Below are 55919 nucleotides of genomic sequence, written 5' to 3'. Positions count from 1 at the left end.
TTCCCGGACCGCGACGACAAGGAGTGGATGAAGCATACCCTCGCCTGGTGCGACGAGGGCGCGGGGCAGGTGTCGATCGACTACCGCCCGGTCCACACCTACACGCTCTCGAACGAGATCGAGTACATCGCGCCTAAGGCGCGGGTGTACTGAGGACCCGACCACATGGCCGAATTCAAGCTCCCCAAGAACTCCCGATACCGCGACGGCAAGGTCTGGCCGAAGCCGGTCGACGGCAAGCGGCTGCAGGAGTTCCGGATCTACCGCTGGAACCCGGACGACGCCGAGAATCCGCGCATCGACACCTACTGGGTCGACCGCGAGGATTGCGGGCCGATGGTGCTCGACGCCCTCATCTGGATCAAGAACAAGGTCGACCCGACGCTGACCTTCCGGCGCTCCTGCCGCGAGGGCATCTGCGGCTCGTGCGCCATGAACATCCAGGGCCAGAACACCATCGCCTGCACGCGCGGCATCGACGAGTGCGGCTCGGGCGCGGTGAAGATCTACCCGCTGCCGCACATGCCGGTGCTCAAGGACCTGGTGCCGGACCTGACGCAGTTCTTCGCCCAGCACGCCTCGGTCGAGCCCTGGCTGCAGACGCAGACGCCCGCGCCCGAGCACGAGTGGCGCCAGACGCCGGAGGATCGCGTCGAGCTCGACGGGCTCTACGAGTGCATCCTGTGCGCCTGCTGCACGACGGCCTGCCCCTCCTACTGGTGGAACGGCGACCGCTTCCTCGGCCCCGCGGCGCTGCTGCACGCCTACCGCTGGCTGGCGGACAGCCGCGACGAGATGACCGGCGAGCGCCTCGACAAGCTCGAGGATCCGTTCAAGCTCTACCGCTGCCACACCATCATGAACTGCGCCAACGCCTGCCCGAAGGGCCTCAACCCCGCCAAGGCCATCGCCGAGGTGAAGAAGATGATGGTGACGCGCCACGTCTGAGACGGCGCGGCGCCTCGTCCGGGCGAACCGGCCGCGCGGGGCGAACCCTGCGCGGCCGTTGTCGTTTCCCGCAGTGCCACATTCGTGCTTCACTCTCTGGCAACCAAGATGGGCGAAGATGGGCTAGGAAGACTTGCCTCGCCCACCATGCTCGCCCGCGCCCCTCAACGAGCCCCGGATGGACCCGATGATGCCGCAGACCGCAACCCGCCTCGCCCTGCGCACGACGGTGATCGCCGCGAGCGTGCTCGCGCTCGCCGCCTGCCAGTCCGCCCGCTTCGGCGGCGGCGGCCCGCGTCCCGCCGTGGCGGGCACGCCGGGGATCGTCACAGCGACCCCGCTGGAGCCGGGCATCGCCGCGCCGACCGGCGTCGTCGAGATCGAGCCGCTGGCGCCGCCCGCCCTCGACGGCCAGATCGTCGCGACGGACCAGATCGTCTCGGACGTCCCGTCCTCGCCGCAGGTCGCTGCGATCCCCGCGCCGACGCAGGCCGCGCCGCGGGCGTCGCGCACCACGTTCGTGGGCACCTGGCGGGCGAGCGAGCCCGGCGGCGGCTCCTGCCGCGTGACGCTGTCGTCCACGCCCTCGCTCGACCTCTACCGCGCCTCGAGCTCGGGCTGCCAGAACGACGACCTCAGCCGCGTCTCGGCCTGGGACCTGCGCGGCGACCAGGTCTATCTCTACCGTCAGGGCGGCGCCGTCGCGGCGCGGCTCGGCGCGACGCCGGGCGCGATGAGCGGCGCGCTCTCCCGCTCCGGCGCGCCGGTGGCGCTCTCGCGCTGAGGCGGGCCGGCTCCGCCCGGCGCGATCAGGATGTCGACGGCACCGTTGCCGCCGGCTGCGCGGCAGCGTCGGACGCGCCCCGCGTGTCGGCCTCCCGTGCCGCCGCCGGGGCGAAGCGTACGGTGAAGCTGGTCCAGCCGTCCTCGGACGCGATCTCGAGCGCGCCGCCGGCCTGATCGGCCATGGCGGCGACCATCCGCAGCCCGAAGCCGCGCGCGGTGCGTACCGAGAACCCCTGCGGCAGCGGCTCGCCGCGGTTGCGGATCGTCAGCCTCCAGCTGCCGTCGCCCACCGGCGCGAGGATCACCGCCACATCGTGCGTGCCGCCGTGCTTGACGGCGTTCGTGAGCAGCTCGTTCGCGGCGAGCGCGATCGGCATCGCCGTCTCGGCGTCGAGCACGAGCGGCATCGCCGTGACCACGCAGCGCGCGCCGTCCGGCATCAGCCCGCCCTCGACGCTCGCGCACAGCTCCTCGAGCAGCCGCGCGAAGTCGAGGGAGCCCGCGCCACCGTCCGAGCGGTGCAGGTTGCGGTAGGCCGCCGCCATCGCGCGCACGCGCCCCGCCGCCTCGTCGAGCTCGCGCCGGGCGGTCTCGTCGACGACGTTCTTGCGCTGGAGGGTCATCAACGAGCCGAGCACCTGGAGATTGTTCATCGTCCGGTGCGCGAGCTCGCGCATCAGCATCTCCTTGCGCCCGAGCGTCGCCTGGAGATCCTCCGCCAGCGCATCGAAGGTGCGGCCGAGCGCGGCGATCTCGCCCCTGCCCTCGAGCCCCGAGCGGGCGTCGAGGTCGCCCGCGCGCCAGCGCTCCGCCGCGGCGAGAACGCGCTGGACCGGGCGGCGGACGGCGCTGTTCGCGACGACCCAAGCCGCCGCGGCGGCGACGATGCCGGTGAGCAGGATGACGAGGATGCCGCGCAGGTTCGCCCGGTCGAGGATGGCGTAGGCCTCCTCGCGGCTCACGCCGATGCCGACGTAGAGGTTCGCCGCGTTGGCCGCGGGCGGGACGTAGCCGAGAATGCGCGGCACGCCGTCGACCGTGTCGGTGATGTCCGCCGTGCCGGGCCACGAGTCGTCGAGGAGCGCGAGGAGCGTGGCGGGCATGCGCCGGCCCGCATGGGCCTCGTTGTCGGGATGGCGCAGGAGGATCGTGCCCTCACGGTCGGCGACGAGCGTCGCATGGCCCGTGCTCCAGCGCTCGCGGTCGAGACGCGCGCCGAGCGCGGCGAGGTCGAGCGCCGTGATCACCACGCCCTGGAAGCGGCCGAGATCGTCCTCGATCGGGCTCGCGTAGTGGACCACCGGGGCACCCGTCGTGCGGCCGATGGCGTAGGTTCCCGCGGCGAACGTCCCCGTGCGCCGGGCCTCGCGGAAGTAGTCGCGATCGGCGACCGTGTAGGCCGCGATCGCGGCGGGCTGGTGCACGCCGTCGCAGACGAGGCGGCCGCTCCGGTCGGCGACGAGGAGGTTGTTGAGGAGCCGGTTGCCGTCGACGACGCGCGCCAGGATCTCGGCGCAGCCCGCGGCGTCGCCGCTGCGGATGGCCGGCATCTCGACGAGCACCGCCTGGATCTGCCGGATGCCGTCCACGAGCTGCGAGAGCTCTCCGGCCAGGAGGCGCACCTGATCGAGCGCCTCCGCGCGCACGTCCGCCTCCTGATCGCGATAGAGACCGCGCTGCGCGATGGCGAGCGCCGCGACGAGCGGCAGGATGGCCGCGAGGACGAGCACGGCGAGGCGTGCGGCGAGGGACATACGACGGCTTTCGGCGGACTCGATCGATCCGCGCCGGCCGCCCGGGGGGCGCGACCGACATTCACATCCTAGGGCTATTTCCCGCCCGTCGAAAGACGCGCCACGAAATGATCCCATGCGTGGCGGGATCGGCACGCGGGGCGGGCCCGTCGATCGCGCCCGCCTCTTCCCCCGGCTCGGGCCGGAGCGCCGGCCGTTGATCGGCACTCATGGAAGCGGCGATCGCGCCAGGCTCAGAGATCCGGGCGGCGCGGGGGCAGCGGCGGCGAGCCGTCGGCGGGGCGCACGATCGTCGTCGTGTCCTCGGCGGCACCCGCGCCGTCGAGCGGCTCGAGCGCGGGCACGGTCTGGCTGTTGGTGAGGTCGAATGTCGTGTTCGCCAGCGGATCGAGCGGCGTTCCCTCGGAGGCGTCGATGACGTCGCGCAGCGCCGGCGCGGCTCCCGCCGCGGCGGGCACCGCCGTCGGCAGGGCGCCGCTGCTGCGCGGCGCCTCGTCGGGCAGGTCGTCGGGATCGATCACGTCCTCGCCGCCGGACGAGGCACGGCCCGCCTCGATCTCGCGCCAGCGCGCCACCGCGCGCCGATGCTGGTCGTAGGACTCGGAGAAGGCGTGGCCGCCGGTGCCGTCGGCGACGAAGAACAGGTCGTTCGTGCGCGAGGGGTTGGCGACGGCCTCCATGGCGGCGCGGCCCGGGTTGGCGATCGGCGTCGGCGGCAGGCCGTCGATCGTGTAGGTGTTCCACGGCGTCGGCGCGCGGATCTCCGAGCGCAGGATGCCGCGGCCCAGCGTGCCGCGCCCGCCCACCAGGCCGTAGACGATGGTGGGATCGGATTCGAGCCGCATGCCGCGCCGCAGCCGGTTGATGAACACGCCGGCGACCCGCGGGCGCTCGTCGGCGCGCCCGGTCTCCTTCTCGACGATGGAGGCGAGGATCACCAGCTCCTCCGGCGTCTCCAGCGGCAGCCCGTCGACGCGCCGCGCCCAGATCTGCGCGAGCGCCCCGGACTGCGCGCGGCTCATGATGTCGAGGACCTCGGCGCGGGTGGTGCCGCGCGCGAACTTGTAGGTGTCGGGCAGGAGCGAGCCTTCCGGCGGAATCGTCTCGATCTCGCCGGTGAGGATCGGGTCCTGCCGCAGCCGCTCGACGATCTGCTGGCTCGTCAGCCCCTCGGGGAAGGTGATCTCGTGGAGGATCGAGCGGCCTTCGGTGAGCGTGTCGATCGCGTCCGCGATGGACGCTTCCGCGTTGAACAGGAACTCGCCCGCCTTGAGGTTCGCCTGCTCGCGGTTGAGGACGGCGTAGAGCTGGAAGAGGAGCGGCTGCTCGATCACGCCCTCACGCTCCAGGATGCGGGCGATCTCCCCCATGCCGGTCCGGCTCGGGATGGTGACGACCCGGTCCGCCTCGAGCGGGCCCGGCTCGTTCGCCTGGCGGGCGAGGACGACGAGGGCGACGAGGGCGAGCAGGGCGCCGACCGCGAGCACGCTGAACAGGCCCGACAGCGTCGACAGCAGCCCGCCGCGGGGCGCGCGCAGCCGCTGCTGGGGCGGCGGCGGAGCCATCTCGGGCTTGATCGCCTCGTGCGGGCTCTTGGGCGCGAGACGGGGCGGCTCCGCCGGCCCGCCATTGTGGGTCGGGCCGGGCTGCGGCGTCGCGGGCGGCTGGCTCGTGTCTTTGCTGCGACCGAACATGGCTCACGTCTGGCGAGGTTGGGGGCGGCGGCCTCCCGGCGACCGCCGCCCGAACTGACCCAGCAATGTGGCGAAAACGCGTGCCGGATCCGCCCCCGCCCGGCGCCTCAAGGGAGGCGGGCGAAGACCAGGGACGCGTTCGTGCCGCCGAAGCCGAAGGAGTTCGAGAGCGCCACGTCGATGCGCTTCTCCTTGGCCGCGAGCGGCACGAGGTCGATGCGCGTCTCGATGGACGGGTTCTCCAGGTTGAGCGTCGGCGGCACCTTGCCGTCGCGCATCGCCAGGATCGTGAAGATCGCCTCGATCGCGCCCGCGGCGCCGAGCAGGTGCCCCGTGGCGGACTTGGTCGAGGACATGGTCAGGCGCGACGCCGCGTCGCCGATCAGCCGCTCGACGGCGCCGAGCTCGATCTCGTCGCCGAGCGGCGTCGAGGTGCCGTGGGCGTTGACGTAGTCGAGCGCGGTCGGGTCGAGGCCGGCCCGCTTGAGCGCCGCCTTCATGCAGCGATAGGCGCCGTCGCCGTCCTCGGAGGGCGAGGTGATGTGGAAGGCGTCACCGGAGAGGCCGTAGCCGACGAGCTCGGCGTAGATCCGCGCGCCGCGGGCGACCGCGTGCTCGTAGTCCTCGAGCACGACGACGCCCGAGCCCTCGCCCATGACGAAGCCGTCGCGATCGCGGTCGTAGGGTCGCGAGGCCCGCGTCGGCTCGTCGTTGAAGTGGGTCGAGAGCGCGCGGCAGGCGGCGAAGCCCGCCATCGCGATGCGGCTGATCGGCGATTCGGTGCCGCCGGCGACCATCACGTCGGCATCGCCGAGCGCGATCAGCCGCGCGGCGTCGCCGATCGCGTGCGCGCCCGTGGAGCAGGCGGTCACGACCGCGTGGTTCGGGCCCTTGAGCCCGTGCGCGATCGAGACGTATCCGGAGGCGAGGTTGATCAGCCGGCCGGGGATGAAGAAGGGCGAGAGCCGGCGCGGGCCCTTGTCGCGCAGGATGAGCGCCGCGTCCGCGATGCCCTCGATGCCGCCGATGCCGGAGCCGATCAGGACTCCCGAGGCGGCCTGCTCGTCGTAGCCCGTCGGGTGCCAGCCGGCGTCGTCGAGCGCCTGCTTGGCCGCCGCCATGGCGTAGACGATGAACGGATCGACCTTGCGCTGGTCCTTGGGGTCCATCCAGTCGTCGGGGTTCCAGGTCCCGTCCGACCCGTCGCCCCGCGGGATCTGGCAGGCGATGCGGCAGGGGAGGTCGGAGGTCTCGAACGACTCGATCCGAGACGCCCCGCTCCGGCCGGCGAGAAGCCGTGCCCAGGTCTGCTCGACGCCGCAAGCGAGCGGCGTGACCATCCCTAAGCCGGTGACGACGACGCGACGCAGCATCATCATGTCATGTGCCGTGGGTCGCGCCCGCGAGGCCCGCGCGACGGCGGGATCGGGGGCGCGGCGCCCTCAGCCGGCGTTCTTCTCGAGGAACTTGATCGCGTCGCCGACCGTGACGATGGTCTCGGCGGCGTCGTCCGGAATCTCGACGTTGAACTCCTCCTCGAACGCCATCACGAGCTCGACGGTGTCGAGGCTGTCGGCGCCGAGGTCATCGATGAAGTTCGCGTTCTCGTTCACCTTCTCGGCCTCGACGCCCAGGTGCTCGACCACGATCTTCTTCACGCGCTCAGCGATGTCACTCATCGTTCGTGTCCTCGTATCACTCGTCGATCTGCGGGCGCCTTCCCGAAAGACGGCACCCGCGGGGATGTCCGGTTCGCGCGGCTGCCGCCGGGGTGATCGTGCCGACCTGGACGCGTGCTGCAAAAGCCCCAATCGCGTCCGCGGTCAAGCCCCCGAGAGATGCCGACGACCAAAATGCCGCGGTGTCCTAGCACACGGCCCGCGCCCTGGCGAGAGCCGCCGCACGGGCTCTCCCGCCATTTCGTGCGCCCCGGCGCCCGCCCGTGCGAGCGCGAGGGCCGCCCGGTCAAAGCATGGCCATGCCGCCGTTGACGTGCAACGTGTGGCCGGTGACGTAGCCCGCCTCGTCCGAGGCGAGGTAGACGACCGCGGCCGCGATCTCCGCGCCGGTGCCCAGGCGGCCCGCCGGGATCGTGCCGAGGATGGCGCCGCGCTGCTTCTCGTTGAGCGCGTCCGTCATCGGCGATTCGATGAAGCCCGGCGCCACCGCGTTGACGGTGATGCCGCGGCTCGCGACCTCGGCGGCGAGCGCCTTCGACATGCCGATGAGCCCCGCCTTCGAGGCGGCGTAGTTGCCCTGGCCGGCGTTGCCGGTCGCGCCGACGACGGAGGAGATGTTGACGACGCGCCCGAAGCGCCGGCGCATCATGCCCTTCACGGCGGCCCGCGAGAGCCGGAACGCCGCCGTCAGGTTCACCGCCAGCACCGTGTCCCAGTCCTCGTCCTTGAGGCGCATGAACAGGTTGTCCTTGGTGATGCCGGCGTTGTTGACGAGGATGTCGAGGCCGCCCATCGCCGCCTCCGCGCCCGGCACGAGCGCCTCGACCGACTCCTTGTCGGCGAGGTTCGCCTCGGCGACGTGGACGCGCTCGCCGAGCTCGCCCGCCAGCGCGTCGAGCGCCGCGCGGCGCGTGCCGGAGATCGTGACGCTCGCACCCTGGGCGTGCAGGGCGCGGGCGATGGCCCCGCCGAGCCCGCCGGTCGCGCCGGTGACGAGGGCCTTGCGGCCCGTGAGATCGAACATGCGGCTCATCCCTGCTTGAGGTCGGCGGCGAAGGCCGCGACGTCGTCCGGCACGCCCACGCTGCGGGTCTGCGCCGCCGGTGCGATGCGCTTGACGAGGCCCGACAGGACCCGCCCCACGCCGACCTCGACGAAGCTGCCGACGCCCGCGCCGGCCATGAACGCGACCGATTCGCGCCAGCGCACGGTGCCCGTCACCTGCGCCACGAGCGCGTCGCGGATCGCCTGCGGCTCGGAGACCGGCGCGGCCGCGATGTTGGCGACGACGGGCGCGCGGGGCGCGCTGACGGAGGCCTCGGCGAGCGCGGCGCGCATCGCCTCGGCCGCGGGCGCCATCAGCGCGCAATGGAAGGGGGCGGAGACCGGCAGCATGACCGCGCGCTTGACGCCGCGCCCCTGGGCGAGCGCGAGGGCGCGCTCCACCGCGGGCTTGTGGCCGGAGACGACGACCTGGCCGCCGCCATTGTCGTTGGCGACGTCGCAGACCTGGCCCTGCGCGGCCTCGGCGGCGATTTCGCGCGCCTGGTCGATCTCCACGCCGATCAGCGCCGCCATGGCGCCCTCGCCCACGGGGACGGCGGCCTGCATGGCATCGCCGCGGATGCGCAGGAGGCGCGCGGTGTCGGCGACGGAGAGCGCGCCGGCGGCGGCGAGCGCGGAGTACTCGCCCAAGGAGTGCCCCGCCAGAAAGGCGACGTCGCGGGAGACGTCGAGCCCCGCTTCCGCCTCGAGCACGCGCAGCGCCGCGAGGCTCGTCGCCATCAGCGCCGGCTGGGCGTTCGCCGTGAGGGTGAGCGTCTCGATCGGTCCCTCGAACATCAGCGTCGAGAGCTTCTGCGAGAGCGCGGCATCGACCTCGTCGAACACGTCGCGGGCCTGGGGATACGCGTCGCGGAGCGCCTTGCCCATGCCCACGGCCTGGCTGCCCTGGCCGGGGAACACGAGAGCACGGCTCGGGGTCGGGTCGGGCATGGAGCCTCCTTGGGGAACGACGGCCGGTGCGGATGCGCTGCGCCCTTCGCAAAGGGCGACGGACGTGTCAAGCGAGCGGACGCGTCACCCGAGGCGAGAACGCCCGCCGAGCGGCTCGACGGGCGTTCGCGAGATCCATGGTCCGTCAGCCCTGCGGCTGCGGCTCCAGCCCGGGGCCGGGCTCGTCGCGCGGCGGGCGGGGCTTGCCGGCGACGGGCACGGTGACCCCGCGCACGGGGGCCGGCGGCTCGGTGACGTCGCGGCTCGGGCGCTTGCCCGCGATCAGGTCGCGGATCTCCTGGCCGGTCAGCGTCTCGTACTCGAGCAGGCCCTTGGCGAGCAGCTCCAGCTGATCGTGCTTCTCGGTGAGGATACGCCGGGCCTCGCGCAGGCCCTCCTCGACGAAGCGGCGCACCTCGGCGTCGATCTTCTGCGCCGTCTCCTCGGAGACGTGGTTCTGGCGGCCCATCTGCATGCCGACGAACGGATCGTCGTTGTTGTCACCGTACGAGACCGTGCCGAGCTCCTCGGAGAAGCCCCAGCGCGTCACCATCATCTTGGCGAGCCGGGTCGCCTGGTCGATGTCGGACTGCGCGCCGGACGTCACCTTGTCGCGGCCGAAGGTGATCTCCTCGGCGACGCGCCCGCCCATCATGATGGCGAGGCGCGAGGTCATCTGCTCGAAGGACATCGACAGCTTGTCGCGCTCGGGCAGCTGCATGACCATGCCGAGCGCGCGCCCGCGCGGGATGATCGTCGCCTTGTGCACCGGATCGGTGGCGGGAACGCTGAGCGCGACGATGGCGTGGCCGGCCTCGTGATAGGCGGTCAGCTTCTTCTCGTCCTCGGTCATGACGAGGGTGCGCCGCTCGGCGCCCATCATCACCTTGTCCTTGGCGTCCTCGAACTCCTGCATCGTGACGATGCGCTTGCCGCGCCGCGCCGCCAGCAGTGCCGCCTCGTTGACGAGGTTCATCAGGTCCGCGCCCGAGAAGCCGGGCGTGCCGCGCGCGATCACCTTGGTGTCGACGTCCGGCGCGAGGGGAACCTTGCGCACGTGCACCCGCAGGATCTTCTCGCGGCCCGTCACGTCGGGATTGGGCACCACGATCTGGCGGTCGAAGCGACCCGGCCGCAGCAGCGCGGGATCGAGCACGTCCGGCCGGTTGGTGGCGGCGATGATGATCACGCCCTCGTTCGCCTCGAAGCCGTCCATCTCGACCAGCAGCTGGTTCAGCGTCTGCTCGCGCTCGTCGTTGCCGCCGCCGAGACCCGCACCGCGGTGACGGCCGACCGCGTCGATCTCGTCGATGAAGATGATGCACGGCGAGTTCTTCTTGGCCTGCTCGAACATGTCGCGCACGCGGCTCGCGCCGACGCCGACGAACATCTCGACGAAGTCCGAGCCCGAGATCGTGAAGAACGGCACGTTGGCCTCGCCCGCCACGGCGCGGGCGGTGAGCGTCTTGCCGGTACCGGGAGGGCCGACGAGCAGCACGCCGCGCGGGATGCGCCCGCCCAGCCGCTGGAACTTCTGCGGATCGCGCAGGAACTCGACGATCTCCTGCAGATCCTCCTTGGCCTCGTCGATGCCGGCGACGTCGTCGAACGTCACCTTGCCGTGCGCCTCGGTGAGGAGCTTGGCCTTCGACTTGCCGAAGCCCATGGCGCGCCCCGCGCCGGACTGCATCTGGCGGGACAGGAAGATCCAGGCGCCGATGAAGATCAGGATCGGCAGCCAGTTGATCAGCAGCGCCAGCAGCCACGGCGTCGAATCCTGCGGCGGCTGCGCGTTGATCTGCACGCCGTTCTGCTGCAGCGTCGGGACGAGGCTCGCGTCCTCCGGCGCGTAGGTCGAGAAGGCGGTGCCGTCCTGGTAGATGCCGGTGATCTCGCGGCCCGCGATGGTGACGGACGAGACGCGCCCGGACTCCGCCGCCGACAGCAGCTGGCTGTAGGCGATCTCTCGGCCCTGCATGCGCTGGCTCGGCGACTGGAACAGCGTCACGAGCGCGAGCACCAGCAGGAAGATGATGACCCACAGGGCGAAGTTTCTGAAGTTCGGGTTCATCGCGGTCCGTTCGTCGCCGGGCAGAGGGCGTCCCTGGGGTCACCGCGCGAGGAGGTCGCTGCTCGAACGGGACGCGAACGCACGCCCGACAGGAGGCGTTCGCCAGGTTCAATCTAGGTGCGCGCGGCGGTCGTGCCAAGTGGAAGGGGCGGTCGCGGGGCACTGCTGCGGCAATTGTGCGATCGCGAACGCTGCCGGGACGCGGGATGCACGCGCCGTTCGCGTCCCGTTCCTGCGCCGGCGCCCACGGCGAGCGGGCGGGCTCGCCGTGGGTGCGTGGACGCGGCGGGTCGCGGACGGGCGTGCGGTCAGTGCACGCTCACCGCGTCGAGCTGGTTGGCGCGGGCATTGGCGACGGCGGCCTCGCGCGAGCCGGTGAGCAGGATCGGCGCACCGCTCGCCGACAGCAGCGCGAACAGCGCGAGCCCGGGCTGGAGCTGCGGCGCCTGCGGAAACAGCTTGGCGACCTCTTCGGAGGTCATCGGCCGGACGTAGGCCATCTCGCCCTCGCCGAGGGCGGCGAGCGCCTCGGGCGCCTGGATCTCGTCGGCCTGGATCGGGTCGGGGAGGATGTGGGTCGTGGTGGTCATGGTCTCGCGCCCTCCTTCGAGCGGTGCGGTGCTGTGCGGGCGTTCAGCCCTTGGATGCCTTCAGCGCGATGTCGATCTTGCGGATCACCCGCTCCGGCTCCGGGCGGACGAGGTCGATCGAGAGCAGGCCGTTCGTCAGGTCGGCGCCGACCACCTCCATGCCGTCGGCGAGGAGGAAGGAGCGCTGGAACTGGCGGGCGGCGATGCCGCGATGGAGGTAGTGACGCGTCTTGTCGTCCGTCTGCTTGCCGCGGATGACGAGCTGGCTCTCCTCGAGGGTGACCTCGAGCTGGTCGCGGGTGAACCCCGCCACCGCCAGCGTGATCCGCAGCTTCTCGGGCTCCTGCGCGGTGCGCGGGAGCCGCTCGATGTTGTAGGGCGGATACCCGTCCCCCGCCGCCTTCGCGACGCGATCGAGCGCCTGCTCGATCTCGTCGAAGCCGAGCAGGAACGGATGGGCGAACGGCGACTGACGCGACATGGTCGAAGCCCTTGGTGAGGCACTTCTGGGTGGGGCCCGCCGGGGCGCGGCCCTCGGGGAGGAAGATGGGACGGGTGGGAGTGGGGGTCAAGAGACGTGGGGCTCGAGGGACGCGAGGTCATCTGTCGCTAATGAACTATCATATCGCCTTTTGAGACTGCGATGCTTGTTTCACGTCATAATGCGTGCTAGTCAGAAGCAACAGCAGCCTACGGTCGCATCGCATTTCCCGCGCGGCGAAGCGGTGCCGGGACGTCCTGGAGGAGCAATGCCGACCGTGATGCGACTGGATGGGATGCGGGTGATGATCCATACTGAAGACCATGCGCCGGCCCACGTTCACGTCTTCCGGGCGGAAGACTACGCCGTCATCGTCTTGAACTGCCCTGACGGGCCGCCGCTCGTGAGGGGACTGGCACGCATGCCGAAGCGTCGGCTGGAGCGCATCGTCGGGGCACTCGCGAGTCGGGTCCCCGAGCTGTGCCGGGATTGGGAGAGCATCCATGGCGATCTCTGACGAGGACTATGCGGCGGCGACGCGGTGGGGCGAGGAGCAGCGCACCGCGGGGTACGCCGTCCGCGCGACCTACGATCCGGTCGGGCAATGCGTCGTCGTGACGCTCAGCACCGGCGCGGTCATGCGCATCGACCCTGCGAGCACCCGCGCGCTGAGAGATGCAGTGCCCGGGGACCTCGCGGACATCGAGATATCGGGCGCCGGCCTCGTCCTGTTCTGGCCGCGGCTGGACGAAGGCGTCTCGCTCGCGGTGATGCGGGAGCGCTTCCCACCCGAGCGCGCAGGGGCGGAAGATGCGGCACGACACTATTGACAGCTGAAGCTGTCATGCTTGGAGCAATCATCGGTGTAATGGATTCGGTCTTCATGCCACGTCCACGCGGCGGGCGCTGCGACTGAATGAACTCAACACTAGAATGCTCATCGGCCAACACAATCAGCATATATATTTGTAAATATCCAAGTAATATTATACCAGATTATACCTCCTGAATATAATAGAACCCAGCCAAAGGCATGACAAAGTCCTGCGCACAATCGGGGCGGCCCCACAACGAAACGGGCTCGTGCTTTGCTTCTACGCCACGCTCCATTCTCACTCGCTCCTCATCTCGGCCCCTGAGCCGGCGTCCCGCTCACGCCGCCGTCACGTGGCTGTGGCCGAGGAAGGTGGGGTAGAGGCACAGGTCACGCACCAGCCGGTGGCTGCCGCGCTCGAAGACGTAGAGGTTCTCCCAATAGCCGGTCACGGCGTAGTGGACGCCGTCCGGCAGGAAGGTGATGCCGCAGGGAAAGCGCAGGCCGACGCCGCGCCCGTCGAGCCGGGAGACGGTCTCGCCCGACGCCCCGTCGAAGGCCATCACGGCGTGGGCGCTGGGGAAGGTCGCGATCGCCTGGTCGTGGACGGGATCGTAGACGATCGAGAGCCCGTGGCGCATCAGCACGCCGTCCGCAGGCGAGCCCATCGCCGCCGCCGTCATCGCGCCCGGCCGCCCACCGCGGGCGAGCTTCAGGGTCGGAGCCGGCAGGTAGGCGATGCCCGGCTCGCTGGTGATGTCGACGCCCTCGGCGAGCGGGTCGCGCGCCGTCACGCGTGCGAGGTCGGCCTCGCTGCCGAGCCGCGCCTGGATGGCGAAGATGCGCTCCAGCCCCCCGGCGGCGAGGTGGCGCACCTCGAGGTCGCGCGTGCTCGTCACCCGCTTGTCGAGCAGGCGCCCGTCGGCCATGTCGATGACGGTGACGCTCGCCTCCACGACGTGGCGCGGCACGGCGAGCGAGCGCTCGCCGTCGCGCGGGAGCGAGCCGTAATTCGCCGCGACGAGGTAGCGCCCGCCCTCGACCAGGACGATCTCGTGCGGGTCGATGCCGTGGGTGGAATAGCTCTCGCGCACCCGCAGCGTGTCGGCGTCGCGAATGGTGATGCGCCCGAAATGGGCGTCGATCGGGCCGCCGTCGCGGGCGCGGCGCGGGGCGCGCTCGGAGATCAGCACGCGCGCGCCGCCTTCGAGATAGACCGCGTGCCCGCCGCCGCGCCAGCCCTCGCCGAACGCCGGCGCGCTCGCCACGAGATCGAGGGTGAGCGGGTCGAAGGCGACCTGGTCGGCGGCCTCGAAGCCGCACAGCACGCCGACGCTGCGGTCGGGCGCGATGGCGACGTCGTGGGCGTGCGCGGGCAGGAGCGCCTGGCGCACGCTGCCGTCCAGGCCGATGCGCGAGAGCAGCCGGTAGGGCTTGCCCGTGTCGCGGATCGCCCGGGCGATCCGCCGGTTGGCGACCAGCGGCACGCCGTTCGCCGTCCCCGCGCCCGGCTCGTAGCCGGGCACGTAGACGGCCGCGTCGGCGAGGTCGCCAGGCACCCGCCGCTCCGCCGGGGAGGGGAGCGCCGCCTCGCCCCCAGTCGCGCAGCCGCCGAGCCCGGCGGCGAGGCCGAGCCCCGCCGCCGTCCGCAGGAAAGCGCGCCGATCCAGGGTGGCCCTTTCCATGGCGGCCCTCAATGCGATCCGCCGCCGCCGCCACCACCGCCGCCGCTGTCGCCCCCCTCGCCGCCCCCGGGCTCGATCGGGGTGAAGCGCGGGTCGTTCCGCACGACGGGGGCGTCGCTGCGGCCGACGGGCGTGCAGGCGCCGGCGGCCGCCCCGGCGGTCAGGGCGCCGAGGAGCTGGAGGCGGGTGCGATCGGGCGCCTCGTCGCGCTGGTCTTCGGTCTCGTTCATGGCTTCTCTCCTGTACATCTCGCGGGCGCGCGTCGCGTCAGTGCGATCCGCCGCCACCACCACCACCACCGTCGCCGTCGCTGCCCGGCGTGCGCAGGCGCGGATCCTCCGCGGCCCGTCGGGCGGCGTCCCGCTCCTGGGCGCGCCGGATCGCCTGGCTGCCCACCGCCTGCGCGCCACCCTCGATGGTCGCGCAGCCCCCGCCGGCGGCGGCCGCGCTCAGCGCGCCGAGCAGCGCGAGGCGCGAGCGGTCCGGCGTCTCGGTCCCCATGTCGTTCTTCGTGTCCATGGTGCCCCTTTCCCTTCAGTCGATGACGGCTGGTCCCGCGCCCTGGAGCGCGAGACCGGTGGCGACCCCGAGCACGACGAGGAGCGGGATCAGCTCCTGTCCCGTGCCCGAGAGCGTGAGGACGCCGCGCGGGCGGCGATCGCGCGCCGACCGCGAGACGATCCGCACGACGAGGTGCCCGCCGACGCCCGCGAGCGCGGCGACGGCCGGCAGGCCCGCGGCGAGCGCCGCGCCGGCGAGCGCCAGGACCGCCAGCGTCGCGGCGAGCTCGGCCGCGCGCAGGTCGCGCCCGCCGAGGAGCGGCAGCGGGCGCGCCGCCGCGCAGCAGCCCGCCTCCAGGCAGCCGAGCTTGGCGAAAACGTAGGAGACGTTCGCGCCGACCGCGTAGGCGGCGAGGAGGAGCCCGCCGTCCGCGCCGGCGAGCGCCAGCATCGCCCCCGCCGCGGCCGCCGCGAGGGCGGAGGCCGCGGCGCCGCCGGTCCAGGACACCGGCGCCTGCGCCCGCGCGTCGCGCCGCGCGAGCGCGATCAGGATCCTGTATCCGGCCCCGCCGAGAAAGAAGAAGCCGTAGAGGAAGGCCAACGCGATCGCCGCCGTGAGGTAGGGGAGCGGCAGTAAAGGTGCGGCGATCAGGCCGAAGGACGCGGCACCGACGACCGCGGAGCCGAGCCGATACCCGAACGCACGCCCGGAACGCTTGGCGACGTACTCCGCCATGGTCCCCTGCCCCCGATCTGTTGGTGACGACTTCGTGTAGGCGCAGGATGCCGCAGCGGCAGAAGCGGCAACTTGATTCCGATCAAATCGACGCGTGCACGAATTCACATTCGGACATTTGCATTCATAGGAATGCGAGCCGCCCGCCGCCCCGCCACCCTCGCGCAAGCTCCCGCCGCCATCGTGCATGACGGATCACGCATCACGGGGGCGTAGCGGACATGGCGAAGGCGATCGCGGCCGCAGGGGCGGCGCAGACGCGGGGACTGCGCGATATCGGTTTCGCACTGGGCATCGTCGTCATCCTGACGATCCTGTTCCTGCCGATCCCCGCCTTCCTGATCGATGCCGGGCTCGCGCTGTCGATCGCGCTGTCCGTGCTCATCCTCATGGTGGCGCTGTGGATCCAGAAGCCGCTCGACTTCTCCGCCTTTCCCACCGTGCTCCTCATCGCCACCATGCTGCGGCTCGCGCTCAACATCGCGACGACGCGCATGATCCTCTCGGAGGGCGACCAGGGCGGCGACGCGGCCGGCATGATCATCGACGGCTTCTCGCGGCTGGTGATGTCGGGCGACTTCGTCATCGGGCTGATCATCTTCGCGATCCTGGTGACGGTGAACTTCATCGTCATCACCAAGGGCGCGACCCGCATCGCCGAGGTCGGTGCGCGCTTCACGCTCGACGCCATCCCCGGCAAGCAGATGGCGATCGACGCCGACCTCTCGGCGGGGCTCATCGACGACAAGGAGGCGCAGCGCCGCCGGCGCGAGCTCGAGGAGGAATCGTCCTTCTTCGGCGCCATGGACGGCGCCTCCAAGTTCGTGCGCGGCGACGCCATCGCCGGGCTGATCATCACCGCGATCAACATGCTCGGCGGCATCGTCATCGGCACGACCCGCCACGGCATGGAGCTCGCCGACGCCGCCGACGTCTTCGTCAAGCTGTCGGTGGGCGACGGGCTCGTCACGCAGATCCCCGCGCTGATCGTCTCGCTCGCGGCGGGCCTGCTCGTCTCGAAGGGCGGCACCCGCGGCTCCGCCGAGGAGACGGTGACGACGCAGCTCTCCGGCTATCCGCGCGCGCTGCTGATGGCCGGCGGCGTCATGCTGCTGCTCGCGCTCACCCCCGGCCTGCCGTTCCTCCCGCTCGCGACACTCGCCGGCGTCCTCGCCTTCGCCGCCTGGGCGATCCCGCGCAAGCTCGCGGAGGCGGAGGCGCAGCGCGAGATGCTGCGGGTGGAGGAGGAGGCGCGGGTCGAGGAGGAGAGCCGCGACTCGGTCAAGGAGGAGCTGCGCACGCCCGAGATCGAGCTCGTGCTCGGCAAGCAGCTGTCCGCCGAGCTCCTGACCGCCCACGGCGAGCTCGCCCACCGCGTCTCGAAGATGCGCCGCAAGTTCGCGCGCCAGTACGGCTTCGTGGTGCCGGAGATCAAGCTCTCGGATTCGCTGACGCTGCCGCGCAAGACCTACGAGATCCGCATCCACGGCACGCCGATCGCGACGAGCGAGCTGCGCATCGGCGAGGTCATGGTCATCACGAGCCAGGCGAAGCCCGACGTGCCGGGCGACGAGGCCCGCGAGCCTGCCTTCGGCATGCCTGCGATGTGGATCGCCGAGAGCTACGCCGCGGAGGCCAAGCGCGAGGGCTTCACGCCGATCGACAACCTCTCGGTGCTCCTCACCCATCTCTCCGAGGTGATCCGCAACAACCTGCCGCAGCTCCTGTCCTACAAGGACATGCGCGCGCTGATCGACCGGCTCGATCCCGAGTACAAGCGCCTCGTCGACGACATCGTGCCCTCGCAGATCTCGTACTCGGGCCTTCAGGGCGTGCTCAAGCTGCTGCTCGCCGAGCGCGTCTCGATCCGCAACCTCAACCTCGTGCTCGAGGCGGTCGCCGAGATCGCGCCGCACGTGCGCCGTTCCGAGCAGGTGGTGGAGCACGTGCGCATGCGCATGGCCCAGCAGATCTGCGGCGACCTCACCGAGGGCGGATCCCTGCGGGTGCTGCGGCTCGGCAACCGCTGGGACCTCGCCTTCCACCAGTCGGTGAAGCGCGACGCCAAGGGCGAGCCGGCGGAGTTCGACATCGACCCGCGCCTGCTCGAGGAGTTCGGCCAGGCCGCATCCGCCGCGATCAAGCAGCGGCTGGAGCAGGGCAAGCCCTTCGCCATCGTGACGGCGCCCGACGCGCGGCCCTACGTGCGCATGGTGATCGAGCGGCTGTTCCCGACGCTGCCGGTGCTCTCCCACGTCGAGATCCCCCGCGGAGTCGACATCGAGAGCCTGGGGACGGTGGGGTGAGCCTGCTCGCGCCGGACCTGATCCTCGCGACCTTCCTGGTCTTCTGCCGGATCGGGGCGTGCCTGATGCTGATGCCCGGCTTCTCCTCGCTGCGCGTGCCGCCGCAGGTGCGGCTGTTCATCGTCATCGGTGCGACGCTCGCCATGGCGCCGATCGTGGTGCCGGGCCTCCTGCCCGTGGTCGCCTCCGCCTCGCAGGCGGGCGTGCTGGCGCTGATCGTCACCGAGACCCTGATCGGCGCGCAGATCGGCGTCATCGGCCGGATTTTCTATCTCGCCCTCCAGACGCTCGCGCATGCGAGCACGATGCTGGTGGGCTTCGGCGCCATGCCCGGCGCGCCGGTCGACGAGATCGAGCCGATCCCCGCGCTCGGGTCGCTGGTGATGCTCTCGGCGACCGCGCTGTTCTTCATCGCCGACCTGCATTGGGAGATCTTCCGCGGGCTCGCCGTCTCCTACGAGACGCTGCCGCCGGTCGCGGGCTTCGACGCGCGCGCCTCCCTCGCCTCCCTCGCCGACCGGATCGGCGAGGCCTTCCTGCTCGCGCTGCGCATCTCCGCGCCGTTCGTGATCTACGCCTTCCTGGCGAACTTCGCGCTCGGCGTCATGAACAAGCTCGCGCAGCAGATCCCGATCTACTTCGTCGCGCTGCCCGCGGTCCTGATGGGAGGCCTGTTCGTGTTCTACTTCCTCGTCGGCGAGTACCTCGCCCTCTTCGCCGCCGGCTTCGCCGACTGGCTGCGGACGGGGTGAGCGCCATGACGGATGGCTCCATGACGGACGCCCCATGACCGACGCCCGCGCCCGCCACGCCGCACTCGTGCGCATCCGCGCGCTCCAGGAGACGAAGCGCAAGCTGGAGGAGTGGAAGCTCGCCGACTTCACCCGCCGCGCCCGCGCCGTGGCGGACGCGGAGGCGCGGACCATCGCGGCGCTCAACGCCGACGGCCCGCTGAAGGGCCTGTTCGTCGAGAGCGGCGCGCGGCGGCTCGAGAGCCTCGCGCGCCAGCGGCGCAGCCTGGAGGCCGCGACGGAGCGGCAGGGGGAGGCGGTGCGCGCCGAGGCGCGGCGGGAGAAGGTCGCGGGCATCCTCGAGCAGGAGGCCGCGCGGCGGGTGGAGGAGGAACGGCGCCGCAGGGAGGATCTGGCGATCCTCGAATCCTTCCTCGCGGGCCGCGATCCCGAGGGCGCCGGCACGAGCGCCCCCGGCGCAAGCCTCGGGCAAGCGCCCGCGCCTAGCCTCGTCACGGACCGAGCCAGGAGAGGAGGAGGCACGCCATGACCATCTCACCGCCCTCCGACATCATTCTCGAGGTCGCCCGCGCGGCGGACCCGACCGCGCTCGCCGCCGCGACCGAGCGGCTGCGCGACATCGCCGTCGCCCGCGGCCGGACCGGCGAGGGCTTCGAGACCGCGGTCGCGGAAGCCGGCCGCCCGCCGGCGCCGCCGCCGGTGCCGATGCCGCCTCCCTCCCCGGAGCGCCTGCGCGAGACGCTCGCCGCGCTCGCGCCCTCCGCCACGCCGCGCCTCGGCGCGGGGCCCGACCTGCCGGGCGCTCCGCGCGTGGCGGCCGGGCCGCAGACGCCGGCGCAGGCCTTCGAGGCGACGTTCCTGCGCCAGGTCGTCGAGACCCTGATGCCTCGGAGCGAGGCCATGTTCGGCGAAGGCACCGCCGGCTCCATCTGGCGCGGCTTCCTCGCCGAGGAGATCGGCGCCGAGCTCGCCCGCGCCGGTGGCGTCGGCATCGCCGCCGCCGTCGCCGAGGCCCATCCGCAGCTCGGCCAGGTGAACGCCGCCAAGGCCGCGCTCTGGCCCGAGCACGCGCAGGCCCGCCTCCAGCCCGCCGCCGCCGCGCACGACGGCGGCGCCCCCTACTTCTCCGGCTTCTACCGCAGCTGACCCCGGGATCGATCATGACCGCCGCCGCCGCCTCCCGCCCCGCGCCCGCCGCCCCGCTCACCGATGCCGACGCTCCGCCCCCGGCCGATGCGACGTCGACGAGCGCCGCATCGCCGCCGGTCGCGCTCCCCGCCGTCGTCCCCGAGCCGCTCCCGCCCGCGCTCAACCCGGACTTCGGCGACGCCACCGGCATGATCGCCGCGATCGGCCGGCTCGAGGCGGTGCTCGAGCACGAGACCGCCGAGATCGGCCGGCTCTCCACCGCGCAGCTCAAGGAGCTCAACCGGCGCAAGAGCCTGTGCCTGCTCGAGTTCACCCGCGCCGCGCGCCCGCTCGCCGAGCAGATGGTCTCGCCCCTCCTGCGCGAGCGCCTCGCGCGCCTGCGCGACGCGATCGCCCGCAACCAGGCAGTGCTGGCGACCCATCTCGACGCGGTGCGCGAGATCGCCGGCACCATCGCTGGCGCGCTGGAAGCCCGCGACTCCGACGGCACCTATGCCGAGCGGCCGGTGCCGGCGCGCGCCGAGGGCGGGCGGCGATGACGGCGCGCCTCGTCGCAGCGGGCCTGTGGCTGTGCGCCACGGTCTTCGTGTCCTCCCACCTCGTCGCCGACTGGCGCGCCAAGCGCGCCGCCGAGGCCGCCGGCGAGCCGAGCTATTTCCGCGGCGTCTCCTACGAGAAGACCCGCGCGCTCTCCGTGCCGATCCTGCGCGAGGGGCGCATAGCCGGCTACGTGGTGGCGCAGTTCGTCTACACGGTGGACACCGAGGACCTGCGCCGGCTGCGCGTGCCGCCCGAGAGCTTCATCCTCGACGAGACGTTCCAGCGCCTGTTCGCCGACGAGACGATCGACTTCGCCGACCTGCGCGCCTTCGACATGCGCGGCTTCCTCGCGGGGCTCACCCAGTCGGTCAACGCCCGGCTCGGCGAGGAGGTGGTGCGCGAGCTCATGGTGGAGGAGTTCAACTTCGTCGACCCGGCGCAGATCCGCGCCGGCTGACGGCGCGAGAAGGCGGGTCGCGCCGCCGGGCGCCTCGACACGGCCGCAATGACGGGCAGAGTGTCGCACCCGTTCATCGCACGAAGGACCGCGCCCATGCCGATTCGCCCGCCCCGCCGTCTCGCCGCGCCGCTCGCCGCCCTCGCCGTGGCGCTCGCCCTCGCGAGCCCCGTCGCCTACGGCCCCACGCCCGCGATGGCGCAGGAGGCGCCCGCGTCCGCCGGGCGGATCGCCGTCACCGGCACGGGCGAGGTGGAGCGGGCGCCGGACTTCGCGCGCGTCTTCGTGTCCGTCACCAACCGCGGCGACAGCGTCGCCGTGGTGCTCGAGGCGAACCGGACCGCCTCGGACGAGGCGCTCGCCGCCATCGAGGCGCGCGGCGTCGCCCGCGAGGACGTCCAGACGGTCAACTTCCAGGTCTTCGAGACGCCGGAGGAATACGACCGCAACGGCGAGCCGCGCCCGGTCGAGCCCTTCACGGCGACGCATCAGCTCATGGTCGTGCTGCGGGACACCGACGCCGTCGGCGCCTTCGCCGGCGAGATCCTGGCGCTCGACGCGATCACCTTCCAGTCGATCGCCTGGGGGCTCGAGCGCAGCGAGGAGGCGCAGGACGAGGCGATGCGCCGCGCCGTCGCCGACGCGCGCCGTCAGGCGCAGGTGCTGGCCGACGCGGCCGGGATCACGCTCGGCGCGATCCGCCGCATCGGCGACGGGCATGTCGGCGGTGGGCCGCAGCCGGAGATGGACCGGGCGATGATGCGCGCGGCCTCCGCCCCGGCGGTGCCGATCGTGCCGCCGGCGCGGATCACCTTCACGGCGCAGATCGGCATGGAGTGGGCGATCGGCGAGTGAGATCGCGCGCCGCGGCGGCCGAGGCCCGGCTCACGCGCCCCATCGATGCAGCCCGGCACCGTGGCGCCGGAGCCAGGCCTCCGCCTCGTCGGTGCGGGGGCACAGCCGCTCGGTGACGCGCCAGAAGCGGGCGGAATGGTTCATCTCCTTCAGGTGTGCCACTTCGTGCGCGGCGAGGTAGTCGAGCACGAAGGGCGGGGCGAGGATCAGGCGCCAGGAGAAGGAGAGGTGCCCGCGCGCCGAGCAGGAGCCCCAGCGGCTGCGCGTGTCGCGCAACGTGATGCGCCGGGCCGGGATGCCGACCGCCGCCGTGTGGCGTGCGACCGCCGCCGCGAGGTCCGCCCGCGCCTCCCGCATCAGGAGCTCCGACACGCGCTTGCCGACGAGATCGGCGTCGCCCGGGACGAGGATCGCGGGCCCGCCCGCGGCGTCGCGGCCGACGCGGGCGGGCGCACGCCGCCCGCCGGTCGCGACGATCCGGTGCGGATCGCCGCGCAGGGGCACCTCGACGCCGTCCGCGAACGCGATCCGCCCGGGGAGCTTGGCGACACGCGTGGCGATCCAGCCGGCGTGGTCGCGGGCGAACCGCTCGGCGGTCGCGAGCGCCGTGCGCGACGGGATCGTGAGCACGACCTCCCCCGTGGCGCTCGACACGCGCAGCGTCAGCCGCCGCGCCCGCGCCGAGCGCTTGAGCACGACGTCGTAGGACGCCGTCCCGTGCGCGACGCGCAGCGCCGCCGGCTCGGGCTGCGGCCGGGTCGGCGGCGCGACGAGGCTGCGGCGCAGGAGCGAGAGGACCATGGCGGCATCATCGCCGGGGGAGCGATTCGGGGCAAGCGCCGCAGACAGCCGTCGTCGCGGATCGGCTCACGCGCTCGCCATCTGCGAGCGTTGCGCCCAGCCGGTCATGCGCTTCTCGACGATGGCGGTCGCCGCGTACATGATCACGCCGAGCACGGCGAGCGCGATCAGCGCCGCGAACAGGAGCGGCACGTTGAAGTCCGCCGAGGCGCGGGCCATCAGGTTGCCCACCCCGAAGTTCGAGGCGTTGTACTCGGCGATGACCGAGCCGACGAAGGCCAGCGTGATCGCGACCTTCAGCGAGCCGAAGAAGTACGGCATCGCGCGCGGGATGCCGACCTTGACGATGATGTCGCGCTTCGAGGCGCCGAGCGCACGCAGCACGTCCTCGGTCTCGGGCTCGATCGTGGCGAGGCCCGTCGCCACGTTCACCACGATCGGGAAGAACGAGATCAGGAACGCGGTGAGCACCGGCGGCAGCCAGCCGACGCCGAACCAGATCACCAGGATCGGCACCACGGCGACCTTCGGGATGGCGTTGAAGCCCACCAGCAGCGGGTAGGAGCCCGCGTGCACCAGGCGCGAGGCGCCCAGCGCCATGCCGAGCAGGAGACCGAACACGACGGCGATGACGAAACCGGCCAGCGTCATCCAGGCCGTGTGGAAGGAATGCAGCGAGAGCGGGCCGCGGAACTGCCAGAGCGCCTCCGCGATGACGCTGGGCGCCGGCAGCACGAAGGTCGACATCCCGGTGACGCGCACCAGGATCTCCCACAGCACGAAGAAGCCGATCGTGAACATCCACGGTGCGGCGGCGAGGAGCGCGCGGCGGCGGCGTTTGGCGTGCATCACGGGCGCTTCCTTCCGCGCTCAGGCCGCTTGCCGCGCGTCGGCGATGTGCCCGCGCAGCTCGTGGACGATGTCGGTGAAGGCGGCGGTGTACATGATCTCGAGGTCCCGCGGCCGCGGCAGGTCGACGTGCCGCTCGGCGATGATCCGCCCCGGCCGCGCCGACATGCAGAACACGCGGTCGGCGAGGAACACCGCCTCGCGCAGGTCGTGCGTCACGAGGATCACGGTGAAGCCCTGCTCCGCGTGGAGGTCGCGGATGATGCACCACAGCTCCTCGCGGGTGAAGGCGTCGAGCGCGCCGAAGGGCTCGTCGAGCATTAGGAGCTTGGGCTCGTGGATCAGCGCACGGCACAGCGAGGCGCGCTGCTGCATGCCGCCCGAGAGCTGCCAGGGGAACTTCGCGCCCTGCCCGGCGAGCCCGACCTCGGCCAGCAGGTGCTCGGCGCGCGCGACGTATTCCGCCTTGTGGCGGCGCAGGCGCGAGCGGTGCGGCTGCACGATCTCGAGCGGGAGGAGCAGGTTGTCGAGGGTCGTGCGCCAGGGCAGCATCACCGGGTTCTGGAAGGCCATGCCCGCGAGCTTCACCGGCTTCGTCACCTCCTCGCCCCCGACGACGACGGTTCCCTTCGCGGGAAACTGGAGGCCGGTGGCGAGCTTCATCACCGTCGACTTGCCGCAGCCGGAGGGGCCGACGATGGCGGCGAACTCGCCCTCGCGCACCGCGAGCGTCATGTGCTCGACCGCCGGCGCCCCGTCCTCGGCGCCGGAGTAGATGTGGGTGACGTCGTGGATGTCGACGAAGGCCTGCACGAATGTCTCCGGATGCGTCGGCCCCGGCGCATGGCCGGGGCCGTCCTCGTTCGGATGCGGTCGGCGTCGCGCGCTCCTCACGGGAGCATGCGCTCCTCCTTCGGCGGCAGGAACTCGGACGTGAACACGTCCTCCAGCGCCGGGCGGTCCTGGAAGTCGAAGGTGAGGTCGATCTGCTCGAGCGCCCGCTCGTAGCGCGCGGGGTCGACGTCGCCGAAGCCGTTCTGCGCGACCTCGTCGGTGAGGATGTTGTTCTCGATCGTCATGCGCCAGCGATCGGCCTCCACCTCCTGGCGGGCGACGTCGTTGTACTTGACGACATAGCCGGCGCCCTCGGTCGGGTTGGCGATCGTGTCCTCGAGCCCGCGGATGAAGGCGCGCAGGAAGCCCGCCACCGCCTCGGGGTTCTCCTCCATGAAGGCGGGCTTGGCCATGATCACGTTCCCGTAGAGCTCGACGCCGTAATCGCCCATGTTGAGCACCACGATGTCGTCCTTCGGCACGCCGCGGGCGGCGAGGTTGATGGCGGACGACATGGCGAATCCGAACACCGCGTCGACCTCGCCCTGGGCCAGCATCGGCTCGCGCACGGGGAAGCCGACGTTCTCGAACCTCATCTCCCACTCGGCCTCGTCGATCTCGTTGACGTCCTTGAAGATCGGCCACTGCGCGTAGGCCGCGTCGGCCGCCGGGGCGCCGAAGGTCTTGCCGCGCAGGCTCTCCAGGTCCTCGGTGATGCCGCGCGAGGCGCGCCCCACGATGGCGAAGGCGGGCTTGTTGTAGACCATGGCGACCGCCTTGACGGGGACCGAGGCGGGGTCCGAGCGGTAGCGGATCAGCGAGTTGAAGTCGCCGAAGGCCATGTCGTAGGGGCCGGACGCGACGCGGTTGATCGACTCGACCGAGCCGCCACCGGCGTCGATGGTGACGTCGAGCCCCTCCTCCTCGAAGTAGCCCTTCTCCAAGGCCGCGAGGAACGGCGCCGACGGCCCCTCGAAGCGCCAGTCGAGCGAGAAGCGCAGCGGCGTCGGCTCCTGCGCCACGGCCGGGGCCGCGGCGAGGCCGCAGAGCGCGACGCCTCCGGCGAAGGCGGCGATCAGGCTGCGGCGGGTGAGACGGGGGAGGCGGGAAGTCATGCGGCGGCGCTCCTGCGTACGGGTACGGATGATCTCTCGTGCGGCGACCCTGGCAAGGGCCGTGCCGGACCGGGCGGGCGGAACCAGGCTCGGCCATGCAAGCACATGGCTCCGCAGCGTCAAGCGAAATGCCTCTTCGTTGGGCACGATCGGCGTCGCAGGACGCACACGGGGCAGGCAGGCGTCCGCCGCGCGCTTCCCCGCTCGCGAAGCACGCCGGGCTCGTGATCCCACGAAGACCCGGTGCGGTCCAGCCCGCGCCACGCACGTCCCGCGGGTCCGCCCGGTCGATCACCCGCAAATCCTTGACTCGTCGCCCGCCCCCCTGTACCTCCCCTCCCCTGGCTCTTCGTCGCAGACGAACGCTCGATCCGCCGACCGGCCCCGCGAGGCCGGAGGTCAACGCCCGACAGCGCGTCGCGCCCTCGGGCGCGATCCGCGTTGCGTCGGCGGCCGAGAGCGGTGGCGAGGCGGGGCCGAGGCCCCCATATCGAGCCGGGTGAGCATGAGCGAGACGACGCGCGAGGGCGAGACCCTCGACATCGCGGAGGCGGTGAACGAGACCTGCCCGTGGTCGGGAAAGCCGATCGCGGCGGATTCGCTCGCGCGCTATCGCGGCCGCGTCGTCGGCTTCTGCAATCCCGGCTGCCGCGACAAGTTCGTGGCGGCGACGGCGCATTTCGACGCCGCCATCGATGCCGACGACACCCCGCTCCTCGCCAAAGGGCTCGACTGATCATGTTCGAAGGCCTCTCCGAACGCCTCTCCGGCATCCTCGACGGCCTCACGCGCCGCGGCTCGCTCTCCGACAACGACGTCGCCGAGGCCCTGCGCGAGGTGCGCCGCGCGCTGCTCGAGGCCGACGTGGCGCTCGAGGTGGTGCGCTCCTTCACCGACCGCGTACGCGAGCGGGCGGTGGGCGCCGAGGTGGTGAAGTCCGTCACCCCCGGGCAGATGGTCGTCAAGATCGTCAACGACGCCCTCGTCGAGATGCTCGGCGCCGACGCCGAGACGATCGACCTGCGGGCCGAGCCGCCGGTGCCGATCCTGATGGTCGGCCTCCAGGGCTCGGGCAAGACCACCACCACCGCCAAGATCGCCAAGCGGCTCTCCGAGCGCGAGAAGAAGCGGGTCCTGATGGCCTCGCTCGACACGCGCCGCCCGGCCGCGATGGAGCAGCTCGCCATCCTCGGCAAGCAGGTGGGCGTCGACACGCTGCCCATCGTCGCCGGCCAGTCGGCCGTGCAGATCGCCAAGCGCGCCATGCAGGCGGCGCGGCTCGGCGGCTACGACGTGGTGATGCTCGACACGGCGGGCCGCGTCACCGTCGACGAGCAGCTGATGGCGGAGGCCGCAGACGTCGGCCGCGCGGTCGAGGCGCACGAGGTGCTCCTCGTCGCCGACGCGCTGACCGGCCAGGACGCGGTGAACACCGCCCGCGCCTTCGACGGGCGCATGGGCCTCACCGGCATCGTGCTGACCCGCATGGACGGTGACAGCCGCGGCGGCGCGGCGCTCTCCATGCGCGCGGTGACCGGCAAGCCGATCAAGCTGATCGGCACCGGCGAGAAGGTCGACGCGCTCGAGGAGTTCCACCCGAGCCGCGTCGCCAACCGCATCCTGGGCATGGGCGACATCGTCTCGCTGGTCGAGAAGGCCGCGCAGACGATCGACCAGGAGAAGGCCGTGCGCATGGCCGAGCGCATGCGCAAGGGCAAGTTCGACCTCGAGGATCTCTCCGAGCAGCTCGGCCAGATGGAGAAGATCGGCGGCGTCGGCGGTCTGATGGGCATGATGCCCGGCATGGGCGCCATGAAGAAGCAGCTCGAGGGCGCCAAGGTCGACGACAAGATGATCAAGCGCCAGCGCGCCATCATCTCCTCGATGACCCCGGCCGAGCGCAAGAATCCGGACATCCTGAAGGCCTCGCGCAAGAAGCGCATCGCGGCGGGCGCCGGCATGAAGGTCGAGGACGTCAACAAGCTCCTCAAGATGCACCGCCAGATGGCGGACGTCATGAAGATGATGGGCAAGAACAAGAAGGGCGGCATCGCCGGCGCCCTCGGCGGCATGTTCGGGCTCGGTGGCGGGGGCATGGGCGGCGGCATGGGCGGCATGGGCGGAATGGGCGGCATGCCCGAGCCGACGCCGGAGATGATCGCCGAGATGCAGAAGAAGATGGGTGGCGGCGGCGGCCTGCCGCCGATGCCGCCGGGCCTCGGCGGACCCGGAAAGCCCGGCCTGCCCGGGCTCGGCGGCCCGAAGGGCGGCGGCCTGCCGGGCCTCGGCGGCGGCTTCCCGTTCGGAGGCAAGAAGAAATGAGCCGAGACGCAGTGCGCCGGGTGCCGGGCATGGCGATCCCCGTGATCGAGACCGAGCGGCTCGTGCTGCGCGGCTTGCGCGAGGACGATCTCGACGCGCTCGCCGCCTTCTACGCCGAGGCCGACGCCGCCCGCTTCGTCGGCGGCCGCCTCGAGCGCGAGGACGCCTGGCGCCTGATCGCGATGCATCTCGGCCATTGGCACCTGCGCGGCTTCGGCCAGTTCTGCGTCGCCGACCGCACGAGCGACACCTATCTCGGCTGGTGCGGCGTCTGGCACCCGGAAGGCTGGCCGGAGCCGGAGCTCGGCTGGGCCCTGGTCGCCTCCGCGCAGGGTCGCGGCCTCGCCACCGAGGCCGCCCGCGCGGCCCGGGACTACGCCTACCGCGTGATCGGGCTGACCACCCTCGTCAGCTACGTCGACGCGGACAACCACCCCTCCCGGCGCGTCGCCGAGCGTCTCGGCGCCGTGCGCGAGGAGGGGTCGATCGATCTTCGAGGCTCGCCGGTGGACGTCTGGCGCCACCCGGGCCCCGCGGAGCTCGCGGGCCGCTGAGCGCGGCCCTCACCTGTGACGACACGAGACACCAGCAACCGGAGAAGACAGGCATGCCCCTCAAGATCCGCCTCACCCGCGGCGGCGCCAAGAAGCGCCCCTACTACCGCATCGTCGTCGCCGACTCGCGCTCCCCGCGCGACGGCCGCTTCATCGACCGGATCGGCTCCTACGACCCGATGAAGCCCAAGGACGCCGCCGACCGCATCGTGCTCGACGTCGAGAAGGCCAAGGCGTGGCTCGAGAAGGGCGCCCAGCCCACCGACCGCGTGCTGCGCTTCCTCGACCAGGCGGGGCTCGCCAAGCGCCCGGAGCGTGCGAACCCCGAGAAGGGCAAGCCCGGCAAGAAGGCGCAGGAGCGTGCCGCCGAGCGTGCCAAGCGCGAGGCCGACGCGGCCGAGGCCGCCTCCGGCGCCGAGGCGTGAGGCCGATGCCGGGCCGAAAGCCGCCTTCGCGCCGCGGCGCGCGGGCGCCCGGCCCGGCGCAGCCCGCTCCCCCGGCACCCGTTTCCGCGGCTCCCGCCGCGGACCTCGTCCGCGTGGCCGAGCTCGGCCGCGCCCACGGGGTGCGCGGCGAGATCCGGCTCAAGTCCTTCACCGAGGACCCCTCGGGCGTCGCCCGGCTCGGCCCGCTCGCGGCCCCCGACGGACGGCGCTTCACCATCGAGAGCGCGCGGCGTGCCCCGGGAGGGGCGCCCGACCTGCTCGTCGTGCGCCTGTCCGGCATCGGCGACCGCACGGCGGCCGAGGCGCTGACGCGCACGCCGCTCCACGCGCCGCGCGCGGCGCTCGCGCCTCCCGATCCGGACGAGGACGCCTGGCTCGCCGCCGACCTGATCGGCCTTCCGGTCCTCGACGAGGCGGGCGAGACCATCGGCCGGATCGTCGCCGTGCCCGATTTCGGGGCGGGCGACCTGCTCGAGATCGCGCCTGCGCGCGGCGGCGCGACCGCCTTCCTCCCCTTCACCCGCGCCTTCGTGCCCGACGTCGACGTCCCCGCCGGCCGCGTCGTCGCCCGCCCGCCGGCCGACCTGTTCGCGCCCGCCCGGGCCGAGCCGCCGCCGGAGGACGACGCGCCGTGACGGGTCCCGGCTTCCACGCGAGCGTCCTCACGCTCTACCCCGAGATGTTCCCCGGCCCGCTCGGGGTCTCGCTCTGCGGCGAGGCGCTGGCGCGGGGGACCTGGTCGCTCGAGCCGCGCGACATCCGCGCCTTCGGGCGCGGCCGGCATCGGGCGGTGGACGACACGCCCGCCGGCGGCGGGCCCGGCATGGTGATCCGTGCCGACGTGCTCGCCGAGGCGATCGACGCCGCCGCCCCCGGCGACGACCCGCGTCCGCGCCTCCTGATGAGCCCGCGCGGGCGCCCGCTGCGGCAGGACTTCGTCCGCGAGCTCGCCGCCGGCCCGGGCGCGCTGATCGTCTGCGGGCGCTTCGAGGGCGTCGACGAACGGGTGATCGAAGGGCGCGATCTCGTCGAGGTCTCGATCGGCGACTACGTGCTCTCCGGCGGCGAGATCGCCGCGATGGTGCTCCTCGACGCGGTGGTGCGGCTCCTGCCCGGCGTCATGGGCGCCGCCGCGTCGGGCGAGGAGGAGAGCTTCGAGGGCGGGCTGCTCGAGTACCCGCACTACACCCGCCCCCGGGAGTGGGAGGGACGCGCCATCCCCGACGTCCTCCTCTCGGGCGACCACGGGCGCATCGCCCGCTTTCGCCGCGACGCGGCACGCGCCCTCACCCGCGCGCGGCGGCCCGACCTGCTGGGGGACTGATTTCCGCATCCCCGCGCTGCGCCGCGGCGTCGCGGCCCACGGCGAACGCGCCTCTTCCCACGGCGCACGGGCCGGCATAAGCTTCGTGCATGAGCGAGCTCGTCACAGGCATCAGACACGCGAAGCCGGCCGATTCGGCCGCGATCTCGAAGGTCTTCGACGCGGCCTGGCGGGAGGCGTACGGCGGCATCATCCCGGGCGTGGCGCTCGAGCGGATGATCCAGCGGCGCGGCCCGCGCTGGTGGGCGTTCTCGCTGCGCCGCGGGCGGCCGCTCGCCGTGCTCGACGTCGGCAAGACCATCGCGGGCTACGCCTCCTACGGCCGCTGCCGCGATCGGTCCCTGCCCGCCGAGGGCGAGATCGACGAGCTCTACCTCGCGCCGGAGTACCAGGGCGTGGGGCTCGGCCGGCGGCTGTTCCGCGCCGTCGTCAACGACCTCGGCGATCGCGGGGCGCGCGCGGTCGCGGTCTGGTGCCTGTCCGACAACGAGCGCGCCTGCCGCTTCTACGAGCGTCTGGGCGGGCGGCTCGTGGCCGAGGGGCGCGAGCGGATCGGCTCCGACCAGCTGCCCAAGAAGGCCTACCTGTTCGAGCGGTGAGCGCCCCCGAGCGCCCTGGGGGTGACCGGACGGCGAAAGTCGTCCTTGTGCGCCGCCACGCGGGGAGCTACCTAGCTCGCCACCGAAAGCCCCCGCGACGCGCCTGCCGCGTCCGCGACGAGGAGGATCGCCATGCGCATCGACGCCGTGTCCATCGGCAAGAACCCGCCCCACGAGGTGAACGTCATCGTGGAGGTGCCGATCGGCGGCGAGCCGATCAAGTACGAGCTCGACAAGGAGGCGGGCACGCTCGTGGTGGACCGCTTCCTCTACACCTCGATGCGCTACCCGGGGAACTACGGCTTCATCCCCCACACGCTCTCCGACGACGGCGACCCGATGGACGTGCTCGTCGCCAACACCCGCGCCATCGTGCCCGGCGCCATCATCGCCGTACGCCCGGTCGGCGTGCTGATCATGGAGGACGAGGCGGGGCAGGACGAGAAGATCATCGCCGTGCCGACGACGAAGCTCACGCGCCGCTACGAGAGCGTCAAGACGGTCGCCGACATGCCGAAGATCACCCTCGAGCAGATCGAGCATTTCTTCGCGCACTACAAGGATCTCGAGCCCGGCAAGTGGGTGAAGATCGTGCGCTGGGGCGACGCCGAGGAGGCGCTCGCCATGGTCTCCGCCGCGATCGAGAAGGCGCGGGCCAAGAATCAGGGCTGAGGAGGAGCAGGGCCGAGGAGCAGGGCCGCACGCGGCGCGCCTCACCTCCCCTTCCGGGAAGCCGACCCCTTCGGGAAACGAAGAAGCCCGGGCCTCGCGGCCCGGGCTTCTCGCGTTCCGGTCGCCCGAAGGCGGGAGATCAGAGCTGGAAGTACTTCTCGCGCGCCGCGATGAAGCGGGCGTCGTTCTGCTCCGTCGAGGTGCGCACGAGGCGCAGGGCGTCGACGTAGGACTGGGTGACGCGCTTCGTCAGGTCGTCGCCCGACTCGAGCAGGCCCTGGATGATCTCCTTGGCGGCGACGGCGCCGGCCTCGAGGATCTCCTCCGGGAAGTAGCGCACCTGGACGCCGTGATCGTTGACGAGCGTGGCGAGAGCGCGCGGGTTGTTGGCGTAGAAGTCCGAGGCGACCTGGTCGTACTCGGCCTGGCTGCAGTCGCGCACGATCGCCTGCAGGTCGTCCGGCAGGGCCTGGAACTTGGCCTTGTCGACGACCAGCTCGGTGGCGAGGCCCGGCTCGTTGAAGGAGGGGAAGTAGTAGTTCTTGGCGATCTGGTAGAAGCCCAGCGCCAGGTCGTTGTAGGGGCCGACGAACTCGGCCGCGTCGAGCGTGCCGGCCTGGAGGGCGGGGAAGATCTCGCCGCCGGCCATGTTGGTCACGGTCGCGCCGAGCTGCTCCCACACGCGCCCGCCGAGACCCGGCGTGCGGAAGCGCAGGCCCTGGAGGTCGGCGAGGCCGGTCAGCTCGTTGCGGAACCAGCCGCCCGCCTGGGTGCCGGTGTCGCCGGAGAGGAAGCCCTGGACGCCGAACTGGTCGTAGATCTCGTCCCACAGCTCCTGGCCGCCCATGTAGCGCACCCAGGCCGCGAGCTCGCGGGACGTCATGCCGTACGGAACGCCGGTGAAGAAGGACAGGCCCTGGCTCTTGTTCTGCCAATAATAGGCCGCGCCGTGGCTCATCTCGGCGGTGCCGTCGATGACCGCGTCGAGCGACTGCAGCGGCGGAACGAGCTCGCCGGCGGAGAACACCTGGACCGTCAGCCGGCCGCCGGAGGCGGCGGTGATGCGGTCGGCCAGGCGCTGCGCGCCGACGCCCAGGCCCGGAAAGTTGCGCGGCCAGGTCGTGACCATGCGCCAGGTGATGTTGCCCTGGGCGACAGCCGGGGCCGCGAAAGCGGAGGCGGCGGCGACGCCGCCGACCGCGGCGCCCTTCAGGAATTGACGACGTTCCATACGTGAACCCTCCATCGTTATGGGCGTACCGGACCCGTTCCCTCCGCGCATGAATCCGCGGGAGGCGTGCGCGGCTCGCGGGCGCAGACTGGCGTGTCGCGCACCGCCGGATCCGGCGCGGGCGCACCTTAGCAACACCGTAACGAAAGACAACAGAGCGCAACCCAGCCGAACCACGTCCGCGCGCCCGTGCGAGCCGTCGTCAGGCGGCGGGGCCGTCCCCGGGTTCGCGCGGTGCGGCGCCACCGTCCGCACGGTCGCGCACGGGCGCGGCGGGTCCCGGCGGCGCCGCGCGCGCGGACCCGGCCGAGCCGCGGCTGCGGAACACGACCGGCAGGACGAACCCGATGCCGAGGAAGCGCACGAAGTGGTGCACGCCGACGTAGAGCGGATCGAGCCCCATCACGAGCGCGAGCACCACCATCGCCTCGAGCCCGCCCGGCGCGAAGGCGACGAGCGCCTCCGCGAGCGGAGCGCCGGCGAACGCGACCGCGAGGCCGGCGAAGGCGCCCGCCACCGTCATCCCGACGACGAAGGCGGTCAGCGCGGCGGGCACGAGGCGGCGGATCGCGGCCAGGTCGAGCGTGTTGAAGCGCTGGGCGATGTAGACGCCGATGAGCACGAAGCCGAGCGTGGCGATAGCCTCTGGGATCGGTCCCGCCACGGTGCCGCTGACGTAGGCCACCCCGCTGAACAGGGTGGCGCCCAGCAGCAGCGGCGCGGCGAGCCCGATCCGCTCGAAGCCGACGCCGACGACGACGCCCCCGAGCAGCACCACCGCGAGCGTGCCCGCCCCCGCGGTCTCCGGCGCGGGCGCGGGCGCGGCACCGACGACCGCCGCCGCGTCGCCTCCCCCGCCCCCGGCGGCGACGAGGAAGGGCAGCACGATGATCAGGAAGAGGAGGCGCGTCGACTGGACGATGCCGATCCCCGCGACGTCCGCCCGGCGCTCGGCGGCGATCGCCATCACGGCGGTGAGCGCACCGGGGACGGTCGCGAGCACCGCGTCGTCGCGCTGCCAGCCGAAGCCGCGCATCAGCACGAGCGAGGAGGCGAACGTCGTCGCCACGACGGCTGCGGTGAGGAAGAGGAGGCTCAGCGGATAGCGGCCGACCGCGGCCAGCGTGTCGGGCGTCATGCCCGCGCCGATCACCGCGCCGGAAACCACCATCGCGGTCTCCGCGAGCGCACGGGGCATGATCACCGCGAGCCCGAAGCGTCCCAGCAGGATCACGGCGACGACGGCGCCCGAGAGCCAGGAGGCGGGCACGCCGAGCACCGTGAACAGCCAGCCGCCACCCCAGGCGACGGCAACCTGCACCACCTGCGCGACGGGCGAGCTGCGGTAGGCCTCGAGGCGCTGGCGCGGTGTCACGGCGGCGGTGCCACTTTCTCGCGCGCCTTGCGATCGATCAATGTTCGGGGCGCGCGACCCTGCCATTGTCCCTCGCGACGGGGCGCTGTTCCTGGCGGTTGCCGTCGCGGACGCCCGGCGTAATCTCGGGGGAGTTGCGCCGGGCGTCTTGTTCTCTCTTCGGATTCTCTCTCTACAGCATCCGCCCGCGGGGGAAAGCCCCCGCGACGCACACCCGGGCTGTGCGGCACGCGCGCTCGCGCCGCGACGCCCGACCTCCGCCGCGCGTCAGCGGCTGGCCTGCTCGCCCGACAACGTCAGCTCGAGATAGGTCGCCGTCACCGGCTCGATCTGGGCGGCGACGCGTGCCGCCATCGCCTCCTCCTCGGCGAGGGACTGCCGGAAGGCCGTGACCGAGGCCGCGTCGCCCGCGCGCTCGGCGATGGCGATGAGCGAGCGGTAGGCGGCGATCTCGTAGTTCTCCAGCGCGTGGTCGGCGTAGAGGTTCTTGAGAATTTCGTCCTGCGCCGGCGAGTGGAAGATCGCGGCGAGATTGCCGGCGAGGCCGAGCGCGCCTTCCTTGACGCTCGAGGGCGAGGCGCCCTGCCCGTCGAGCGCGGTGGCGAGGCGGTCGCGCTGGTGCTTCGTTTCCTCGATGTGCGCCTCGAGGATGGCCTTCATCTGCGGGTAGCGCTCGAGCCGCTCGACCTGGCGCTCCATGGCCTGCAGGGCCTGGAGCTCGAGGGCGTGGGTGTTCTTGAGCGCGGTGACGTAGGTCGACTGGAGATCTGTCATGGCCTTGTCCCTTTCGTGATGGGCGGTCGTTTCGCCGTGCGAACGGCGCGGCGGGTGCAGGGTTCCGGAGCGCGCCCGCCCGCCGCCGCGCGCGGCGGCGGGCGCGCCGGCGCGAATGGGCTGGCGTCGCGCGAAAAATCGTCTATGGTCCGCGCCGTCGGCTCCGATGACGGGGCCGACCGCTCGTGCACGACCCCGCTGGACGACATCCCGGCCGGGCCGAGGCGCGTGCGAGACGAGCCGGGCGGCGCACGCGCCGCGCTCACCCGCTCCGCAGGACGCGCTCCCCTCCGCGAGATCCGTGTCCCGCGCGGGATGGCGACCGAGCCCGCGCGCGCGGTGCCGATCGGCTCACCCCCGACGAACGAGAAGGACGAGACGATGTCGATCACGCCCGAGCGCAAGGCCGCGCTCATCAAGGACTACGCGCAGAAGGACGGCGACACGGGGTCGCCGGAGGTGCAGATCGCGATCCTCACGGAGCGCATCACCAACCTCACCGAGCACTTCAAGAGCCACGCGAAGGACAACCATTCGCGCCGCGGCCTCCTGAAGATGGTCTCCCAGCGCCGTTCCCTCCTCGACTACCTCAAGCGCGGCGACGAGGCGCGGTACCGCACCGTCATCGAGCGCCTCGGCATCCGCCGCTGAGACCGCGTCGGGCGCGGAGGGAGCGTTTCGACCTTCCCCGCGCCCGACGCCTTCGCCCCGCCGATCCCGGATCGGCGACAGGGCTCATCGTCATCGCCCGGTCGATGACCATGGACAGGATCGCCGGGGGCTCATCCCGCAGGGACGCGAGCCCCCCGCCGTCTTGCCCATGGCGTCGCGCGGGCCGACCGACCGCACGCAGGCAAGAGAGATACGTCACATGTTCGACATTCAACGCGAAGAGCTGATCTGGGCCGGGCGCAAGCTCGTCCTCGAGACCGGCAAGGTCGCCCGCCAGGCCGACGGCGCCGTCGTCGCCACCTACGGCGACACCACCGTGCTCGCCACCGTCGTCGCCGCCAAGGAGCCCAAGCCCGGCATCGACTTCATGCCGCTCACGGTGAACTACCAGGAGCGCACCTACGCCGCCGGCCGCATCCCGGGCGGCTACTTCAAGCGCGAGGGCCGTCCGACCGAGAAGGAGACGCTCGTCTCCCGCCTGATCGACCGCCCGATCCGCCCGCTCTTCCTCGACGGCTGGCGCAACGACACGCAGGTCATCGTGACCGTGCTCTCGCACGACCTCGAGAACGACCCGGACATCGTCGCCATGGTCGCCGCCTCGGCGGCGCTGACGCTCTCGGGCGTGCCCTTCACGGGCCCCGTCGGTGCGGCCCGCGTCGGCTGGATCAACAATTCCTACGTCCTCAACCCGACGCTCGCCGAGATGGAGGACTTCACCCTCGACCTCGTCGTCGCCGGCACGCAGGACGCGGTGCTGATGGTGGAGTCCGAGGCGCGCGAGCTGCCCGAGGACGTGATGCTCGGCGCCGTGATGTTCGGCCACAAGCACTTCCAGCCGGTGATCGACGCGATCATCCGCCTCGCCGAGAAGGCCGCCAAGGAGCCGCGCGACTTCGCCCCGCCGGAGCGCGAGGAGGCCATCGAGGCGGTGCTCGCCGCCGCCGGCGACGACCTGCGCGACGCCTACAAGATCACCGACAAGCAGGCGCGCTACAAGGCCGTCGACGCCGCCAAGGCGAAGGTCGTCGCCGCGCTCTGCCCGGCCGACGGCGAGCAGCGCTACGAGCCCGAGGCTGTCAAGGGCGCCTTCAAGGAGGCGCAGGCGCGCGTCGTGCGCTGGAACATCCTCGACACCGGCTCGCGCATCGACGGCCGCGACCTGAAGACGGTCCGCCCGATCGTCTCCGAGGTCGGCGTGCTGCCGCGCACCCACGGCTCGGCGCTGTTCACCCGCGGCGAGACGCAGGCGCTCGTCGTCGCGACGCTCGGCACCGGCGAGGACGAGCAGTTCGTCGACGCCCTCGAGGGGACGCGCAAGGAGCGCTTCCTGCTGCACTACAACTTCCCGCCCTACTCGGTGGGCGAGACCGGCCGCATCGGCTCGCCGGGCCGCCGCGAGATCGGTCACGGCAAGCTCGCCTGGCGGGCGCTGCGCCCGATGCTGCCGCCGCCGCACGAGTTCCCCTACACGCTGCGCGTCGTCTCGGAGATCACCGAGTCGAACGGCTCCTCCTCGATGGCCACCGTCTGCGGCACCTCGCTGTCGCTGATGGACGCCGGCGTGCCGCTGCGCCGCCCGGTCGCGGGCATCGCCATGGGCCTGATCCTCGAGGGCGAGCGCTTCGCGGTGCTCTCCGACATCCTCGGCGACGAGGACCATCTCGGCGACATGGACTTCAAGGTGGCCGGCACGGACCAGGGCATCACCTCGCTCCAGATGGACATCAAGATCGCCGGCATCACCGAGGAGATCATGAAGGTCGCCCTCGACCAGGCCAAGGGCGGTCGCGAGCACATCCTCGTGGAGATGGCGCGTGCGCTCACCGCGCCCCGCGCCGAGCTCGGCGAGTACGCCCCGCGCATCGAGGTGATGCAGATCCCCACCGACAAGATCCGCGAGGTCATCGGCACCGGCGGCAAGGTGATCCGCGAGATCGTGGAGAAGACCGGCGCCAAGGTGAACATCGAGGACGACGGCACTGTGAAGATCGCCTCGTCGGACGGCGCCTCGATCAAGGCGGCCTACAACTGGATCCGCTCCATCGTGGCGGAGCCGGAGGCCGGCGCGGTCTACGAGGGCAAGGTCGTCAAGGTGATGGAGTTCGGCGCCTTCGTGAACTTCTTCGGCTCGCGCGACGGCCTCGTCCACATCTCCGAGCTCGCGCCCCAGCGCGTCGCCACGGTGAAGGACGTGGTCAAGGAGGGCGACACCGTGAAGGTGAAGTTCCTCGGCATGGACGACCGCGGCAAGATCAAGCTCTCGATGAAGGTCGTCGACCAGGCCACCGGCGAGGACCTGTCCAAGAAGCGCGCCGAGGGTGCGCCCGAGGGCGAGGCCCCGGCCGCCGAGGGCGGCGAGGCGTCCTCCGGCGGCGGCGAGGGCCGCCCGCGCCGCCGCGGCGGTCGCCGCGGGGAGTGATCTGCGGGGCGGGGCGGCGACGGCCGCCCCGGGCCTTCCGTCGACGACTTCGGGAGCGCGGTCCTTCGGGGCCGCGCTCCTTTCGTTTCGGCGGCCTCGATCGGGACGAGACGGCTTCGCAAGGCGGGGCTCCGGGCCGATGGGTGCCGAGGTACCCGCTTGACACCCCGCTCGGGCAGTGTACTTTGCATCTCAAAGTCACTTCTGCTGCGAGCCCCTCCCGTGCGCGACATCGACCGAGCCCTGGCCGACATCGCCGCCATCCGCACGCAGATGGCACGGGGCGTCGTGTTCCGCGGGCTCGGGCCCGCGACGCTCGCGGCGACGGGGGTGCTCGCGCTCCTCGTCGCGGCGGGCCAGGCACTCGTCCTCGGCGGCGCGCCCGCCGCGCCGCTCGCGTACTTCCTGCCCTGGATCCTCACGGCCGGCATCGCCGCCGCGCTGATCCTGGCCGAGGCGGTGACGCGCTCGCGCCGCATCCACTCCGACCTCGCCGACGACCTGATCCGTGCCGCGATCGAGCAGTTCCTGCCCGTCGCCGCGGCGGGGGCGCTGATCGGCCTCGTGCTGGCGCGCGTCGCCCCGGAGACGCTGTGGCTCTTGCCGGGCCTCTGGCAGGTCCTCGTCGGGCTCGGCGTCTTCGGCGCGGCACGGCTGCTGCCGCGGGGGCTCGCGCTCGCGGGCGCGTGGTACGTCCTCGCCGGCCTCGCCACGCTGGCGCTCGGCGCGAGCACCGAGGCGCTCTCGCCCTGGCTGATGGGCGTCCCCTTCGGCGCCGGCCAGCTCCTCGTCGCGGCGATCCTGCAATTCGCCCCGGGAGAGACCGATGCCGGCTGAGCCTGCGCCCTACGCCTACGAGGGGCTCGACCGCGTCCTGCACGAGAAGGCGCGGCTCGGCATCCTCACCTCCCTCGTCGCGCATCCCGACGGGCTCGCCTTCGCCGACCTCAAGCGCCTGTGCGGCCTCACCGACGGCAACCTCAGCCGCCACCTCGCCGTGCTCGACGAGGCGGACCTCGTCGCCGTGACGAAGCGCTTCGAGAAGAAGCGCCCGCTGACGACGATCCGGCTGACGCCGGCGGGCCGTCGCCGCTTCCTCGCCTATCTCGGCGAGCTCGAGCGCGTCCTCCGCGACGCGGCCGCCGCGGCGCGGGCGGCCGACACGGAGGATGCCGCTCCGCAGCACCCCGGCGCGCGCCCGGCACCGGCCTGACCGGCCCCCTTTGTTGCCCGGAGACTCTACGATGCAAAGCACTCTTCCCGGCAGCGACGGCCTGCACGTCGCGCTGATCATGGACGGCAACGGCCGCTGGGCCACGGGCCGCGGCCTGCCCCGAACCGCCGGCCACCGCGCCGGTGTGGAGAGCATCCGGCGCGTCTGCGAGGCGGCGCCGGATCTCGGCGTGCGGGCGCTCACGCTATACGCCTTCTCCGCCGACAACTGGCGCCGGCCCGCCGAGGAGGTCGCGTTCCTGATGCGGCTCCTGCGCCGCTACCTGGAGGCGGAGGCGGCGCGGCTCGCCGACAGCGGCGTTCGGCTCGTCGTGATCGGCCGGCGCGACCGGCTCCCCGAGGGCCTGCCGGAGGCGATCGCCGCGGCGGAGGCCGCCACCGCGGCGGGAACGCGCCTCCTCCTGCGGATCGCGATCGACTATTCCGCCCGCGACGCGATCCTCGCCGCGGCGGCGTCGGCACCACGCAGCCGCGAGGAGATGACCGGCCTCCTGGCGGGCGCGGCGGGTGACGTCGATCTCCTCGTGCGCACCAGCGGCGAGAAACGGCTCTCCGACTTCCTGCTCTGGGAATGCGCGTACGCGGAACTCGCCTTCGTCGACACGCCCTGGCCGGATTTCGACGGCGCCGCGCTCGCCGCCTGCCTCGACGACTTCCGCCGGCGCGACCGCCGCTTCGGCGGCCTGAAGGCCGCCTGAGATGGGTCGCCCGACCCTGTCGCGCGCGGCCCCCTGGGCGGCGGCGACGCTCCTCCTCGTCGCGGCGGCGATCGCCACGGTCGCCACGGAGGCGGTCGCCTGGGGCGGGGAGGATTTCGCCGCGGCCGCGCTCCTCCTCTACGGCGCCTGCGCCGGCTGGGAGGTCGCGCGCCGCCGCCTGCCGGGCCGCGCCGGCCGTTGCGCTGCCGCGCTGGCGATCGCGGCTCTCGTCCTCCTCGTCTGGGCGCAGCTCGCCGTGGGCGTCCTCGGCTCCTGAGCCGGCGCGGCTCAGAGCGCCGCGTGCAGCTCCGGCACGGGCGCGGCGGTCCCCTGCCGCAGGAACCACGGCACCCGCGAGGCCGGCATCGGCCGCGCGTAGAGATACCCTTGCGCCTCGTCGCAGCCCATGGCGGCGAGCATCGCCGCCTGGCCGGCGTCCTCGACGCCCTCGGCCACGACGCGCAGGCCGAGCGCACGGCCGAGCCCGATCACGGCGGCGACGATCGCGGCGTCGCCCGCGTCCCGCTCCAGGTCGCGCACGAAGGAGCGGTCGATCTTGATGTCGTCGACGGGAAACTGCTTGAGGTGGGTGAGCGAGGCGTAGCCCGTGCCGAAGTCGTCGAGCGCGATGCGCAGGCCGGCCTCGGCGAAGCGCGCCAGGGTCTCCGCGACCGCATCGGCCCGCTTGCCGAGGAACACCGTCTCCGTCACCTCGATGCCGAGCCGCCAGCGCGGCACGCGGGCCTCGTCGAGGACGGCAAACAGCGTCTGCGGCAGGTCGGAGCGGCCGAACTCGGCCGCCGACAGGTTGATGGCGACCGTGCCCGGCTCCAGCCCCTCGGCGAGCCAGGCCGCGACGTCCGCCGCCACCGTGCGCGCCATGCGCGCACCGATGGCGCAGGCGATCTCGGCGTCCTCGAAGGCCTCGGCGAAGGCGCCGGGCGCGAGCAGGCCGCGGCTCGGATGGCGCCAGCGGGCGAGTGCCTCGAAGCCGACGACGGCGCCCGTCGCGAGGTCGATCTTCGGCTGGTAGTGGGGCACGATCGCGTCCCCAACGAGCGCCGCGCGCATCTCGGCGGCGAGCGCCACGCGGGCCTCCACCGCCTCGCGCAGCGCCGGCCGGTAGATGTCGGCGCGGTTGCGGCCCTGCGCCTTGGCGGCGTAGAGGGCGAGGTCGGCGCTCTTCATCAGCTCGGCCGCGCTCGCGGCGTGGTCGGGGAAGCCCGCGACGCCGACGCTGACGCGGCAGGACAGCGTCCGGCCGCCGTAGACGAAGGGCGCCCGGAAGCGCGCGACGATGCGCTCGGCGAGCGCGAGGCTCCGCCCGACGTCCTCGCCGCCCCGGACGAGGACCGCGAACTCGTCGCCGCCGAGCCGCGCCACGAGCGCGTCGGCGCCGCCCACGTCGCCGAGGCGACGCCCCGCCTCGCGCAGCAGCGCGTCGCCCGCGTCGTGCCCGGCGGAATCGTTCACGTCCTTGAAGTCGTCGAGGTCGACGAGGAGGATCGCGAGGCGCCCGCCGGCGCGGGCGGCCTCGGCGAGGGTGCCGTCGAGGCTGCGCTGGAAGGAGGCGCGGTTCGAGAGCCCGGTCAGCGCGTCGCGATTCGCCGCGCACCAGGCACGGTCCTCCGCCTCCTTGCGCTCGGTGATGTCGAAGGTCACCCCGACGATGCGCCGGCGCCCGTCGGCGTCGCGCATCTCGACCCCGCGCGAGGAGAGCCAGAGCGTGCGGCCGTCCGGGTGGTGATAGCGGAAGGCCTCGACGCCCATCGGCCCGCCGGGCTGCCAGGCGGCCTCGACCGCCGGCCAGTCCTCCGGATGGATGCGCGCGAGGTAGGCGGCGAAGTCGTCGTCGGGCACGCCGAACAGGACCGAGCCTTCGTCGCGGCGGATCATGATCCTCGCCTCCGGGTCGGCCTCCCAGGTGACGAGCCGTCCGGCCTGGAGCGCGAGGCGCAACCGTTCGGCCTCCCGGCGCCGGGTATCGTCGGCGAGCGTGCGCTCGTGCGCGTCGGCGCCCTTGCCGATCCATTCGCGCACGGCGCCCGTCGTGCCGTCGACGAGGGGCACGGCGCGCAGCTGCGTCCAGCGCCAGCGGCCGGCGGCGTCGAGCAGCCGGTGCGTCCCTTCGAACGGCGCCGCGCGACGCACCGCGCGCACGGCCGCACGCAGGGCCGCGGGGCGATCCTGCGGATGGATCAGCCCCAGCCAGGCGAAGTCGAGGAAGTCGCCCGCCGTGCGCTCCGCGAAGGGTCCCGAGAGAGCCACCTCTCCCACGGCGCCGTCGCCGCAGGCGCGCCAGACGATGCAGGCGTTCGCCGCCGCGAGCGCCCGGAAGCGCTCCTCCGTGACGAAGGGGGCCGCATGGGCGGCGGGCGCGGGACCCGCCGGGCGGTTCTGCTCGACCTCGTGCACGGCGGCGCGGGCGAGCTCGGCGAGCAGCATCCGGTCGGTCGGATCGAGCCGGCGCGGGACGGTGTCGAGGACGACGAGCGCGCCGATGCACGTGCCGCAGCTCAGGACGAGCGGGGCGGCCGCGGCGAACCGCACGGGCGTCTCGCCGCCGGGTGCTCCCGCTCGGGTTCGCGGATCGCCCGCCACGCCGTCGACGACGACCACCTCCCGCGCGCCGAGCGCCAGCCGCGCGAAGCCGGCCTCGCGGGGCACCTCCCGCGCGGCCGCGCCGGCGACGGCCTTGCGCCATTCCCGGGTGTCCGCGACGAAGCCGACATAGGCGACCGGCACGCCGAACAGGTCGCGCGCCGTGGCCGCGATGCGGTCGAAGCCCGGCTCGGGCGGCGTGTCGAGGAGCCGGAGCCGCCGCAGCGTCGCCAGCCGGCGCGCCTCCGCGGCTTCCATCGCCGCGGCCCGCGCCGCCGGCTGTCGCGAGCCGGCCGGCGCAATCGACGTCTCGCTCATCGGATGACCACCGCCGTCGTTCCTTTCGCTGGCTTGGCGGGAACCCCGGGTGTTCCCTCCGGGCAGGCTGACGACGAAAGCTCAAATGAGCGTTAAACCGATCGCACACCGCGCCGGATCGAGGTCGTGCGGATCTCCCCGACCGCGTTGCCAGCCAGCCCGCGCCGCTGTAACGCTCGATGCGCCAATGCTTCAGGAGATCCGGCATGATCGTCGCGCTCGACGGCACCAGCCTCACCATCGACGCCGCGGTGGCGGTGGCGCGCCCCGACGCCGCGGGCGGCTTCGCCGCGGCCCACCTCGCGGACGCCGCCCGCGCGCGGCTCGCCGAGACCCGCGCCTTCGTCGACGCGCACTGGATGCACGACGAGGCGCCCCTGATGTACGCCTTCAACACGGGCGTGGGGCTCTTCAAGGAGCATCGCGTGCTGATGGCGGAGATGGTGGCCTACCAGGCGAAGACGGTCTACGCGCACGCCACCGGCGTCGGCGAGCCCTTCGCGCAGGACGTCACCCGCGCCATGATGCTCGCGCGGGCCAACGCCTTCGCCTCGAACTATTCCGGGCCGCGGGTCGAGCTGGTCGAGCGCCTCCTCGCCTGCCTGAACGCGGGGCTCCACCCCGTCGTCCCCCAGAAGGGCTCGGTCGGCGCGTCGGGCGATCTCGCGCCGCTGGCCCACCTCGCCGCGGCCGTGTGCGGCTTCCCGGAGGCCGAGATGATCTGGCGCGGCCGGCGCATGCCGGCCCGCGAGGCGCTCGCCGCGGCGGGCCTCGAGCCGGACATCGCGCTCGGCGCGAAGGACGCGTCCGCGCTGATCAACGGCTCGACCACGTCCCTCGCCCTCGCGGTGCTCGCCACCCACGACGCCCGGCGCCTGCTGAAGGCCGCCGACATCGCGCTGTGCCTGTCGCTCGAGGCGCTGCGCGGCGAGCGCGACGCGTTCGATCCGCGCATCCAGCGCGCCCGCCCGCATCCCGGCCAGATGAAGGTCGCCCGCAACGTCCTGCGCATCCTCGACGGCTCGCGCCGCACGACGCAGGACGCCCGCGACGTCGTCTTTCCCGAGGAGAGCCGCGCGCCCGGCACGCCCGCCGCACCGCGCGTCCAGGACGTCTATTCCCTGCGCTGCGCGCCGCAGGTCCACGGCCCGGCCGACGAGGCCGTCGCCTATGTCGAGCGCATCGTGGGGACGGAGCTGAACTCCGCCACCGACAACCCGCTCATCGTCGACGACGGGCGCGGCGGCTACGTCTCGCTCTCGGGCGGGCACTTCCACGGGCAGTACGTGGCCCAGGCGATGGACCTGCTCGCCATCGCCATGGCGGACATGGCCTCGATCTCGGAGCGGCGGCTCGCGCGGCTGATCGACCCGGGCATGAGCTACGGCCTGCCGCGCAACCTGCTCGCGGGCAAGAAGGGGCTCAACACCGGCTACGCCACGGTGCAGTGCTCGGCCTCGGCGCTCGTCATGGAGAACCGCACGCTGGCCATGCCGGCCTCGGTCGACTCGATCCCCGGCAAGGGCAACGCGGAGGACCACGTCTCGAACTCGACCTGGGCCGGCCGCAAGGCGCGCACCGTCGTCGAGAACACCGAGCAGGTCGTGGCCTGCGAGCTGCTGATGGCCGCGCAGGCGCTCTCCCTCGTCGAGGCGATCGCGCCGGACCACCCGATCGGCCGCGGCTCCCGGGCCGCGCTGGACGCGATCCGCGCCGTTATCCCGCCGGCGCTCGAGGGCGACCGCTGGTACGCCGCCGAGATGGCGCAGGCGCTGGAGCTCGTCCGCTCCGGCGCGGTCGTCCGGGCCGTGGAGGACGCGGTCGGCGCGCTGGAGTGAGCCGGACACCGGCAGCGGGCATACGTCCGACCGGCGGTGGATCGGCGACAGGATGCTCGGCGAGAGGATGCTCGGCGGCAGGATGCGTCGGCCCCGCCCGAACGCAAAAAACCCCAGCGGGGGACCGCTGGGGCTTCGTGTCGGTGGACTTGGTTGCGGGGGCTCGCAACTGCTTCAGCAGACTAACTCGGTCGGCCTTAGACCCGGAGAGCCGGAGACGTTTGAACAATGAACAACAAAAGTAGTTGCAACTTAATGTTGCGCAACTCATAATACTACGAAGCTTATATTACAGGCACATCCATGATAGCCAATAACCACAAAAATACTCTTTTCTCTAATTCTATACAGACAGGTAATGGAGGCGATTACCCCGAGCTTGCAGCATACCGAGAACTTCACGCGTTCTTCCTAATCCTACTGCTAGTGATTTTTCAGACTCCGCTTCAGTCGTCGCTTCCAGGCAACCCGTTATTCATGAACCTTCACGGGCTGAAAGGCATGCAGCTAGTAGATGTGATCCCCCTCTCTGCTGTAGTTTCGTTCGTGTTAGCTCTTATTGCAAATCACGAGATCGGTCGATTTCACCATCGCTTCTTACATCTCGGTGCCCAGATGTTTCACGTTGCGCCATTCTGGCTTGCCTATTTAGCTCTTATCATTTCACACCGGAAGCTCGCCGACGAGCCTTACATCCAAGCATTTGTTTTAGTCGCATTTACTGCTTGGTCGTTCTCTATATTTAAAGCATTTCCACGCGTAATTCGACTAGACCAATAACTTAAATTCTTTCAAGGAGAAATTCATGTCTTGTCTCGACCCTCTCGGCGCTATTGACCTATTTACCGACGTAAGTTCGGATTTACGCAGCAAGTATGTTGCCTTTCACGACTTCGAAGACATGCTTCGAACGGCTGCGCTCCAAGAAGCGACCAATCAGAACGATATAGACGCAATTAACGATCTCTTTGATAGTTACGATCTAGGAAAATCATTGTATTTGGAGAAGTCAGCAAGCGATTGGGGTAGTACAATCCTCCAAGCGGGCCTCGGCGTAGGCGCAGGGCACTATAGTAAGCTCGCGAACGGACCGCAGATCATGTTGCCGGGAGACGCTCCATATTACAATGAGATGACGATCGCCTTGGGAGGCGCAGCCGTCGCCGTAGGCATCCATTCAGCGGCCGCGGATTTAGATCTCAATGGCGCCACATCTGAGCAAGCAAAGGTTGCGGCAATTCTCGGCGCGAACTTGGCCATCGGAAAGCTACTACCGCCGCAGATTGCCGTCCCCCTAGGCTTCATCATTACTGAGGCCATCGATTCGGGTTGGTCCAGTATTATCGACGGCTTCACGAATAATGATCCGATTGCTGACATAACGTCTTCGGCCGTCTCAGCGGTAACAGAGCGCATGAACGATATAGCGCTGAACGGAGTCGATTCCGTTCTGATCGCGGGGCAAGAGCTTCTAGAGAATGCTTTATGTTTAGCCCGATGGGCCATACCGGACCCGCTCGAAAATGTTTTAACTAAATTCGGGAATGCGATACTGAATATCATTTCTCCGATCGTAATCGACCTCGATGGAGACGGAATTGAACTGGTTTCTCTCGAAGATAGTCACGCTTACTTTGATCTTGATCTCGACGGCTTTGCAGAACTCACCGGCTGGGTCACAGACGATGACGGCTTACTTGCCATTGATGCGAACGAAAATGGTATAATTGACGATAACAGCGAGCTTTTTGGAAATGACACGCTCGACGGTTTCTCAGTTCTGGCGGGATACGACTCTAACGAAGATGGCATGATCGACGGTAACGATGCAGTGTGGACCAAGCTTCTTGTGTGGGCCGACAGTCATCAGGACGGAGTTTCTCGCCCGGATGAACTCGCATCCTTAGACAGTTTAGGCATAACGGGGATATCTCTTGCAAGCACCCTAGTCTCATATGAATTGGCCGGCAATCCGGTAACGCATGAGTCAACCGTCACTACGTTGACTGGAACACTCGATGCAGTAGATGTCTGGTTCGTCCACAACAATGCAAATACCATAAATGCCGCTGAATATCTTCTGGACAGGGAAGCCCTGGACCTTCCGACCTACCAGGGTATGGGTAATCTGCTACCCCTACACGGAGCAGCAAGCTTGGATAACAATTCTAGCGATCCAGATTCGACCATTTCTATTCTTAACGCTATCAGTAACGCGACACTGTCTGGTATTTTTACGGATGATGATACAGCGTCGGATCTTATCGAGTCTTTAATGTATCGTTGGGCCGGGGTCGATGATGTGAGTTCTGATGCGCGTGGACCAAACATCGATGCTCGTCAACTTGGGTTTCTCGAAAAACTAGCAGGAACTGATTACACTCAGCAAACTTCTATTGGTCAATCCAATCCTGGAGCTTTCGCCGGCTTGGAGCTTCAAGAAGCCTTCTACGATGCTTTCAACAGTATATATGCCGTGATAATCGCACAAGCCGGGGGTTCCGCTCTGTTCGACGGCTACCTTCTGTATAGTATTAATACAAACGAGATTACCGGAGTGGCCGGTATCGACAGGTCTTCTATCGACACCCTAGAGACTTTGGCCGGGACTATGACGAATGTAGACAAATTTTGGCAGAACATAATCAGAGTTATAGAATATTCAGTAGGCGTAAATAACCTCTCGGTAGGAGACCAAAGTTATCTTGATGACGCAATTTTCGCATCTGATAACAGCCTGTCGCTAAGCGGGATCGTGGCCAGCCTCGCTTGGGATGCGCCCGACGGTAGTACCTTCAACGGTACCGCCGGAAATGACTCCCTGACTGGCGGAATAGGGTACGACACGTTGAATGGTAACGACGGTCACGACGCTCTTGAAGGTGGTATCGGTAACGACGAACTCAATGGCGGTTCTGGGGACGACGTGCTCTCTGGAGAAAGCGGGCAGGATTATCTTCGCGGCAACGGCGGCAATGACGAATATCACTACGACCTCGGCCACGGCTTCGACATCATTCGCGAAGAACAGACGGGTACGGGCCACAAGGATAAGATTGTGTTCGGTGCCGGGATCGACATTGGGGACCTGACCTTCACTCGGGTCGCGAACACCGGCTTGATTATCGACATCGACACCGGCACGCAAACCGGCCAGATCATCATCGAGAACCAGTTCAACTATGCGGCCGGCGGCGGTCACGTCGAGGAGATCGAATTCTCCGACACCTCAACCTACGACCTCGATGGCCAGAACTGGACGATGCACGGCACGGCCAGCGCTGACACGCTCTACGGCGTGGTCTCAGGCGGCCTCGGCGCCGACACGATCTACGGCGGAGCCGGCAACGACACGATCTATGGCAATGGGCCGAACGAGACCGATTACCTCGCCAACACGCTTCACGGCGAAGATGGCAATGACCAGCTGAACGGGAGCGCAGGCGTCGATACGCTGTATGGCGGAAACGGTAACGACACCCTCGATGGTGGCGCGGATGCAGACCATCTCGACGGCGGCGCCGGCGACGATGAACTGCGGGGCGGCCTTGGCGATGACACCTATGTCTTCGTCTCAGGGAATGACGTGATCTCTAGCGAAACCGGCGGCACGGAAGAGCTCCACCTCGATGCCGCCTGGAACGGGATCACCCCGCAATACCTGAAATTCGGCAACGACCTTCAAGTGTGGTTCGATGCCGATAACAGCATCTACATCACCAACCACTATCTCAGTGGCAGCGTCGAGAGCATGGTCTACGCTAACACGACGACCGTCGACCTGACCACCGTCAGCACGGCGACGATGGGCGACGAGACCAACAACACGCTTTACGGCACCTCGAACTCCGACACGCTTTACGGGCTTGGCGGTAACGACACGCTCAACGGCAATGCCGGCAACGACTACCTCTACGGCGGAAGCGGTGACGATTACCTGAGCGCGAGCAGCGGCGACGACTACCTGTCGGCGGGAACCGGTGATGACACGGTGCTCGGAAGCTCGGGAGATGACCACTTCTTCTATACGTCCGGCCTCGACAGCTACACCGAGAACACGAACGACACCGCTGACATCGTTGAACTGTCGGCTTCCTACGGTCTGGACGACATCGAGATTTACCGGGACATCAGCGTCAATGCGAACCACCTGATCATCGCGATCAACGCGGCCAACCAGATCACCCTGCAAGGGCAGTTCTCGGCGGCGAACCGGTTCGAGACACTGCGGATCGCCGGTGAGAGTGACATCAACCTTCTCACCATGGATATCACGACCTATGGCACCGCCTCCGGTCAGACGATCTCCGGCGTGACGCAAGGCGCGGGCGCGAACGACACGATCTATGGCTACGGCGGCAATGACACGCTGAGCGGCCAAGGTGGCAACGACACGCTATATGGTGGTGATGGCAACGACACGCTGAATGGCAATGCTGGCAGCGACCACCTGTACGGCGAAGCCGGAGACGACAATCTCAACGGCGCGACCGACGATGACACCTACTACTGGACGGCAGATGAAGGAAACGACACCGCCACCGACACCGGCGGCTCCGACACCATCATGGTGACCGGTGGCCTCACCATCGCCGATATCTCCGTTGCTAACTCCGGGTTCGACGAGGCCGTCATCACGGCTTCCGGCACGACCGGCCAGTTGATCGTCAACAACCTCCGTAACGGCAACGCTGCTAATCACGTAGAGACGATCAGCTTCGAGGACGGCTTTACGACGAGCCTTCCTGATTACGCCTCCTGGCTCGTCGGCAGCAGCGGCAACGACCTCTCTGCGGGCAACGCGAATGATAACACCATGTCAGGCGGGGCGGGCAATGACACGATGGATGGCGGCGCCGGAAACGACGACATGCATGGCGGCGTCGGCGAAGATATCATCGAAGGCGGTGACGGTGACGACCTGCTTCACGGCGGCGCCGATGACGACCTGCTCTACGGGCAGGACGGCCTCGATACGCTGTATGGCGGCGCAGGCGCAGACAGCTTCATTTTCGAAGCGGCCTCTGCTTTCAACGATGTCGATGTGCTGAAGGATTTCAGCGTAGGCCAGGGGGATGTAATAGACATCTCGGACGTGCTGGACACCTACTACACCCACGGCACCGACGACATCGCCGACTTCATTCAGATCACCGACAACGGCACGGACTCGACGCTCTCGATCGACCAGAACGGCGGCGCGGACAATTTCGTCGCCGTCGCTTCGATCCTCGGCGTAACCGGCCTCACCAACGTCAGCGCGCTCGAGACGGCGGGCGTACTCGTAACGCACTAAGAAATAACGATCCTGCGGCAGGCCGGCCGGCCTGCCGCACTGGCCACTTTCACCCACGCTCCTCATGTTTGACATTGTCAGCTATTTTCTGCTATTGTCCTGACATGGAGATTCGGGATGAGCGATGGACCTCATAGAAGCCTGCCGATGAAACGGCACTGGCGCGACCTTGCCGAGCGGGCTGCAAAGGCAGCCTATGCGGCCGACGAGGTACGTGAGGCGGTGCCCCTCGCTCTGCGCAAAGACGCCCGAAAGCTACCACTCGAGCAACTGCGGGCGATATTTGGCGGCGGAGATCAAGCTTCTCTGTTTCCCAACGAGCGCATTGAACAACTGGAAGCCGCACGGCAGGGCTGTCGAGGATCGGGCCTCGGCAACGCCATTATCGACGCGGGCATAGAAGCTGTGCGGGACGGTCATTTCGGCGATGCTGCCTATGGTAAAGCTCTCGCCAATGCTTTTGCGGACTACACGCGGAGCGAATTTCGAAGCGTCGAGGAGCACTATCTGCGTGAGGCAGGTGCAAAGAGCGCGCGGTTCGTCAGATCGCGCCTGGATGCTGCCCGCAGCCAATGCGACTTCGGAGCCTTGGCCTCCGAATTTCTCGCCCCGGCCCGACCTGCCCGCAGCCTGCGCCTGCCGAAACAAACCGGGCTTGATGAAGGACCTCCGCTATGAACGCCCGGGCTCTGATCGGGGCGATTCCCACGAAGATAATCGACGTCGTTGAGCCGGGCAGAACTACCTCCAGCGACCATATAGTCTTTGCGCTGGGACGGGACGTCACCTTCTCGACTAATGCTTTGCGGAGCTATGCCTTCGCAAACTGGGAGAGTGCAATCCACGACGCGATGGTGGTGGCGGCTGCAATTGAATATGCAGATCGGGTCGTAAAACGCCCGTCGCTAGGATGGCCGCGGCAGCTTTCTCTGCGCATTCCGGTTCATGATCCAGCGCGGTGGAACTCACCTGAAATTTCGGATGCGCTGCACGAGGCAATCGGGTTTCTGACCGGCGACTACTGGTCCATCGACTTCAGGCAAGTCGAAGTTCCTGCCTCGCCCCCGGTGCAGGAATATCTGAACATACCCACTGCCACTAATGCAGTCCTAGCTTTCAGCGAGGGGATGGATTCGCTTGCGGTGGCAAGGCTGTTTGAATCCCAGCCCGGAAACAAGCTCGTACGCGTGCGCATCCGGAAGGGCACCAGCGATCGGCGGGCCGCCAATGAGCCATTCACTGCCGTCCCGTACACCGTAGCGGCGAACATGCCGAACAGGGAAAGCAGCGCCCGCAGCCGCGGCTTCAAGTTTGCGGTCATTGCGGCTATCGCAGCCTATCTTACCGACGCCACCAGGATGATCCTGCCGGAAAGCGGTCAGGGTTCGCTGGGACCGGCCATCGTTCCTGTCGGACATGCCTATCCGGACTATCGGAACCATCCGCTGTTTGCGCGGCGCATGGAGCGGTTCGTGAGCGCCCTTTTTGGCAGGAGCATGCGGTATGAGTTCCCGCGCCTTTGGCATACCAAGGGAGAAACGCTGGCCGAGTTCGTCCGTGAGACGGGCGATCAAAGCTGGTCTTCGACCAGGTCCTGCTGGCGCAACAGTCAGTGGAGCTCCGTCAATGGCGGGCACCGCCAGTGCGGTGTCTGCGCAGCTTGCATGCTGCGCCGCTTGAGCGTCCACGCTGCCGGGCTCGTTGAGTCAGACGATACTTACATCTGCAAGGACATGACGGCACCTTCGCTTGAAAAGGCCGTCGAGCCCGGCTTCAAACGTATGAGTGGCGCATTCCGCGAATACGCGATCGCAGGCGTGATGCATCTGGATCATTTGGCGGATCTGGCAAAGAACGAGGCGCGGCCGGTGCTGCGCCGGCACGCAAATCTCCTTGGCCCTGCCCTCGACCTGACTGTCGATGAGACCGAACGGCAGCTTTTCGAGCTACTCAATCGTCATGCTGATGAATGGAAGACTTACATGCGTTCACTGGGTCCACGCTCTTTCGCAAAGCAGTGGTCAAGGGCTGACTGATGACCATTCCTGATCCAAGACTTACGGACATACAGGTCGGGGAACGCCTGCGGATCGCCCGTGAAGCAGTAAAGCTTAAACAGGCCGATGCTGCCAATGCTATCGGCGTAGCCCGCACGACCCTTGTAGCGATAGAGCAAGGCCAACGCCGGATAAAGACCAACGAGCTGCAGGAGCTTGCGGCTCTATACGGCACGTCTGCAAACGCACTCCTGAGGCAGGAAGCGATCCATCTGGACATGGTGCCGCGCTTCCGCAAACTCTCCGAGAGCAATGATGCCGGGACCGACGAAGCCGTTCGGCTATTGAACGATCTGGTCAGCGCAGAAGTAGAGCTTGAGAATGCGCTCGGCGTAGGGCAGACCCGGAACTACCCGCCCGAAAGGCCGATACTGCCAGGAGACGTCTCCGCACAGGCAGAGCATGATGCACAACAAATGCGCGATTGGCTGGGTCTCGGGGCGGGTCCCGTTCTCGATCTCATTACCCTGATGGAATTGCAGCTCGGCATCAGGGTTTATATGCGCCGTCTTGACGGCAAAGTCTCCGGCCTGTTCGCCTATGACGATGCGGTCGGCGCCTGCATGCTGCTCAACGCAAACCATCCCGCCGAGCGGATCACTCAGACCGGGGCGCACGAACTCGGACACTTCAACTCGACGAGACGTCAACCGGAGGTCCTCACTACCGACGAGGAGCCTTCGTCGCGAGAAGAGCGCTACGCGAATGCTTTCGCGCGGTGTTTTTTGACTCCGGCAAGAGCTGTCCGGCAGAGATTTGCCGAGGTAACTGCAGGCCAGTCTCACCTGACGCGCCGCCACATCATCCTGCTCGCCCATATCTTCGGCGTATCGCGGGAAGCAATGGCCCGCCGGCTCGAAGAACTGAAGCTTGCGAGGAATGGAACCTGGGACTGGTTTCAGGCCAACGGGGGCATTACCCGCGAGCAGGTTAGGCAAGCATTAGGAGACGCTGCAGACCGAAACGTCCATTCAGTGGCGGCGGCTGGCCCAGTCCCGCCCCGACTTGCCCTGCTCGCACGCGAAGCATCCAAGAGAGGCTTCTACAGCGAAGGGCAACTGGCCCAGCTTCTAAAGCTTGACCGCTATGAAGTTCGCGAGCTTCTTGATGGTGTCGAGAACGAGGAAAGCGAGGCGAATGAGCTTATCAAGCTTTCCTGATGCGCCCGACATTCCCGTCGTACTTGATGCAAGCGTAGTCATAAATCTGCACGCCACCGAGCGCGCGGCCGAAATTCTCCGCGCCTTCGACAACCCCTTCTTCGCCACCTCAAACGCCTGCGCCGAGCTATTGAACGGGGAACGCCGCGGGCATGCGCGACCGGGTTTCCTTCAGTCGCTGATAGATCAAGCCGCTATCAGTGAGGTCCGCCTGACCGAGGCATGCAGTGCGGTTTACGGGGAGCTGATCGAGGGTAGCGCCCGGCAGACCCTCGACGACGGCGAAGCCGCTACGGTCGCGTATGCGATCGATCAGGGTGCGTATGCCATGATCGACGAGCGCAAAGCACGAGCAATTTGCGCGGTGCGATTTAAAAGCCTGAAAGTCTGCTGCACGGCCGAGCTGCTTCTTCATCCGCTTGTAGGAAGGACTCTAGGCAAAGAAGGTCAAATCGAGGCTATCCTGAAAGCGCTCCGCCGCGCTCGAATGCATGTACCCAATGAACTAATCGATCTTGTGGTGAACATAATCGGCCGCGAAGAAGCGGCAACCTGCAACAGCCTTCCAACTTCGGTCAGGGTCGCGTGCTGAAGGCACCCAGACCATTAATATCGGGCTCCCCGTAGGGAGCCCGATAATCGTCAATGCCGCGTTTTCTGCATCCCGGACACAACATGCTCGATGAGAAATGCGCGGAACTCGGGATCACTATTCATGAGGGTGGCGGCACCGACGAGCGCCACATAGTTAGAGCTCACGAATTGCTCACCGTCGGCTGGGAGTAGCAAGGTGAACGTACCGTCCGGATTGGCGATCAAGGCTGCCTGATCGGGTTCGACATAGGACCGTCCGGCGCGATCTTCTTCTCGGGTGCTCATGTCCTCATCTCCTTCGTTGGTGATCTGAAGAGGATGACAGCCGAGCGTCCACACGGCTTGGTCACGGGCTGGTCAAATGAAACGGCGCGCCGCAAAAGGCGGCGCGCCTGATTTTTTCAGGTGAATGGCGGCGCTCACGCCGCCTCCGCGACTGCGTCTTCCTCCCGCCTGTCAACGGCGGGAAACAGCATGGCATCGGGAAGTCACGTCCGCGCCTTGCGCTGCGCGTCTGTCGGCTCCGCCGCGCTGCGGGCGAGTGTGAAGTGGCGCAGCAGGCAGCCGACGAGCTCGCCCTTCTTGTAGCTGGCGAGAAGCCCGCGCCCGTACAGGTCGGTGCAGCCGCATTCCTGCGCGATTTCGAGAAGCTGGTCGCGGCTGCGCTTCTCGAGGAAGGCGCGGTCAGGGCTCCAGTGGTTACGCATATCCGCGTTCAGATCACGCGCCACGCGGTTGAAGAAGCTGTCCTGCGTATCGAGCCGATCGCAGGATTCCTGCCCGAAGGAGAACGCGGTCAGAAGCGTGTCGACCTGCTCCAGCTGGTGATCGGTGAGAGCGCAGACCGCTTCATAGAGGTCGCGCTCACAGGCCGGATAGCCCGGAAACTGCGACCAGAGCGGCGCATCGTCCGCGATTTCGATGCCGAGCCATCCGGCGCAAAGCCGCAGCTGCATCTCGGTGGCGTCCATGCTGATGCCCGTGTCCTCCAGCTTTGAGAGCGAAGGCAGGGCTTCGTGCGGCCTGAACGCGGCAAGCCGTCTTGTGACTGATACCTCCCGCGCCTTCCGCGCATTGGCGAGCAGCAATTCCGCGACGGCGGCGCTCTTGTGCCAGCCGATCAGGCGGCAAAGGGTAGCGCTGTAGGCGGGACGCTCCTTCTTCGGGGCGAGCGGGTTCTCCGCGAGATCCTCGTCATTTGCCACGGCTTCCGGCCTGATCAGCCCTTCGCGCACCTCGACACGGCCCGAGGGCGTGAGATTGATCAGTACGCCGCCCTGCTCGCCTTCCTCCGCTTCCTCGTACTGCCAGGCGGGGATGCTGTAGCGGTCGGTCACCTCGACCCATGCCGCCTTGTCGGCAAAATCATTTGCCAGCGCGGCGACCGCTTCCTTCTGCATGGCGAGGAACTGCTCCGCGTCATCGAAGTAGCTGGTTTCGCCATCGGCGAAGAGGTCGGTCGTGATCGTGCCCGTGTACCGCTCCACCGGAAAGATGGCCATGGCGACGGTCGGGCGGTCATCGAGCAAATGCGCCCTGATGGCGGCGGCGCTGTATTCGTAATGACCACCACGGGCGAGATCATCGAGCACGTTCGCCTGCGCTTCGTGATCGCCGAGCGTCAGGGCTTCGGCCTGCGCGAGGGTGATGCGGCCATCTGCAAGCGCGTCTTTCGCCGCGCCGCAAAGATCGTTCAGCACGAGCCTGCGCCGAATGGTCGTGACCGACAATCCGGTCTTGGCGGCAAGGTCATCGAGCCCCTCGCCCTGCCTGATCAGCGCGGCCAGCGCGGCGGCTTCATCGAGCGGCGGGAGGTTCTCCCGCTGGATGTTCTCGATGGCCGCGATGCGCAGCTTTTCGTCCTTGCCGAGTTTGCGGATTTCGACGGCGACCGGATGGTCGGTCGCGATCGTGCCGCGCTCTGCCAGCAGTTTCAGGGCACGGTAGCGGCGCTCGCCGCTCACCAGCCGGAACCGGCTGCCGCGCCCTTTCGTGACGACGAGGTTCTGCAGCAGCCCGTCCTGCGCAATGCTGGCGGCGAGCCCTTCGATGCTGGTGTCAAGCGTCAGCCGGAACTGCCCCCCTTTCGTCACGAGGACCTGACCCCCTCGCTGGTTGATGTGGTGTTGTGAGGCGCCGGAGCGGCCTTCTGCAGAAGGCCGCTCCGGCGCTTTTCGCGCAGCCGATAGCTCTCACCGCGGATGGTGATGACGTGGCTGTGGTGGAGGAGGCGGTCGAGGATGGCGGTCGCGACCACGGGATCGCCGAACACGGAGCCCCACTCGCCGATGGCGCGGTTCGAGGTGACGAGCATGGCGCCACGCTCGTAGCGGCGAGAGACG

56 protein-coding genes (1 of these 56 running past the window's edge) are annotated in these 55919 nt (G+C 69.7%); 32 read left to right on the top strand and 24 right to left on the bottom strand.

All coding sequences use genetic code 11. The features are described from left to right. The 3 genes from sdhA to G407_RS0105440 form a co-directional block, all read left to right on the top strand. Window positions 1-153, top strand: the end of a protein-coding gene (gene sdhA / locus G407_RS0105450; protein WP_029030003.1) for a succinate dehydrogenase flavoprotein subunit. It extends 1689 nt beyond the left edge of the window; the window shows 153 of its 1842 coding nt (coding positions 1690-1842); its start codon lies beyond the left edge, outside the window; its stop codon occupies window positions 151-153. A gap of 12 nt (window positions 154-165) precedes the next feature. Further along, window positions 166-948 carry a succinate dehydrogenase iron-sulfur subunit gene (locus tag G407_RS0105445; RefSeq protein WP_029030002.1) on the top strand — a complete coding sequence of 261 codons (783 nt, stop codon included), beginning with the start codon at window positions 166-168 and terminating at the stop codon, window positions 946-948. A 178-nt stretch (window positions 949-1126) separates the two neighbouring features. Continuing rightward, a complete protein-coding gene (locus G407_RS0105440) occupies window positions 1127-1732 on the top strand; it encodes an AprI/Inh family metalloprotease inhibitor (protein ID WP_052340985.1) in 606 nt (201 codons plus the stop codon). A gap of 25 nt (window positions 1733-1757) precedes the next feature. On the opposite strand, the gene G407_RS0105435 is transcribed toward G407_RS0105440, so the two are convergent. From G407_RS0105435 to G407_RS0105395, 9 genes are all read right to left on the bottom strand, one after another. Further along, on the bottom strand, window positions 1758-3488 hold the full coding sequence (locus tag G407_RS0105435; protein WP_029030000.1) for a sensor histidine kinase: 1731 nt from the start codon (window positions 3486-3488) through the stop codon (window positions 1758-1760). A 233-nt stretch (window positions 3489-3721) separates the two neighbouring features. Next, window positions 3722-5182 (bottom strand): endolytic transglycosylase MltG, encoded by a 1461-nt coding sequence (gene mltG, locus G407_RS25890; protein ID WP_084327333.1) that lies wholly within the window; start codon window positions 5180-5182, stop codon window positions 3722-3724. A 107-nt stretch (window positions 5183-5289) separates the two neighbouring features. Beyond that, on the bottom strand, window positions 5290-6552 hold the full coding sequence (fabF, locus tag G407_RS0105425; RefSeq protein ID WP_029029999.1) for a beta-ketoacyl-ACP synthase II: 1263 nt from the start codon (window positions 6550-6552) through the stop codon (window positions 5290-5292). Between the two features lie 72 nt (window positions 6553-6624). Beyond that, window positions 6625-6861, bottom strand: a complete 237-nt coding sequence (locus G407_RS0105420; protein ID WP_029029998.1) for an acyl carrier protein — start codon at window positions 6859-6861, stop codon at window positions 6625-6627. 286 nt (window positions 6862-7147) lie between these two features. Beyond that, window positions 7148-7885 carry a 3-oxoacyl-[acyl-carrier-protein] reductase gene (gene fabG / locus G407_RS0105415; RefSeq protein ID WP_029029997.1) on the bottom strand — a complete coding sequence of 246 codons (738 nt, stop codon included), beginning with the start codon at window positions 7883-7885 and terminating at the stop codon, window positions 7148-7150. 5 nt (window positions 7886-7890) lie between these two features. Further along, window positions 7891-8856: an ACP S-malonyltransferase gene (gene fabD, locus G407_RS0105410; protein ID WP_029029996.1), complete on the bottom strand. Its 966-nt coding sequence runs from the start codon at window positions 8854-8856 to the stop codon at window positions 7891-7893. A gap of 145 nt (window positions 8857-9001) precedes the next feature. Then, the gene (gene ftsH, locus G407_RS0105405; RefSeq protein ID WP_029029995.1) at window positions 9002-10927 is read right to left on the bottom strand and encodes an ATP-dependent zinc metalloprotease FtsH; all 1926 of its coding nucleotides are present in this window, start codon (window positions 10925-10927) and stop codon (window positions 9002-9004) included. Window positions 10928-11235: 308 nt separating this feature from the next. Beyond that, on the bottom strand, window positions 11236-11517 hold the full coding sequence (locus tag G407_RS0105400; protein ID WP_084327332.1) for a BQ00720 family protein: 282 nt from the start codon (window positions 11515-11517) through the stop codon (window positions 11236-11238). A 43-nt stretch (window positions 11518-11560) separates the two neighbouring features. Continuing rightward, entirely contained in the window at window positions 11561-11998 is a 438-nt protein-coding gene (locus G407_RS0105395) for an Hsp20 family protein (protein ID WP_029029993.1), read from the bottom strand. A gap of 268 nt (window positions 11999-12266) precedes the next feature. Between G407_RS0105395 and G407_RS0105390 the strand changes: the two genes are divergently transcribed. Both G407_RS0105390 and G407_RS25885 read left to right on the top strand, forming a co-directional pair. Beyond that, on the top strand, window positions 12267-12515 hold the full coding sequence (locus tag G407_RS0105390) for a DUF4160 domain-containing protein (RefSeq protein WP_029029992.1): 249 nt from the start codon (window positions 12267-12269) through the stop codon (window positions 12513-12515). Then, complete coding sequence (locus G407_RS25885) at window positions 12502-12828, top strand: DUF2442 domain-containing protein (RefSeq protein ID WP_052340984.1); 327 nt, start codon at window positions 12502-12504, stop codon at window positions 12826-12828. The genes G407_RS0105390 and G407_RS25885 overlap by 14 nt, the downstream gene beginning before the upstream one ends. Before the next feature lie 322 nt (window positions 12829-13150). Here G407_RS25885 and G407_RS0105380 read toward each other — a convergent pair whose 3' ends face one another. From G407_RS0105380 to G407_RS0105365, 4 genes are read right to left on the bottom strand one after another with little or no spacing between them, the layout of a single operon-like run. After that, window positions 13151-14497: a DUF1513 domain-containing protein gene (locus tag G407_RS0105380; RefSeq protein WP_029029991.1), complete on the bottom strand. Its 1347-nt coding sequence runs from the start codon at window positions 14495-14497 to the stop codon at window positions 13151-13153. An 8-nt stretch (window positions 14498-14505) separates the two neighbouring features. Further along, the gene (locus tag G407_RS25880) at window positions 14506-14727 is read right to left on the bottom strand and encodes a hypothetical protein (protein ID WP_043539020.1); all 222 of its coding nucleotides are present in this window, start codon (window positions 14725-14727) and stop codon (window positions 14506-14508) included. 37 nt (window positions 14728-14764) lie between these two features. Next, window positions 14765-15016 (bottom strand): hypothetical protein, encoded by a 252-nt coding sequence (locus G407_RS0105370; protein ID WP_029029990.1) that lies wholly within the window; start codon window positions 15014-15016, stop codon window positions 14765-14767. Between the two features lie 15 nt (window positions 15017-15031). Beyond that, window positions 15032-15733 (bottom strand): hypothetical protein, encoded by a 702-nt coding sequence (locus G407_RS0105365; protein ID WP_029029989.1) that lies wholly within the window; start codon window positions 15731-15733, stop codon window positions 15032-15034. Between the two features lie 221 nt (window positions 15734-15954). On the opposite strand from G407_RS0105365, the gene flhA reads away from it, so the two are divergent. The 7 genes from flhA (at window position 15955) to G407_RS0105330 (ending at window position 21792) form a co-directional block, all read left to right on the top strand. Further along, on the top strand, window positions 15955-18039 hold the full coding sequence (gene flhA, locus G407_RS0105360) for a flagellar biosynthesis protein FlhA (protein WP_029029988.1): 2085 nt from the start codon (window positions 15955-15957) through the stop codon (window positions 18037-18039). Then, on the top strand, window positions 18036-18791 hold the full coding sequence (locus G407_RS0105355; protein WP_029029987.1) for a flagellar biosynthetic protein FliR: 756 nt from the start codon (window positions 18036-18038) through the stop codon (window positions 18789-18791). The genes flhA and G407_RS0105355 overlap by 4 nt, the downstream gene beginning before the upstream one ends. A gap of 34 nt (window positions 18792-18825) precedes the next feature. Then, complete coding sequence (locus G407_RS25875) at window positions 18826-19320, top strand: hypothetical protein (RefSeq protein ID WP_043539019.1); 495 nt, start codon at window positions 18826-18828, stop codon at window positions 19318-19320. Further along, window positions 19317-19937 (top strand): rod-binding protein, encoded by a 621-nt coding sequence (locus G407_RS25870; protein WP_043539017.1) that lies wholly within the window; start codon window positions 19317-19319, stop codon window positions 19935-19937. Before G407_RS25875 ends, G407_RS25870 begins: the two co-directional genes overlap by 4 nt. 14 nt (window positions 19938-19951) lie before the next feature. Further along, window positions 19952-20479, top strand: a complete 528-nt coding sequence (locus G407_RS25865) for a hypothetical protein (protein ID WP_245259022.1) — start codon at window positions 19952-19954, stop codon at window positions 20477-20479. Next, the gene (locus G407_RS0105335) at window positions 20476-20937 is read left to right on the top strand and encodes a hypothetical protein (protein WP_029029986.1); all 462 of its coding nucleotides are present in this window, start codon (window positions 20476-20478) and stop codon (window positions 20935-20937) included. The genes G407_RS25865 and G407_RS0105335 overlap by 4 nt, the downstream gene beginning before the upstream one ends. Window positions 20938-21033: 96 nt before the next feature. Beyond that, complete coding sequence (locus G407_RS0105330) at window positions 21034-21792, top strand: SIMPL domain-containing protein (RefSeq protein ID WP_029029985.1); 759 nt, start codon at window positions 21034-21036, stop codon at window positions 21790-21792. A 30-nt stretch (window positions 21793-21822) separates the two neighbouring features. Here G407_RS0105330 and G407_RS0105325 read toward each other — a convergent pair whose 3' ends face one another. From G407_RS0105325 to G407_RS0105310, 4 genes are all read right to left on the bottom strand, one after another. Continuing rightward, the gene (locus G407_RS0105325; protein WP_029029984.1) at window positions 21823-22593 is read right to left on the bottom strand and encodes a M48 family metallopeptidase; all 771 of its coding nucleotides are present in this window, start codon (window positions 22591-22593) and stop codon (window positions 21823-21825) included. 66 nt (window positions 22594-22659) lie between these two features. Then, window positions 22660-23442, bottom strand: a complete 783-nt coding sequence (locus G407_RS25860) for an ABC transporter permease (RefSeq protein ID WP_043539016.1) — start codon at window positions 23440-23442, stop codon at window positions 22660-22662. 21 nt (window positions 23443-23463) lie between these two features. Then, window positions 23464-24255, bottom strand: coding sequence for an ABC transporter ATP-binding protein (locus tag G407_RS0105315; RefSeq protein ID WP_029029983.1), 792 nt, complete (start codon window positions 24253-24255; stop codon window positions 23464-23466). A gap of 77 nt (window positions 24256-24332) precedes the next feature. Beyond that, window positions 24333-25391, bottom strand: a complete 1059-nt coding sequence (locus G407_RS0105310; RefSeq protein ID WP_052340983.1) for an ABC transporter substrate-binding protein — start codon at window positions 25389-25391, stop codon at window positions 24333-24335. A 505-nt stretch (window positions 25392-25896) separates the two neighbouring features. Between G407_RS0105310 and G407_RS0105305 the strand changes: the two genes are divergently transcribed. The 8 genes from G407_RS0105305 (at window position 25897) to ppa (ending at window position 31308) form a co-directional block, all read left to right on the top strand. Beyond that, window positions 25897-26127 carry an eL24 family ribosomal protein gene (locus G407_RS0105305; RefSeq protein WP_029029981.1) on the top strand — a complete coding sequence of 77 codons (231 nt, stop codon included), beginning with the start codon at window positions 25897-25899 and terminating at the stop codon, window positions 26125-26127. A 2-nt stretch (window positions 26128-26129) separates the two neighbouring features. Beyond that, window positions 26130-27713, top strand: coding sequence for a signal recognition particle protein (gene ffh, locus G407_RS0105300; protein WP_029029980.1), 1584 nt, complete (start codon window positions 26130-26132; stop codon window positions 27711-27713). Then, complete coding sequence (locus G407_RS0105295) at window positions 27710-28267, top strand: GNAT family N-acetyltransferase (protein ID WP_210163081.1); 558 nt, start codon at window positions 27710-27712, stop codon at window positions 28265-28267. Before ffh ends, G407_RS0105295 begins: the two co-directional genes overlap by 4 nt. 53 nt (window positions 28268-28320) lie before the next feature. Next, window positions 28321-28692, top strand: coding sequence for a 30S ribosomal protein S16 (rpsP, locus tag G407_RS0105290; protein WP_029029978.1), 372 nt, complete (start codon window positions 28321-28323; stop codon window positions 28690-28692). A 113-nt stretch (window positions 28693-28805) separates the two neighbouring features. Continuing rightward, window positions 28806-29348 carry a ribosome maturation factor RimM gene (gene rimM / locus G407_RS0105285; RefSeq protein WP_245259021.1) on the top strand — a complete coding sequence of 181 codons (543 nt, stop codon included), beginning with the start codon at window positions 28806-28808 and terminating at the stop codon, window positions 29346-29348. Then, complete coding sequence (gene trmD, locus G407_RS0105280; protein WP_029029976.1) at window positions 29345-30037, top strand: tRNA (guanosine(37)-N1)-methyltransferase TrmD; 693 nt, start codon at window positions 29345-29347, stop codon at window positions 30035-30037. Before rimM ends, trmD begins: the two co-directional genes overlap by 4 nt. Window positions 30038-30126: 89 nt before the next feature. Then, window positions 30127-30636, top strand: a complete 510-nt coding sequence (locus G407_RS0105275) for a GNAT family N-acetyltransferase (RefSeq protein WP_029029975.1) — start codon at window positions 30127-30129, stop codon at window positions 30634-30636. Window positions 30637-30768: 132 nt separating this feature from the next. Continuing rightward, window positions 30769-31308: an inorganic diphosphatase gene (gene ppa / locus G407_RS0105270; protein ID WP_029029974.1), complete on the top strand. Its 540-nt coding sequence runs from the start codon at window positions 30769-30771 to the stop codon at window positions 31306-31308. A gap of 139 nt (window positions 31309-31447) precedes the next feature. On the opposite strand, the gene G407_RS0105265 is transcribed toward ppa, so the two are convergent. From G407_RS0105265 to G407_RS0105255, 3 genes are all read right to left on the bottom strand, one after another. Continuing rightward, the gene (locus G407_RS0105265) at window positions 31448-32539 is read right to left on the bottom strand and encodes a TRAP transporter substrate-binding protein (RefSeq protein ID WP_029029973.1); all 1092 of its coding nucleotides are present in this window, start codon (window positions 32537-32539) and stop codon (window positions 31448-31450) included. 202 nt (window positions 32540-32741) lie between these two features. Then, window positions 32742-33914 (bottom strand): AbrB family transcriptional regulator, encoded by a 1173-nt coding sequence (locus G407_RS25855; protein WP_245259020.1) that lies wholly within the window; start codon window positions 33912-33914, stop codon window positions 32742-32744. 267 nt (window positions 33915-34181) lie between these two features. Further along, window positions 34182-34688, bottom strand: coding sequence for a ferritin-like domain-containing protein (locus G407_RS0105255; protein WP_029029972.1), 507 nt, complete (start codon window positions 34686-34688; stop codon window positions 34182-34184). Window positions 34689-35069: 381 nt separating this feature from the next. Here G407_RS0105255 and rpsO point away from each other — a divergent pair, with 381 nt between their 5' ends. From rpsO to G407_RS25850, 6 genes are all read left to right on the top strand, one after another. Further along, the gene (gene rpsO, locus G407_RS0105250) at window positions 35070-35339 is read left to right on the top strand and encodes a 30S ribosomal protein S15 (RefSeq protein ID WP_029029971.1); all 270 of its coding nucleotides are present in this window, start codon (window positions 35070-35072) and stop codon (window positions 35337-35339) included. A 220-nt stretch (window positions 35340-35559) separates the two neighbouring features. Beyond that, the gene (gene pnp, locus G407_RS0105245; RefSeq protein WP_029029970.1) at window positions 35560-37782 is read left to right on the top strand and encodes a polyribonucleotide nucleotidyltransferase; all 2223 of its coding nucleotides are present in this window, start codon (window positions 35560-35562) and stop codon (window positions 37780-37782) included. A gap of 273 nt (window positions 37783-38055) precedes the next feature. Then, window positions 38056-38619, top strand: coding sequence for a hypothetical protein (locus G407_RS0105240; protein WP_245259028.1), 564 nt, complete (start codon window positions 38056-38058; stop codon window positions 38617-38619). Next, window positions 38609-38995 carry a transcriptional regulator gene (locus G407_RS0105235; protein WP_029029968.1) on the top strand — a complete coding sequence of 129 codons (387 nt, stop codon included), beginning with the start codon at window positions 38609-38611 and terminating at the stop codon, window positions 38993-38995. The genes G407_RS0105240 and G407_RS0105235 overlap by 11 nt, the downstream gene beginning before the upstream one ends. A gap of 31 nt (window positions 38996-39026) precedes the next feature. Further along, window positions 39027-39713 (top strand): di-trans,poly-cis-decaprenylcistransferase, encoded by a 687-nt coding sequence (locus G407_RS0105230; protein WP_029029967.1) that lies wholly within the window; start codon window positions 39027-39029, stop codon window positions 39711-39713. A 1-nt stretch (window position 39714) separates the two neighbouring features. After that, window positions 39715-39990 (top strand): hypothetical protein, encoded by a 276-nt coding sequence (locus G407_RS25850; RefSeq protein ID WP_043539053.1) that lies wholly within the window; start codon window positions 39715-39717, stop codon window positions 39988-39990. Between the two features lie 11 nt (window positions 39991-40001). On the opposite strand, the gene G407_RS25845 is transcribed toward G407_RS25850, so the two are convergent. Then, the gene (locus G407_RS25845; RefSeq protein ID WP_052340981.1) at window positions 40002-42632 is read right to left on the bottom strand and encodes a putative bifunctional diguanylate cyclase/phosphodiesterase; all 2631 of its coding nucleotides are present in this window, start codon (window positions 42630-42632) and stop codon (window positions 40002-40004) included. 206 nt (window positions 42633-42838) lie between these two features. Here G407_RS25845 and G407_RS0105215 point away from each other — a divergent pair, with 206 nt between their 5' ends. The 6 genes from G407_RS0105215 (at window position 42839) to G407_RS31560 (ending at window position 53575) form a co-directional block, all read left to right on the top strand. Next, entirely contained in the window at window positions 42839-44470 is a 1632-nt protein-coding gene (locus tag G407_RS0105215; RefSeq protein ID WP_029029966.1) for an HAL/PAL/TAL family ammonia-lyase, read from the top strand. A gap of 805 nt (window positions 44471-45275) precedes the next feature. After that, complete coding sequence (locus G407_RS30935; RefSeq protein ID WP_084327329.1) at window positions 45276-49766, top strand: calcium-binding protein; 4491 nt, start codon at window positions 45276-45278, stop codon at window positions 49764-49766. Window positions 49767-49883: 117 nt separating this feature from the next. Beyond that, the gene (locus G407_RS31565; RefSeq protein ID WP_156917476.1) at window positions 49884-50444 is read left to right on the top strand and encodes a hypothetical protein; all 561 of its coding nucleotides are present in this window, start codon (window positions 49884-49886) and stop codon (window positions 50442-50444) included. Beyond that, window positions 50441-51802: a 7-cyano-7-deazaguanine synthase gene (locus G407_RS30930; RefSeq protein ID WP_084327328.1), complete on the top strand. Its 1362-nt coding sequence runs from the start codon at window positions 50441-50443 to the stop codon at window positions 51800-51802. The genes G407_RS31565 and G407_RS30930 overlap by 4 nt, the downstream gene beginning before the upstream one ends. Further along, complete coding sequence (locus tag G407_RS30925) at window positions 51802-52983, top strand: helix-turn-helix domain-containing protein (RefSeq protein ID WP_084327327.1); 1182 nt, start codon at window positions 51802-51804, stop codon at window positions 52981-52983. The genes G407_RS30930 and G407_RS30925 overlap by 1 nt, the downstream gene beginning before the upstream one ends. After that, on the top strand, window positions 52961-53575 hold the full coding sequence (locus tag G407_RS31560; RefSeq protein ID WP_156917475.1) for a PIN domain-containing protein: 615 nt from the start codon (window positions 52961-52963) through the stop codon (window positions 53573-53575). The genes G407_RS30925 and G407_RS31560 overlap by 23 nt, the downstream gene beginning before the upstream one ends. Window positions 53576-53625: 50 nt before the next feature. On the opposite strand, the gene G407_RS0105190 is transcribed toward G407_RS31560, so the two are convergent. The 3 genes from G407_RS0105190 to G407_RS25835 form a co-directional block, all read right to left on the bottom strand. Further along, complete coding sequence (locus tag G407_RS0105190) at window positions 53626-53862, bottom strand: hypothetical protein (protein WP_029029963.1); 237 nt, start codon at window positions 53860-53862, stop codon at window positions 53626-53628. Window positions 53863-54065: 203 nt separating this feature from the next. Then, on the bottom strand, window positions 54066-55670 hold the full coding sequence (locus tag G407_RS0105185) for a ParB/RepB/Spo0J family partition protein (RefSeq protein ID WP_029029962.1): 1605 nt from the start codon (window positions 55668-55670) through the stop codon (window positions 54066-54068). Next, on the bottom strand, window positions 55667-55919 hold a 253-nt coding region (locus G407_RS25835; protein WP_029029961.1), incomplete at its 5' end, for an ATP-binding protein. The genes G407_RS25835 and G407_RS0105185, both read right to left, overlap by 4 nt.

Source organism: Salinarimonas rosea DSM 21201, assembly GCF_000429045.1.
Classification (GTDB): domain Bacteria; phylum Pseudomonadota; class Alphaproteobacteria; order Rhizobiales; family Beijerinckiaceae; genus Salinarimonas; species Salinarimonas rosea.
Note: the sequence above shows the minus strand (reverse complement) of the source record. Positions and strands in the feature narration are given on the sequence as shown.

Excerpts from the sequence above, each read along its gene's own strand:
- G407_RS0105295 (WP_210163081.1), top strand. The coding sequence starts at position 27,710 with ATGAGCCGAGACGCAGTGCGCCGGGTGCCGGGCATGGCGATCCCCGTG.
- G407_RS0105380 (WP_029029991.1), bottom strand. The coding sequence starts at position 14,497 with ATGGAAAGGGCCACCCTGGATCGGCGCGCTTTCCTGCGGACGGCGGCG.
- G407_RS25850 (WP_043539053.1), top strand. The coding sequence starts at position 39,715 with ATGGGTCGCCCGACCCTGTCGCGCGCGGCCCCCTGGGCGGCGGCGACG.
- G407_RS25870 (WP_043539017.1), top strand. The coding sequence starts at position 19,317 with ATGACCATCTCACCGCCCTCCGACATCATTCTCGAGGTCGCCCGCGCG.
- G407_RS25875 (WP_043539019.1), top strand. The coding sequence starts at position 18,826 with ATGACCGACGCCCGCGCCCGCCACGCCGCACTCGTGCGCATCCGCGCG.
- G407_RS0105445 (WP_029030002.1), top strand. The coding sequence starts at position 166 with ATGGCCGAATTCAAGCTCCCCAAGAACTCCCGATACCGCGACGGCAAG.
- G407_RS25880 (WP_043539020.1), bottom strand. The coding sequence starts at position 14,727 with ATGAACGAGACCGAAGACCAGCGCGACGAGGCGCCCGATCGCACCCGC.
- G407_RS0105265 (WP_029029973.1), bottom strand. The coding sequence starts at position 32,539 with ATGGAACGTCGTCAATTCCTGAAGGGCGCCGCGGTCGGCGGCGTCGCC.
- flhA (WP_029029988.1), top strand. The coding sequence starts at position 15,955 with ATGGCGAAGGCGATCGCGGCCGCAGGGGCGGCGCAGACGCGGGGACTG.
- G407_RS0105305 (WP_029029981.1), top strand. The coding sequence starts at position 25,897 with ATGAGCGAGACGACGCGCGAGGGCGAGACCCTCGACATCGCGGAGGCG.
- G407_RS0105365 (WP_029029989.1), bottom strand. The coding sequence starts at position 15,733 with ATGGCGGAGTACGTCGCCAAGCGTTCCGGGCGTGCGTTCGGGTATCGG.
- rpsO (WP_029029971.1), top strand. The coding sequence starts at position 35,070 with ATGTCGATCACGCCCGAGCGCAAGGCCGCGCTCATCAAGGACTACGCG.
- G407_RS31560 (WP_156917475.1), top strand. The coding sequence starts at position 52,961 with ATGAGCTTATCAAGCTTTCCTGATGCGCCCGACATTCCCGTCGTACTT.
- G407_RS25865 (WP_245259022.1), top strand. The coding sequence starts at position 19,952 with ATGACCGCCGCCGCCGCCTCCCGCCCCGCGCCCGCCGCCCCGCTCACC.
- G407_RS0105230 (WP_029029967.1), top strand. The coding sequence starts at position 39,027 with ATGCAAAGCACTCTTCCCGGCAGCGACGGCCTGCACGTCGCGCTGATC.
- G407_RS0105215 (WP_029029966.1), top strand. The coding sequence starts at position 42,839 with ATGATCGTCGCGCTCGACGGCACCAGCCTCACCATCGACGCCGCGGTG.
- G407_RS30925 (WP_084327327.1), top strand. The coding sequence starts at position 51,802 with ATGACCATTCCTGATCCAAGACTTACGGACATACAGGTCGGGGAACGC.
- G407_RS0105190 (WP_029029963.1), bottom strand. The coding sequence starts at position 53,862 with ATGAGCACCCGAGAAGAAGATCGCGCCGGACGGTCCTATGTCGAACCC.
- pnp (WP_029029970.1), top strand. The coding sequence starts at position 35,560 with ATGTTCGACATTCAACGCGAAGAGCTGATCTGGGCCGGGCGCAAGCTC.
- G407_RS0105440 (WP_052340985.1), top strand. The coding sequence starts at position 1,127 with ATGGACCCGATGATGCCGCAGACCGCAACCCGCCTCGCCCTGCGCACG.
- fabD (WP_029029996.1), bottom strand. The coding sequence starts at position 8,856 with ATGCCCGACCCGACCCCGAGCCGTGCTCTCGTGTTCCCCGGCCAGGGC.
- mltG (WP_084327333.1), bottom strand. The coding sequence starts at position 5,182 with ATGTTCGGTCGCAGCAAAGACACGAGCCAGCCGCCCGCGACGCCGCAG.
- G407_RS0105235 (WP_029029968.1), top strand. The coding sequence starts at position 38,609 with ATGCCGGCTGAGCCTGCGCCCTACGCCTACGAGGGGCTCGACCGCGTC.
- G407_RS30935 (WP_084327329.1), top strand. The coding sequence starts at position 45,276 with ATGTCTTGTCTCGACCCTCTCGGCGCTATTGACCTATTTACCGACGTA.
- G407_RS25885 (WP_052340984.1), top strand. The coding sequence starts at position 12,502 with ATGGCGATCTCTGACGAGGACTATGCGGCGGCGACGCGGTGGGGCGAG.
- ppa (WP_029029974.1), top strand. The coding sequence starts at position 30,769 with ATGCGCATCGACGCCGTGTCCATCGGCAAGAACCCGCCCCACGAGGTG.
- G407_RS0105240 (WP_245259028.1), top strand. The coding sequence starts at position 38,056 with ATGGCACGGGGCGTCGTGTTCCGCGGGCTCGGGCCCGCGACGCTCGCG.
- G407_RS0105330 (WP_029029985.1), top strand. The coding sequence starts at position 21,034 with ATGCCGATTCGCCCGCCCCGCCGTCTCGCCGCGCCGCTCGCCGCCCTC.
- G407_RS0105255 (WP_029029972.1), bottom strand. The coding sequence starts at position 34,688 with ATGACAGATCTCCAGTCGACCTACGTCACCGCGCTCAAGAACACCCAC.
- G407_RS31565 (WP_156917476.1), top strand. The coding sequence starts at position 49,884 with ATGAGCGATGGACCTCATAGAAGCCTGCCGATGAAACGGCACTGGCGC.
- G407_RS25845 (WP_052340981.1), bottom strand. The coding sequence starts at position 42,632 with ATGAGCGAGACGTCGATTGCGCCGGCCGGCTCGCGACAGCCGGCGGCG.
- G407_RS0105395 (WP_029029993.1), bottom strand. The coding sequence starts at position 11,998 with ATGTCGCGTCAGTCGCCGTTCGCCCATCCGTTCCTGCTCGGCTTCGAC.
- G407_RS25860 (WP_043539016.1), bottom strand. The coding sequence starts at position 23,442 with ATGCACGCCAAACGCCGCCGCCGCGCGCTCCTCGCCGCCGCACCGTGG.
- ftsH (WP_029029995.1), bottom strand. The coding sequence starts at position 10,927 with ATGAACCCGAACTTCAGAAACTTCGCCCTGTGGGTCATCATCTTCCTG.
- G407_RS0105390 (WP_029029992.1), top strand. The coding sequence starts at position 12,267 with ATGCCGACCGTGATGCGACTGGATGGGATGCGGGTGATGATCCATACT.
- G407_RS0105325 (WP_029029984.1), bottom strand. The coding sequence starts at position 22,593 with ATGGTCCTCTCGCTCCTGCGCCGCAGCCTCGTCGCGCCGCCGACCCGG.
- G407_RS0105370 (WP_029029990.1), bottom strand. The coding sequence starts at position 15,016 with ATGGACACGAAGAACGACATGGGGACCGAGACGCCGGACCGCTCGCGC.
- G407_RS0105275 (WP_029029975.1), top strand. The coding sequence starts at position 30,127 with ATGAGCGAGCTCGTCACAGGCATCAGACACGCGAAGCCGGCCGATTCG.
- fabG (WP_029029997.1), bottom strand. The coding sequence starts at position 7,885 with ATGTTCGATCTCACGGGCCGCAAGGCCCTCGTCACCGGCGCGACCGGC.
- G407_RS0105435 (WP_029030000.1), bottom strand. The coding sequence starts at position 3,488 with ATGTCCCTCGCCGCACGCCTCGCCGTGCTCGTCCTCGCGGCCATCCTG.
- G407_RS0105400 (WP_084327332.1), bottom strand. The coding sequence starts at position 11,517 with ATGACCACCACGACCCACATCCTCCCCGACCCGATCCAGGCCGACGAG.
- G407_RS0105420 (WP_029029998.1), bottom strand. The coding sequence starts at position 6,861 with ATGAGTGACATCGCTGAGCGCGTGAAGAAGATCGTGGTCGAGCACCTG.
- G407_RS0105335 (WP_029029986.1), top strand. The coding sequence starts at position 20,476 with ATGACGGCGCGCCTCGTCGCAGCGGGCCTGTGGCTGTGCGCCACGGTC.
- G407_RS0105310 (WP_052340983.1), bottom strand. The coding sequence starts at position 25,391 with ATGACTTCCCGCCTCCCCCGTCTCACCCGCCGCAGCCTGATCGCCGCC.
- G407_RS30930 (WP_084327328.1), top strand. The coding sequence starts at position 50,441 with ATGAACGCCCGGGCTCTGATCGGGGCGATTCCCACGAAGATAATCGAC.
- ffh (WP_029029980.1), top strand. The coding sequence starts at position 26,130 with ATGTTCGAAGGCCTCTCCGAACGCCTCTCCGGCATCCTCGACGGCCTC.
- rpsP (WP_029029978.1), top strand. The coding sequence starts at position 28,321 with ATGCCCCTCAAGATCCGCCTCACCCGCGGCGGCGCCAAGAAGCGCCCC.